The organism is Minwuia sp. IMCC3060 (assembly GCF_029909435.1).
Classification (GTDB): domain Bacteria; phylum Pseudomonadota; class Alphaproteobacteria; order Minwuiales; family Minwuiaceae; genus Minwuia.
In genome coordinates this window covers 1,080,002-1,136,379 of the sequence record NZ_CP123782.1, presented here as the reverse complement: position 1 = coordinate 1,136,379, position 56,378 = coordinate 1,080,002, and the positions used below count along the sequence as shown (strand labels likewise).

At 63.9% G+C, this 56,378-nt stretch carries 54 protein-coding genes and 1 other RNA gene (2 of these 55 running past the window's edge); 27 read left to right on the top strand and 28 right to left on the bottom strand.

All coding sequences use genetic code 11. The features are described from left to right. The 3 genes in view from polA to QGV54_RS05355 are tightly spaced (at most 56 nt apart) and all read right to left on the bottom strand, a layout consistent with a single transcriptional unit that may run on beyond the window. On the bottom strand, positions 1 to 2,089 hold the 5' portion of the coding sequence (gene polA / locus QGV54_RS05365) for a DNA polymerase I (protein WP_281017872.1). 704 nt of this gene lie to the left of the window's left edge; the window shows 2,089 of its 2,793 coding nt (coding positions 1-2,089); its start codon is at positions 2,087 to 2,089; its stop codon lies off the left edge, out of view. A gap of 7 nt (positions 2,090 to 2,096) precedes the next feature. After that, complete coding sequence (locus QGV54_RS05360) at positions 2,097 to 2,276, bottom strand: zinc-finger domain-containing protein (RefSeq protein WP_281017873.1); 180 nt, start codon at positions 2,274 to 2,276, stop codon at positions 2,097 to 2,099. A 56-nt stretch (positions 2,277 to 2,332) separates the two neighbouring features. Continuing rightward, a complete protein-coding gene (locus QGV54_RS05355; protein WP_281017874.1) occupies positions 2,333 to 2,959 on the bottom strand; it encodes a cation transporter in 627 nt (208 codons plus the stop codon). Between the two features lie 107 nt (positions 2,960 to 3,066). On the opposite strand from QGV54_RS05355, the gene QGV54_RS05350 reads away from it, so the two are divergent. The 5 genes from QGV54_RS05350 (at position 3,067) to QGV54_RS05330 (ending at position 8,384) form a co-directional block, all read left to right on the top strand. Next, positions 3,067 to 3,537 carry a helix-turn-helix domain-containing protein gene (locus QGV54_RS05350; RefSeq protein ID WP_281017875.1) on the top strand — a complete coding sequence of 157 codons (471 nt, stop codon included), beginning with the start codon at positions 3,067 to 3,069 and terminating at the stop codon, positions 3,535 to 3,537. Next, entirely contained in the window at positions 3,534 to 4,469 is a 936-nt protein-coding gene (locus QGV54_RS05345) for an ABC transporter ATP-binding protein (protein WP_281017876.1), read from the top strand. The genes QGV54_RS05350 and QGV54_RS05345 overlap by 4 nt, the downstream gene beginning before the upstream one ends. Next, positions 4,466 to 5,842 (top strand): MATE family efflux transporter, encoded by a 1,377-nt coding sequence (locus QGV54_RS05340; protein ID WP_281017877.1) that lies wholly within the window; start codon positions 4,466 to 4,468, stop codon positions 5,840 to 5,842. Before QGV54_RS05345 ends, QGV54_RS05340 begins: the two co-directional genes overlap by 4 nt. A 232-nt stretch (positions 5,843 to 6,074) precedes the next feature. Then, the gene (locus QGV54_RS05335; protein WP_281017878.1) at positions 6,075 to 6,773 is read left to right on the top strand and encodes a response regulator transcription factor; all 699 of its coding nucleotides are present in this window, start codon (positions 6,075 to 6,077) and stop codon (positions 6,771 to 6,773) included. 15 nt (positions 6,774 to 6,788) lie between these two features. Then, a complete protein-coding gene (locus QGV54_RS05330) occupies positions 6,789 to 8,384 on the top strand; it encodes a stimulus-sensing domain-containing protein (protein WP_281017879.1) in 1,596 nt (531 codons plus the stop codon). A 32-nt stretch (positions 8,385 to 8,416) separates the two neighbouring features. Here the strand turns inward: QGV54_RS05330 and QGV54_RS05325 are convergent, their stop codons facing one another. Both QGV54_RS05325 and QGV54_RS05320 read right to left on the bottom strand, forming a co-directional pair. Beyond that, positions 8,417 to 9,568, bottom strand: a complete 1,152-nt coding sequence (locus QGV54_RS05325; RefSeq protein ID WP_281017880.1) for an acyl-CoA dehydrogenase family protein — start codon at positions 9,566 to 9,568, stop codon at positions 8,417 to 8,419. Next, positions 9,565 to 10,644: an LLM class flavin-dependent oxidoreductase gene (locus QGV54_RS05320; protein ID WP_281017881.1), complete on the bottom strand. Its 1,080-nt coding sequence runs from the start codon at positions 10,642 to 10,644 to the stop codon at positions 9,565 to 9,567. Before QGV54_RS05320 ends, QGV54_RS05325 begins: the two co-directional genes overlap by 4 nt. A gap of 179 nt (positions 10,645 to 10,823) precedes the next feature. Between QGV54_RS05320 and QGV54_RS05315 the strand changes: the two genes are divergently transcribed. After that, a complete protein-coding gene (locus tag QGV54_RS05315) occupies positions 10,824 to 11,384 on the top strand; it encodes a PAS domain-containing protein (RefSeq protein WP_281017882.1) in 561 nt (186 codons plus the stop codon). A 28-nt stretch (positions 11,385 to 11,412) separates the two neighbouring features. Here QGV54_RS05315 and QGV54_RS05310 read toward each other — a convergent pair whose 3' ends face one another. The 3 genes from QGV54_RS05310 to QGV54_RS05300 all read right to left on the bottom strand — a co-directional run bounded on the left by QGV54_RS05310 (position 11,413) and on the right by QGV54_RS05300 (position 14,497). Next, complete coding sequence (locus QGV54_RS05310; protein ID WP_281017883.1) at positions 11,413 to 12,381, bottom strand: alpha/beta hydrolase; 969 nt, start codon at positions 12,379 to 12,381, stop codon at positions 11,413 to 11,415. A 13-nt stretch (positions 12,382 to 12,394) separates the two neighbouring features. Beyond that, entirely contained in the window at positions 12,395 to 13,015 is a 621-nt protein-coding gene (locus QGV54_RS05305; RefSeq protein ID WP_281017884.1) for a glutathione S-transferase family protein, read from the bottom strand. Between the two features lie 343 nt (positions 13,016 to 13,358). Beyond that, positions 13,359 to 14,497 (bottom strand): IS3 family transposase gene (locus QGV54_RS05300; protein ID WP_281015974.1). Its coding sequence is split into 2 segments (ribosomal slippage): positions 13,359 to 14,233 and positions 14,233 to 14,497, totalling 1,140 coding nucleotides; the frame shifts between segments, so codons are not numbered across the junction. A 32-nt stretch (positions 14,498 to 14,529) separates the two neighbouring features. Here QGV54_RS05300 and QGV54_RS05295 point away from each other — a divergent pair. Then, a complete protein-coding gene (locus QGV54_RS05295; protein ID WP_281020077.1) occupies positions 14,530 to 15,048 on the top strand; it encodes a hypothetical protein in 519 nt (172 codons plus the stop codon). Positions 15,049 to 15,224: 176 nt separating this feature from the next. On the opposite strand, the gene QGV54_RS05290 is transcribed toward QGV54_RS05295, so the two are convergent. From QGV54_RS05290 to ssrA, 4 genes are all read right to left on the bottom strand, one after another. After that, positions 15,225 to 16,472, bottom strand: a complete 1,248-nt coding sequence (locus tag QGV54_RS05290; RefSeq protein WP_281017886.1) for a response regulator — start codon at positions 16,470 to 16,472, stop codon at positions 15,225 to 15,227. 92 nt (positions 16,473 to 16,564) lie between these two features. Beyond that, positions 16,565 to 17,311, bottom strand: coding sequence for a DUF4197 domain-containing protein (locus tag QGV54_RS05285; RefSeq protein ID WP_281017887.1), 747 nt, complete (start codon positions 17,309 to 17,311; stop codon positions 16,565 to 16,567). Positions 17,312 to 17,876: 565 nt separating this feature from the next. Continuing rightward, positions 17,877 to 18,392 (bottom strand): ClpXP protease specificity-enhancing factor SspB, encoded by a 516-nt coding sequence (locus QGV54_RS05280; protein ID WP_281017888.1) that lies wholly within the window; start codon positions 18,390 to 18,392, stop codon positions 17,877 to 17,879. 83 nt (positions 18,393 to 18,475) lie between these two features. Beyond that, positions 18,476 to 18,805, bottom strand: a transfer-messenger RNA (tmRNA) gene (gene ssrA / locus QGV54_RS05275). A gap of 76 nt (positions 18,806 to 18,881) precedes the next feature. On the opposite strand from ssrA, the gene thyX reads away from it, so the two are divergent. The 4 genes from thyX (at position 18,882) to QGV54_RS05255 (ending at position 23,319) form a co-directional block, all read left to right on the top strand. Then, positions 18,882 to 19,817, top strand: coding sequence for an FAD-dependent thymidylate synthase (gene thyX / locus QGV54_RS05270; protein ID WP_281017889.1), 936 nt, complete (start codon positions 18,882 to 18,884; stop codon positions 19,815 to 19,817). Positions 19,818 to 19,994: 177 nt separating this feature from the next. Further along, positions 19,995 to 20,429, top strand: coding sequence for a nuclear transport factor 2 family protein (locus QGV54_RS05265; protein WP_281017890.1), 435 nt, complete (start codon positions 19,995 to 19,997; stop codon positions 20,427 to 20,429). Positions 20,430 to 20,522: 93 nt separating this feature from the next. Continuing rightward, positions 20,523 to 22,052 carry a long-chain fatty acid--CoA ligase gene (locus tag QGV54_RS05260; protein ID WP_281017891.1) on the top strand — a complete coding sequence of 510 codons (1,530 nt, stop codon included), beginning with the start codon at positions 20,523 to 20,525 and terminating at the stop codon, positions 22,050 to 22,052. Between the two features lie 76 nt (positions 22,053 to 22,128). Beyond that, positions 22,129 to 23,319, top strand: coding sequence for a zinc ABC transporter substrate-binding protein (locus QGV54_RS05255; protein ID WP_281017892.1), 1,191 nt, complete (start codon positions 22,129 to 22,131; stop codon positions 23,317 to 23,319). Between the two features lie 5 nt (positions 23,320 to 23,324). Here QGV54_RS05255 and QGV54_RS05250 read toward each other — a convergent pair whose 3' ends face one another. The 4 genes from QGV54_RS05250 to QGV54_RS05235 form a co-directional block, all read right to left on the bottom strand. Beyond that, positions 23,325 to 23,933: an ABC transporter ATP-binding protein gene (locus QGV54_RS05250; RefSeq protein ID WP_281017893.1), complete on the bottom strand. Its 609-nt coding sequence runs from the start codon at positions 23,931 to 23,933 to the stop codon at positions 23,325 to 23,327. Further along, positions 23,930 to 24,688 (bottom strand): ABC transporter permease, encoded by a 759-nt coding sequence (locus QGV54_RS05245; protein ID WP_281017894.1) that lies wholly within the window; start codon positions 24,686 to 24,688, stop codon positions 23,930 to 23,932. The genes QGV54_RS05250 and QGV54_RS05245 overlap by 4 nt, the downstream gene beginning before the upstream one ends. A 14-nt stretch (positions 24,689 to 24,702) precedes the next feature. Further along, positions 24,703 to 25,704, bottom strand: a complete 1,002-nt coding sequence (locus tag QGV54_RS05240) for an ABC transporter substrate-binding protein (RefSeq protein ID WP_281017895.1) — start codon at positions 25,702 to 25,704, stop codon at positions 24,703 to 24,705. 113 nt (positions 25,705 to 25,817) lie between these two features. Next, a complete protein-coding gene (locus QGV54_RS05235) occupies positions 25,818 to 26,726 on the bottom strand; it encodes a transcriptional regulator GcvA (protein WP_281017896.1) in 909 nt (302 codons plus the stop codon). A 132-nt stretch (positions 26,727 to 26,858) separates the two neighbouring features. Between QGV54_RS05235 and QGV54_RS05230 the strand changes: the two genes are divergently transcribed. Continuing rightward, entirely contained in the window at positions 26,859 to 27,089 is a 231-nt protein-coding gene (locus QGV54_RS05230) for a DUF1127 domain-containing protein (RefSeq protein WP_281017897.1), read from the top strand. Positions 27,090 to 27,095: 6 nt separating this feature from the next. After that, on the top strand, positions 27,096 to 27,578 hold the full coding sequence (locus tag QGV54_RS05225; protein WP_281017898.1) for an OsmC family protein: 483 nt from the start codon (positions 27,096 to 27,098) through the stop codon (positions 27,576 to 27,578). Between the two features lie 152 nt (positions 27,579 to 27,730). Here the strand turns inward: QGV54_RS05225 and QGV54_RS05220 are convergent, their stop codons facing one another. The 3 genes from QGV54_RS05220 to QGV54_RS05210 form a co-directional block, all read right to left on the bottom strand. Beyond that, positions 27,731 to 31,306, bottom strand: coding sequence for an adenylate/guanylate cyclase domain-containing protein (locus QGV54_RS05220; protein ID WP_281017900.1), 3,576 nt, complete (start codon positions 31,304 to 31,306; stop codon positions 27,731 to 27,733). A gap of 220 nt (positions 31,307 to 31,526) precedes the next feature. Further along, positions 31,527 to 32,270 carry a flagellar type III secretion system pore protein FliP gene (gene fliP / locus QGV54_RS05215; RefSeq protein ID WP_281017901.1) on the bottom strand — a complete coding sequence of 248 codons (744 nt, stop codon included), beginning with the start codon at positions 32,268 to 32,270 and terminating at the stop codon, positions 31,527 to 31,529. Beyond that, the gene (locus tag QGV54_RS05210; protein ID WP_281017902.1) at positions 32,267 to 32,530 is read right to left on the bottom strand and encodes a flagellar biosynthetic protein FliO; all 264 of its coding nucleotides are present in this window, start codon (positions 32,528 to 32,530) and stop codon (positions 32,267 to 32,269) included. The genes fliP and QGV54_RS05210 overlap by 4 nt, the downstream gene beginning before the upstream one ends. 273 nt (positions 32,531 to 32,803) lie before the next feature. Between QGV54_RS05210 and flgB the strand changes: the two genes are divergently transcribed. From flgB to QGV54_RS05165, 9 genes are all read left to right on the top strand, one after another. Next, entirely contained in the window at positions 32,804 to 33,211 is a 408-nt protein-coding gene (flgB, locus tag QGV54_RS05205; RefSeq protein ID WP_281017903.1) for a flagellar basal body rod protein FlgB, read from the top strand. Between the two features lie 30 nt (positions 33,212 to 33,241). Continuing rightward, positions 33,242 to 33,646, top strand: a complete 405-nt coding sequence (flgC, locus tag QGV54_RS05200; RefSeq protein WP_281017904.1) for a flagellar basal body rod protein FlgC — start codon at positions 33,242 to 33,244, stop codon at positions 33,644 to 33,646. A 53-nt stretch (positions 33,647 to 33,699) separates the two neighbouring features. Then, entirely contained in the window at positions 33,700 to 34,026 is a 327-nt protein-coding gene (locus QGV54_RS05195) for a flagellar hook-basal body complex protein FliE (RefSeq protein ID WP_281017905.1), read from the top strand. 12 nt (positions 34,027 to 34,038) lie between these two features. Continuing rightward, positions 34,039 to 34,317: a flagellar biosynthesis protein FliQ gene (gene fliQ / locus QGV54_RS05190; protein WP_281017906.1), complete on the top strand. Its 279-nt coding sequence runs from the start codon at positions 34,039 to 34,041 to the stop codon at positions 34,315 to 34,317. Positions 34,318 to 34,322: 5 nt separating this feature from the next. Beyond that, positions 34,323 to 35,084 (top strand): flagellar biosynthetic protein FliR, encoded by a 762-nt coding sequence (gene fliR / locus QGV54_RS05185; protein WP_281017907.1) that lies wholly within the window; start codon positions 34,323 to 34,325, stop codon positions 35,082 to 35,084. A 9-nt stretch (positions 35,085 to 35,093) separates the two neighbouring features. Next, positions 35,094 to 36,200, top strand: a complete 1,107-nt coding sequence (gene flhB, locus QGV54_RS05180; protein WP_281020076.1) for a flagellar biosynthesis protein FlhB — start codon at positions 35,094 to 35,096, stop codon at positions 36,198 to 36,200. Continuing rightward, entirely contained in the window at positions 36,197 to 38,104 is a 1,908-nt protein-coding gene (locus QGV54_RS05175; protein ID WP_281017909.1) for an ATP-binding protein, read from the top strand. The genes flhB and QGV54_RS05175 overlap by 4 nt, the downstream gene beginning before the upstream one ends. Before the next feature lie 190 nt (positions 38,105 to 38,294). Next, positions 38,295 to 39,401 carry a recombinase RecA gene (gene recA, locus QGV54_RS05170; protein ID WP_348637631.1) on the top strand — a complete coding sequence of 369 codons (1,107 nt, stop codon included), beginning with the start codon at positions 38,295 to 38,297 and terminating at the stop codon, positions 39,399 to 39,401. 111 nt (positions 39,402 to 39,512) lie between these two features. Further along, entirely contained in the window at positions 39,513 to 40,925 is a 1,413-nt protein-coding gene (locus QGV54_RS05165) for a cobyric acid synthase (RefSeq protein WP_348638770.1), read from the top strand. A 26-nt stretch (positions 40,926 to 40,951) separates the two neighbouring features. Here QGV54_RS05165 and QGV54_RS05160 read toward each other — a convergent pair whose 3' ends face one another. After that, complete coding sequence (locus QGV54_RS05160; RefSeq protein WP_281017912.1) at positions 40,952 to 42,130, bottom strand: cyclic nucleotide-gated ion channel; 1,179 nt, start codon at positions 42,128 to 42,130, stop codon at positions 40,952 to 40,954. A 5-nt stretch (positions 42,131 to 42,135) separates the two neighbouring features. Then, the gene (gene alaS, locus QGV54_RS05155; RefSeq protein WP_348637632.1) at positions 42,136 to 44,793 is read right to left on the bottom strand and encodes an alanine--tRNA ligase; all 2,658 of its coding nucleotides are present in this window, start codon (positions 44,791 to 44,793) and stop codon (positions 42,136 to 42,138) included. 287 nt (positions 44,794 to 45,080) lie between these two features. Between alaS and QGV54_RS05150 the strand changes: the two genes are divergently transcribed. Beyond that, positions 45,081 to 46,010 (top strand): class I SAM-dependent methyltransferase, encoded by a 930-nt coding sequence (locus QGV54_RS05150; RefSeq protein WP_281017914.1) that lies wholly within the window; start codon positions 45,081 to 45,083, stop codon positions 46,008 to 46,010. Here the strand turns inward: QGV54_RS05150 and QGV54_RS05145 are convergent. Genes QGV54_RS05145 through QGV54_RS05135 form a run of 3 tightly spaced genes read right to left on the bottom strand, consistent with a single transcriptional unit; the run spans position 46,002 to position 48,451 of the window. Continuing rightward, positions 46,002 to 46,223 carry a hypothetical protein gene (locus QGV54_RS05145; RefSeq protein ID WP_281017915.1) on the bottom strand — a complete coding sequence of 74 codons (222 nt, stop codon included), beginning with the start codon at positions 46,221 to 46,223 and terminating at the stop codon, positions 46,002 to 46,004. The genes QGV54_RS05150 and QGV54_RS05145 overlap by 9 nt on opposite strands. Before the next feature lie 13 nt (positions 46,224 to 46,236). Beyond that, positions 46,237 to 47,541, bottom strand: coding sequence for a dihydroorotase (gene pyrC / locus QGV54_RS05140; RefSeq protein WP_281017916.1), 1,305 nt, complete (start codon positions 47,539 to 47,541; stop codon positions 46,237 to 46,239). Further along, positions 47,534 to 48,451 carry an aspartate carbamoyltransferase catalytic subunit gene (locus tag QGV54_RS05135; protein WP_348638769.1) on the bottom strand — a complete coding sequence of 306 codons (918 nt, stop codon included), beginning with the start codon at positions 48,449 to 48,451 and terminating at the stop codon, positions 47,534 to 47,536. The genes pyrC and QGV54_RS05135 overlap by 8 nt, the downstream gene beginning before the upstream one ends. A 344-nt stretch (positions 48,452 to 48,795) precedes the next feature. On the opposite strand from QGV54_RS05135, the gene QGV54_RS05130 reads away from it, so the two are divergent. Further along, on the top strand, positions 48,796 to 49,461 hold the full coding sequence (locus tag QGV54_RS05130) for a DUF2927 domain-containing protein (protein WP_281020075.1): 666 nt from the start codon (positions 48,796 to 48,798) through the stop codon (positions 49,459 to 49,461). A 24-nt stretch (positions 49,462 to 49,485) separates the two neighbouring features. On the opposite strand, the gene QGV54_RS05125 is transcribed toward QGV54_RS05130, so the two are convergent. Together QGV54_RS05125 and gluQRS are read right to left on the bottom strand one after the other, a co-directional pair. Continuing rightward, complete coding sequence (locus QGV54_RS05125; RefSeq protein ID WP_281017918.1) at positions 49,486 to 50,076, bottom strand: DUF2062 domain-containing protein; 591 nt, start codon at positions 50,074 to 50,076, stop codon at positions 49,486 to 49,488. 100 nt (positions 50,077 to 50,176) lie between these two features. Further along, positions 50,177 to 51,031: a tRNA glutamyl-Q(34) synthetase GluQRS gene (gene gluQRS / locus QGV54_RS05120; RefSeq protein WP_281017919.1), complete on the bottom strand. Its 855-nt coding sequence runs from the start codon at positions 51,029 to 51,031 to the stop codon at positions 50,177 to 50,179. Between the two features lie 109 nt (positions 51,032 to 51,140). Between gluQRS and QGV54_RS05115 the strand changes: the two genes are divergently transcribed. The 3 genes from QGV54_RS05115 (at position 51,141) to QGV54_RS05105 (ending at position 54,684) form a co-directional block, all read left to right on the top strand. Further along, positions 51,141 to 52,478, top strand: coding sequence for a DUF1800 domain-containing protein (locus tag QGV54_RS05115; protein WP_281017920.1), 1,338 nt, complete (start codon positions 51,141 to 51,143; stop codon positions 52,476 to 52,478). A 5-nt stretch (positions 52,479 to 52,483) separates the two neighbouring features. After that, positions 52,484 to 53,653, top strand: coding sequence for a DUF1501 domain-containing protein (locus QGV54_RS05110; RefSeq protein WP_281017921.1), 1,170 nt, complete (start codon positions 52,484 to 52,486; stop codon positions 53,651 to 53,653). A 65-nt stretch (positions 53,654 to 53,718) separates the two neighbouring features. Next, positions 53,719 to 54,684 (top strand): hypothetical protein, encoded by a 966-nt coding sequence (locus tag QGV54_RS05105; RefSeq protein WP_281017922.1) that lies wholly within the window; start codon positions 53,719 to 53,721, stop codon positions 54,682 to 54,684. 19 nt (positions 54,685 to 54,703) lie between these two features. Here the strand turns inward: QGV54_RS05105 and QGV54_RS05100 are convergent, their stop codons facing one another. Together QGV54_RS05100 and QGV54_RS05095 are read right to left on the bottom strand one after the other, a co-directional pair. Next, the gene (locus tag QGV54_RS05100; protein WP_281017923.1) at positions 54,704 to 55,708 is read right to left on the bottom strand and encodes a methyltransferase; all 1,005 of its coding nucleotides are present in this window, start codon (positions 55,706 to 55,708) and stop codon (positions 54,704 to 54,706) included. Positions 55,709 to 55,722: 14 nt separating this feature from the next. Beyond that, positions 55,723 to 56,378, bottom strand: partial view of a DMT family transporter gene (locus QGV54_RS05095; protein ID WP_281017924.1) — the 3' portion only. It continues 259 nt past the right edge of the window; only the last 656 of its 915 coding nucleotides appear in the window; the start codon falls outside the window, past its right edge; its stop codon occupies positions 55,723 to 55,725.

Genomic DNA, 56,378 nt, shown 5'->3' with positions numbered 1-56,378 from the left:
CGATGAAGGCGGTACGGATCTTCCGCCCCTCCTCCGTCCGGATCGGAATGTTCTGCAGGTTGGGATCCGATGACGACAGCCGCCCCGTCGCCGCACCGGCCATGTGATAGGCGGTGTGGACGCGCCCGGTCTCGGGATTGATCTCCCGCGGCAGGGCATCCGTGTAGGTCGATTTCAGCTTGGTAAGCTGCCGCCAGTCCAGCACGCGCCGGGCAAGGTCCACGCCCTGCGCGGCCAGATCCTCCAGCACCTCTGCGCCGGTCTGATAGGCCCCGGTCTTGGTCTTCTTGCCGCCGCTGAGGCTCATCCTGTCGAACAGGATCTCGCCGAGCTGCTTCGGGCTGCCGACGTTGAACTCTTCCCCTACCAGACCGTGAATCTCCTTCTCGATCTCGGCGGCGCGCTGTTCGAAGTCCGCCGACATGTCCTCCAGGATCTTCCGGTCCACCTTGATCCCGGCCTGCTCCATGCCGGCAATCACCGGCACCAGCGGCCGTTCGATGGTCTCGTAGAGGGTGACCATCCGTTCATGCACCAGTCGCGGCTTCAGCAACTGCCAGAGCCGCAGGGTCACGTCCGCATCCTCCGCCGCATAGTCCAGCGCCTTGTCGAGCGGCACACGGTCGAAGGTGACCTGCGCCTTGCCGGTGCCCGCGACTTCCTTGTAGGGGATCGGCGTGTGGTCCAGATGCAGCCGCGCGAGTTCGTCCATCCCGTGACCATGCTGTCCGGCGTCGAGCACGAAGGACAGCAGCATGGTGTCGTCGATCGGGTCCAGCGGCGCCCCGGCGCGGGTCAGTACCGTCTGGTCGTACTTGATGTTCTGGCCGACCTTCAGCACGCCGGGATCGGCGAACAGCGGACGCAGCAGGTCCAGGGCTTCCTCGACAGGAATCTGCTCAGGATCGTCAGCGGCCTCGCCGCCCAGGTCCAGCTGCCCCTCCGGCACCTTGCCCTTGTGGCGCAGCGGGATGTAGCAGGCCTGTCCCGGCGCGGTCGCCATGGAGATTCCGACGAGTTCCGCGGCGACCGCATCCAGAGACGTCGTCTCCGTATCCACCGCGACAACCCCCGCCTTCTCCGCCGCTGCGATCCAGCGTTTCAGGCTGTCCACATCCTGGACCAGTTCATAGGCCGCATCCGCCGGGGCGGCAGCTTCGGCGGCGCGGGCGGCCTCGACCTCACCTTCCGTGCCAAACCGGTTGCGCACCTTTGTGGTCAGGGAACGGAACTCGTTCGCCTCCAGAAATCCGGTCAGCTTCGCCAGATCCGGCGGACCGATGGTGAAATCCAGGAAAGCCTCGTTGACCGGCACGTCCCGTTTCAGCGTCACGAGCTGGCGGCTGATCCGCGCCAGCTCCGCGTGCTCGATCAGGTTCTGGCGCCGCTTCGGCTGCTTGATCTCCTCCGCCCGCGCCAGCAGGGAGTCGAGATCGCCATATTCGTCAATCAGTTGCGCCGCTGTCTTGACGCCGATGCCCGGCACGCCCGGCACATTGTCGGTCGAGTCTCCGGCGAGGGCCTGAATGTCGACGACCTTGTCGGGATCGACAAAGAACTTCTCCCGCACCTCGGCAGGGCCGATCCTGCGGTTCTTCATCGGGTCGAGCATGGTCACGCCATCATCGACAAGCTGCATCAGATCCTTGTCGGAGGAGACGATGACCACCTCATGCCCGTCCTCCCGCGCGTGCTGCGCGAAAGTGGCGATCAGGTCATCGGCCTCGAAGCCGTCCATCTCCAGCGACGGCACGCCAAAGGCCTCCACCGCCTCCCGGAACAGCGGGAACTGCGGGATCAGGTCTTCCGGCGCGGGCGGACGGTTGGCCTTGTACTCGGGATAGATCTCGGACCGGAACGTCTTCCGCGACGTATCGAAGATGACCGCCAGATGGCTCGCCTTGCCGGCCGACGTCAGATCATCGAGCAGCTTGTAGAGCATGTTGCAGAAGCCGAGCACCGCATTGACCGGCGTACCGTCGGCACGGGTCAGTGGCGGCAGCGCATGATAGGCCCGGAAGATGTAGCCGGAGCCATCGACCAGATAGACCAGATGCTGCGTCTTCTCCGCGCCGGAACCGTCACTCATGGTCGGCTCAATGCGCCGCGGCGTGGCCCGCACCTTCCTTCAGGACGAAGCGTCGACCGCAGTAGGGGCAATCGATGGAGTTCTCGTTCCCCATCTCCAGGAACACCCTGGGATGGCCGAGCGGGCCATTGTCGCCGTCGCAGGCGACGCGCTTGTCTTCCGTTTCAACGATTTCCGCTGGTTCCATGGCCTCGGCCCCTGTGCTGTTGCGTGGCCGCGATGATAGCGTCGGCAGCGCACCGTTCAAGCATGGCCCGGCGCCCCATGGCGAAGTTCATGCCGCGCCTGCCTCAGCACCGAAACCGCGCTCCAGAATGCCAGCAGTGCCATGATGCTGGCGACGACCAGATCGGGCCAGCGGCTGGCACTGGCGAAGACACCGGCACCGGCGAGAATCACCGCGACATTGTTTATGGCGTCATTGCGGCTGCAGAACCAGACGGAGCGCAGATTGGCGTCGCCGCTGCGGAACCGCAGCAGGAACAGGACGCTGATCAGGTTGGCCGCCAGGGCCAGACCGCCGATCGCGCTCATGGTCGTCGCATCGGGCACATCACCCATGATCGCTGCCCGCACGGCCGCAGCCAGGATCCAGATACCGAACAGTGCCATGCTGGCGGCCTTCAGGATTGCCGCCCAGGACCGGGTCCGCAGACTGGCGGACAGGACCGCGAGGCTGATGCCATAGGTCGCCGCATCCCCGGCAAAGTCGAGCGAATCACTGAGCAGCGCCAGAGAGCCGGACTGAACGCTGGCCGCAACCTCCACCACGAACATCACCGCATTGATGGCAATGACGATCAGCAGGATCCGGCGAATCTCCGGCCTGTCGGCAGGCAGTTCCGCGCCGTGATTGCATCCGGCACCCATGGCTGTCTCCTTGACTTCACTGTGATGCCTGCAACATGGGATCTCCAGTAACTAGAGGTTCAAGGGCTATCTTGGTGGACCTCCAGATTTTTCGCCGGAGCAGGGAAATGCTGGGAATCGGACAATTGTCTGCGGAGACCGGAACCAAGGTTCCGACCATCCGCTACTATGAGGACATCGGCCTGCTGCCGGAGCCGGAGCGCACCGTCGGCAACCAGCGGCGCTATGGCCAGCAGCAGGTCGATCGGCTGCGGTTCATCCGCCACTGCCGCGACATGGGCTTCCCGCTGGCAGATGTTCGCGCCCTGCTCGACCTCAGCGATGACCCGGAACGGTCGTGTGCCAGCGCGGACACCATCGCCCGTCACCAGTTGCAGGAGGTCGAGCGCAGGCTTGCAAGTCTGGCCAGCTTGCGGCAGGAACTGTGTCGCATGATCGACCAATGCGCGGGCGGCACGGTGGCCGACTGTCGCGTCATCGAATCCCTTGCCGATCATGCCCACTGCATTGCCGACCGGCACACGACGCCTGCCCCGACGGAGCAGCATGTCGAACCAACACGACGGGACCCTGCATGACCGACAACGCCATCCAGACGCGGGATCTGCGCAAGACCTATCGCGGCAAGAAATCCGACGGCATCAAGCAGGCGCTGAAAGGCGTCGATCTGACCGTGCCGCGCGGATCATTCTTCGCGCTGCTCGGCCCCAACGGGGCGGGCAAGTCCACCTTCATCAATATCCTAGCCGGGCTGGTGATGAAGACCAGCGGCACCGCCTCCATCTGGGGCATGGACATCGACAGTCATCCCCGCCAGGCGCGGGCGGCAATCGGTGTCGTGCCGCAGGAACTGAACCTGGATGCCTTCTTCACCCCCCGGGAGGTGGTCGAGTTCCAGGCCGGCCTCTACGGCGTGCCGCGCAAGGAACGCGCGACGATGGAGGTGCTGGACGCCATGGGCCTGGCCGACAAGGCCGATGTCTATTCGCGCTCGCTGTCGGGGGGCATGCGGCGGCGGTTGCTGGTGGCAAAGGCCATGATCCATCGCCCGCCCGTTCTGGTACTGGACGAGCCGACTGCAGGCGTCGATGTGGAGTTGCGCCAGCAGCTCTGGCACTACATCCGCGCCCTCAACCAGGACGGCACCACCATCATGCTGACGACCCACTATCTGGAGGAAGCCGAAGAGCTGTGCGACACCATCGCCATCATCAACCATGGCGAGGTGGCGGCCTGTGAGCCGAAGGAAACGATGATCCGTCGGCTGGACCACAAGTCGGTCGCGATGCGGCTCGACCGGGAGATCGACGGGATCTCCGACCGGCTGCAACGGCTGGGTGCCACCGTGGACGAATTCGGTCGCCTGTGCGTCAGCTACCATCCCTCCGAACGCTCCATCGGCGAGATTCTGGCCGCAGTCCAGGCCGCCGGTCACACCATCGCCGACCTGTCGACGGAGGAGTCGGACCTGGAGGATGTCTTCCTCTCCATGACCCGCAGCAGCGCGTGAGCGTCGCCGCGCCGGGCATGCCCCAGTCGCTGCGCCACCACATCTGGCAGACACTGAAGCTGGCGGGACCGGTGGTCATCGCGCGGTCCGGCGTGCTGATCATGATGGCTGTCGATACGGCCATGGCAGGCAGCGCAGGCGGGGACGAGCTGGCCTATTTCGGGCTGGGCCTGTCGCCGACCATCGCCCTCACACTGCTGGGTCTGGGATTCCTGTTGGGTGTCACCGTGCTGACCAGCCAGGCAGATGGTGCGGGGGAGCCGGAACGCGCAGGTCATATCTGGCATGTCGGGCTGGGCCATGCACTGGTCGTCGGAACCATCTTCGCCATTGTCTGCCAGTTCGGGATCGCGATCCTGCTGGCGCTGGGTCAGGCCCCTGACCTGGCAGAGGGTGCAGGGCGGGTCATGCACATGCTCGGCTGGGGCCTGCCTGCCGTGATGGTCTTCGTCGCCTGTTCCTTCTTCCTCGAGGGAGTCAGCCGACCCGCCCCGGGCATGATCATCATGCTGGGCGCGAACGTGCTGAACTTCGGTCTCAACTGGCTGCTGATCCATGGCAATTCGGTTGCCGGCATCACCTTCAGCGACGCCATGGGCGCGGAAGGTGCGGCACTGGCCACCACCATCGCCCGTTGGGCCACTGCGCTGATCGCCCTGACCTACATCTGGTTCATGCCCAGCCGCGACCGCTATCGCGTGCGTGGCGGCGGTCCCTCGGCACCGGAGGCAGGCAAGCGCATCCGGCGCATCGGCTATCCCATGGGCCTTGGCATGTTCATCGAGACCGCAGCCTTCATGGCCATGACGCAGATGGCCGGACACCTCGGCAAGGCGGAAGTTGCGGGCTACCAGATCGCGCACAACCTGGTCGCACTGGTCTTCATGTCGGCGATCGGCATCGGCGCGGCGACCGGCGTGCGTGTCGGCAATGCCGTCGGGCGCAATGATCCGCACGGGGTCCGCATGGCCGGTGGGGTCGGCGTTGGCCTGGTGGTCATTGCCATGATCCTGCTCGGCGCCTGCTTCGTGCTGATCCCGGACCTGCTGACCGGCCTCTACACCTCCGACGCAGCGGTCGCGGCGACGGCAATCGGTGCCCTTGCGGTCGCCAGCAGCATGATGATCTTCGACGGATCGCAGGGCGTGCTGGTCAATGCACTGCGCGGGCTCGGTGATGTCTGGTTTCCCATGGCCGGACAGTTCGTTGCCTTCTGGCTGATCGCCACGCCCGTCGCCTGGATGCTGGCCTTTCACATGGAGTTCGGCACGCCGGGTCTGATGGGCGGCATCTATGCGGGCTGTGTCGCGGCGACGACCATAGCCGCCTTCCGTTTCAACGTGATCTCCCGCCGTCCGCTGCGCCGGGTGTGAGAGCGCGGGAGGCGTTTGTTTGCTGACCCCGGCCAGCCCTCTCCCCCTCCCGGCCACCCACGCAAGTATCCTGAAATGGGTGGCCGGGAGGGGGAGAGGGCTGGCCGGGGTCAGAGAAAAGCGTCTTCCCTGCCCCTGAATCGCCGCAATCCTGACCCGTTGCGGTCCAGCTTTCGTCAGAGACAGGACCATGCAACGATCAGATACAGAACGACCCGAGGGGGAACTGGGGATGAGTGACACGATCGCGCTGGTCGATGACGACCGCAACATCCTGACATCCGTTGCCATCGCGCTGGAGGGTGAGGGCTTTCGCGTCCGCAGCTTCTCGGACGGGGCGGAGGCACTGCGCGGACTGACCGCGCAGGCCGTTGATCTGGTCGTGCTCGACATCAAGATGCCGCGCATGGATGGGATGGAGACACTGACCCGCCTGCGCCGCACCTCCGATGTGCCCGTGATCTTCCTGACCTCGAAGGACGATGAGGTTGATGAGGTGCTGGGCCTGAAGATGGGGGCCGACGACTACATCAAGAAGCCGTTCTCCATGCGCCTGCTGATCGAGCGCATTCGCGCCGTCCTGCGCCGCCGGGAAGCCGCGGCCAATCCGTCGGAAGACAATGACCGGAAGGTGATAGAGCGGGGCGATCTGACCCTGGACCCCAACCGCCACCATTGTGAATGGCGCGGCAAGGCCGTGAAGCTGACTGTCACGGAATTCCTGATCCTGGAATCGCTGGCACAGCGCCCCGGCCACGTGAAGACCCGCGATCAGTTGATGGACGCAGCCTACGAAGACAACGTCTATGTCGACGACCGCACGATCGACAGCCACATCAAGCGCCTGCGCCGCAAGTTCAAGGTGGTGGATGACGAATTCGCGGCAATCGACACTCTCTACGGCGTCGGCTACCGGTTTCGCGAAACCTGATCGGGCCGTTTCCACTTGTCTCCCCTCGCCCGCCGCATACTGGCCATCAACCTGCCTGCCTTTCTGGTGCTGGTCGGCGCGTGGTTCTATCTGGACCAGTATCGTGCCGGGCTGGTGGAGGCGCGGCAGGAAGCCCTGGCGAAGGAGGCGCATCTGGTGGCGGGCGCACTGGGCGAGGCTGCCCTTGCCGGCCCCATCGAGCGGCTGCGGCTGGACCCTGCCCTCGCCGCCTACATCCTGCGTCGCGCGGTTCTGACCACCGGTGCGCGGACGCGGCTGTTCGATCCGGAGGGGCGTCTGATGCTCGACAGCCGCCGCCTGCCGACGGCCGAGCGGCAGGTGGAACGTCGCGACCTGCCGCCGCCCGGTGACCTGACGGACCCCCTGAGCCTGCTTGGCGTCATGTGGGATCGGGCGATGAACCTGATACCCCGCCGGGGCGACTATCCGGTCTATCGCGAGACCAATGGCGGCACGGTGCGTGACTGGCCCGACATTGCCCTCGCCGCGCAGGGGTTCGAGGTCAGCCAGGTCTGGCGCACTTCCGGCGGACGGCTCGTGATCGGTGTTGCCGTACCTGTCAGGGCACTGAAACGCGTTCTGGGCGCCATCGTGCTCACGGTCGATACCTACGAAATCGACGATGCCGTCCGGCGGGAGCAGGCGGCAACCCTCGCCGTGTTCGGCATGGCGGCACTGATCACGCTGATGCTGTCGCTCTTCCTCTCGCGCTCCATCATCCGCCCGATCCAGCGCCTGTCCCGCGCCGCCGACCGGGTGCGCGCGGAAGGCGGCGGCCACGATGCCATTCCCGACATGAAGGCGCGGCGTGACGAGATCGGCGACCTTTCGGTTTCACTGCGCGCGATGACGGAGGCGATCAACGGTCGCGTGGGCGCCATCGAAGCCTTCGCCGCCGACGTGGCGCACGAACTGAAGAACCCGCTGACCAGCCTGCGCAGTGCGGTGGAAACGCTGGAGCGCACCGACAAGCCGGAGGCGCGCAAGGAGCTCACACGCATCGTTCTGGAGGACGTACAGCGCCTGAACCGCCTGATCAGCGAGATTTCCGACGCGTCACGTATCGACGCCGAAATGGGACGGATAGAGCGTGAGAGCGTCGATGTCGGTCAGATGGTCCTTGCCCTGCGCGAAATCCTGCAATCCACCTGGACCAACGTGCGGATCAATACCGACGTGCAGTCGGGCGCGGACCTGCGGGTGATGGGCGCGGAGCACCGGCTGGGACAGGTCCTGCGCAATCTGGTCGACAATGCGGTGTCCTTCAGCCCGGAGAACGGGCAGGTCATGATCCGTGTCTCGGCGGAGGCGGATCAGATTCTGCTGGCGGTCGAGGACGAGGGTCCGGGCGTGCCGGAGGAGGCACGGCAGAAGATCTTCGAGCGCTTCTATTCCGAACGCCCGGCGGGGGAGGCCTTCGGCACCCACTCCGGTCTCGGCCTGAACATCTGTCGCCAGATCGTGGAAGCCCACGGTGGCAGCATGAGCGTGGAGAACGTGAAGGATGTGGGCAGCCACGGCCTGCTGATGGGCATTCGCGGTGCCCGGTTCACCGTCCGCCTGCCGCGCGCGGGCGGCAAGCAGAAGTAGTCGCCAACGCCGCTCAGGCGGTGCGGATCAGGTCAGAACCCGAGCTGCCTTGCCGCCAGATCGCGCATGATCTCCTCCGCCCCGCCTCCGATGGCATTGACGCGCACCTCCCGATAGATCCGCTCCACCTTCGGCCCCTTCAGGTAACCTGCGCCGCCGAAGGTCTGGACTCCTTCGCGGGCGCAGTGCTCCATCGTCAGCGTCGCCTGGTTCTTCAGCATGCAGATCTCGGCCACCGGGTTGTCACCCTGGGTGATGCGCCAGGCCAGCGATTCCAGCATCGCCTGGGTGGCACTGATGCGCATCGCCATGTCCACCAGCTTGTGGCGCACGACCTGATGGTCGATCAGCCGCTTGCCGAAGGTCTGGCGCTGCTGCGCGTAGGCGACCGTCTCGTCGTAGCAGACCCGGGCAAAGCTGGTGCAACCCGCCGCCATCATCAGGCGTTCGTAATTGAAGTTCTGCATGATGATGCGGAACCCCTGGTTCTCCTCCCCGATCAGGTTGCCCACCGGGACCCGCACATCGTCGAAGTAGAGCGTGGCGGTGTCGGAGGCATGCCAGCCCATCTTGCGCAGCGGTGTCCGGGTAAAACCGTCCATCCCCGCCTCGATCAGCAGCAGGGAGACGCCCCCCATGCCCGGACCGCCGGTCCGCACCGCCACCGTGATGAAGTCCGCCTGCATGCCGGAGGTGATGAAGGTCTTGGAGCCATTGACGACATAGTGGTCGCCATCGCGACGCGCTGTGGTTTGCAGGTTGGCCACATCCGATCCGCCCGACGGTTCCGTGATCGCCAGCGCCATGATCTTCTCGCCCGACAGCACCTGCGGCACGATCCGCCGCTTCAGGGCGTCGGAACCGGCGCGCACCACGGGCGGCAGTCCGATGGCATGGCTGCCCAGGCTGGCACTGACGCCGCCCGCCCCGGCACGCGCCATCTCCTGACTGGCAATGATCATGTAGAAGACGTCGAGGCCCAGACCCCCCACGTCCTCCGGGTAATGTGCTGCGAAGAAGCCCATCTCCGCAGCCTTGCGATAGAGGTCGCGCGGCAGGCGTTCCGCCGCCTCCCATTCCTCGACATGCGGTTCGATCTCGCGTTCCGTGAAGCGGCGCACGGTGTCGCGCCAGGCCTCATGATCCTCGTTCAGAAACGGACTTGGTGGCTGGTTCGGTATCATGTTCGGCCCTCCCTGGCCGCCAGTTTTGCCCGGACGGGTGCGATCACGTCGCGCACCATGATCTCCAGGCTCTCCACTGCACTCTGCAGCGACGTGCCGGGCAACTTCGGTTGCCAGACCAGCCGGTCGAGCTTCATCGGTGCCTGTCCGGCGACAATGTCATCGACGATCCGGTCCGGTGGCCCGATCAACCAGCGCCCCTCCACGAAGTCGGGCGAAAGATAGTCGGGATCGTCGCGCGTCATGGCACGTTTCTGCCCGGTCTTCGGGTCGCGCCAGGTCAGGCCGGTCCGTTCGGGGGCATATTGCTGGCGATAGACCAGATCAATGGTGGCTTCGTGCCGTTTCAGCGCATCCTCCACGGAGCCGCCGAAGAAGACCTCCCGCAGGATCGCGTGGGGCAGTGCCGCCCGCCCCTGCCGTGCCGCCTCCTGATCAAAATCACGGAACTGCCGCGCAGCATGCTGATCCTCGACCAGTGGCGAGATCACCAGCCCGCCGCCATGACGCACCGCCCGGGCACGCGACACGGGTGCCGCTGCACCGATCCAGAGTGGCGGCGGTCCGGGCCGCAGGGGTGCCGGGCACAGGCGTGCATTCGCCGCCTGATAGATGTCACCGGTATAGTCGAATGCTTCCCCCGTCCAGGCCAGCCCCAGCACCTCGAGCGCTTCCTCGAACGCACGGGTCCGGCGGCGATAGTCGGCTCCGACCGCCGCGAACTCCTCTGGCCGGTAGCCCTGCCCCAGACCGATCTCCACCCGTCCGCCGGACAGATTGTCGAGCACGGAGAGATCTTCCGCCAGACGCATGGGATGGCCGTAGAGCGGGGCTATCGCGATGGCCTGACCGATGCGACAGCCAGGCGCGGCGACGGCCAGCGCGGCACCGGCAACGATGGGCGACGGGCAATAGCCATCCGCCTCCCCATGGTGCTCGCTGACCCAGATGCTGTCGAGGCCAAGTCTGCTGGCCTCTGCCGCCAGTTCCAGTGCTTCGCCATAGACCTGCGCAGCGGTCTCGCCCGCGCCGGCATGCGCCTGAAGGCTGAGCGAGATTCCGAATTCGAGCGTCATGCCTGTGTAACCTCCCCAAATTCCACAGCGTCCGCGCCCGCTATCCTGCGCCCCGCCGCACCCCCGTGGCAAGCCATACGCATGGCAGCTTGCCAGCCAACGCATTGGCATCCCACGCCGAACAGGCCCACCATTCCTTCCCCCTGTCCTGCAGGGGCAATCATCAATGGGAGTCACCGATGACCAACCCAGAAGAGAAACCGGCTGCCTATGCCTCTCCACCCTGCTTCATGCATGAAGTCGATCCGGCCTGGTCCGGCGTGGCACCGGACACGGAAGGAAACAGGATGAACGATCAGGCCTCCCCCACGACCCTGAGCAAAAGGGAACTCGAACAGGCGGGACTGCAGGCATTGCTGAAGATCCCCGACGCGGCGGTCCTGTGCGACAGGAAGGGCGTCATCACCTTCTGGAACGACGGTGCTGCGCGGATATTCGGATACAGCGCCACCCAGGCGCTGGGACAGTCCCTGGACATCATCATTCCGGAACGGCTGCGCGAACGTCACTGGAATGGCTACTTCGCGATGCTGAAGACCGGAACATCCATCCACCAGCCCAGCGAGTTGCTGAATGTGCCGGCGCTGACCCTACTGCGGAAGACCATTTCGATCCAGTTTACCGTCGCCCCCATCTCGGACGACGACGGCAGGATCACCGGCATTCTCTCCATCATGCGCGACATCACCGAAACCCGTGACGAGTTGCGGCGACTGCGAACCCTGGAGAACGCGCGCTGACCAGCGCGGTGCAACCCTCCCCCTGTCCTCAGCCCCGGAAGGCCCGGCGCAATGCCGCAGCAATGTCATCCATGGCGACATGGGCGATACTGACAACCCGGCCCATGCGCAGGAAGCCATGGATCATCGTGGGATATTCGACAAGCTGAACCGGCACGCCTGCTTCCCGCAGGCGTCCGGCATAGGCAACGCCCTCGTCACGCAGGGGATCATACCCGGCAACCTGCACGAACGCCGGCGGCAGCCCGGACAGATCCTCCGCCAGCAGTGGTGATGCATCCGGATGGGTCCAGTCTGTCTCATCCGGCATGTACATCCCCCGGAACAGGTCCATGGTGGCCTTGGTCAGCAGGTAACCGGTGCCGTTTTCCTCCAGGCTGCCTCCCTCCGCCGTGAACTGGGTCGCGGGGTAGGTCAGCACCTGCAGGGCAATGGCCGGGCCGTCACCGGCGTCGCGCAGGCGGCGCGCGGTCACAGCCGCCAGATTGCCGCCGGCACTGTCCCCGGCAAGTGCCAGACGGTAGGCGTCAATGCCGAAGTCAGCCGCATTGTCGGCGATGAAACGCGTCGCACGCTCGCAATCGATCGGAGCGGCGGGAAACGGATGCTCCGGGGCAAGCCGGTACCCTAAGGAGACGATGACGGCGTCGGAGCGAAACGCCAGCGTCCGGCAGACCGCGTCATGGCTTTCCAGATCACCGATGACCCAGCCACCGCCGTGCATGAAGATCACCCCGGGCGCGGCGGCCCCGATGCCGGGCGGATGGTACACCCGGATCGGCACCTCCGGATCCGTACCGGAGGCGGGAACGACAAGGTCCTCGACGCGGGCAAGCTCAGGCGTCGCCTGCGCGAATGTCTCCATCATAGACGCATAGCCGGTGCGCATGGCCTGCGGTGTCGGCTTCTGGAACGCGGAGCCCCCGCTCGCGGCGGCATCCAGCACGATCTGGCACTGCGGATCGACCGGTGGGCGTGAATGCGGCTGATCGGCCATGGTCTCCTCCCCCTCAGCTCAACGGAATCATGACATGTTCGCGGAAGGCGGGACGCTCCGCCAGTCGCGCATGATAATCCACGACCGCGGAAAGATCGGGCCGGTCGATGGGCATGTTGAGCCAGCGATAGGCCAGTGCCCCGGTCGGAATGTCGCCCATGCTCAGGGTCTCGCCTGCGACCCAACCGGTCTTCCGAAGCTGGGCGTCGAGGATGCCCATCTGCGCATTCAGACGCCCGACGGCAGCGTTGATGACGGTCATGTTGCGCTCCGCCTCCGGGGTGCGGATCAGCCCCAGGAACACGGTGATGAGGTCCGGCGCCACGCTTGCCGCCTGCCAGTCCATCCAGCGATCCGCGGCGCTGCGCTCCCCGGGATCGGTCGCCCACAGGGCTCCGGCAGAATACTTTGCGCACAGGTAGCGCACGATGGCATTGCTTTCCCAGATCGTGACATCGCCGTCCGTGATCACCGGAACCCGCCGGTTGGGGTTCATGGCACCATATTCATCCGTGTCGAGGCCACCGAAGGCACCACCGACGCTGGTATGCTCATGCGGCAGACCCAGTTCGGCGACGGTCCACATGACCTTCTGCACGTTGATCGAATTTGTCCGTCCCCAGATCTTCAGCATAGTCCCCTCCAAATGCATTGCCCTGCCCAGGCTAGTGCGTTTGCCTGACTGGTAAATCCCGGCTTGCCGCTGGTCGCGGATCGCGCCCCTGCGTGCAGTGAAATCAGGTCTCCGAACCACGCTCTGCCGCAAAACTGGACAGATGCGCGCTCAAGAGATGATACACGCGCCCAAAATTTGCGCCATGTCATGTAGCGCTTGACTCATTCCGGCCGAAGCCAGACGCTTTTGTCATCATTCTGGAAAGGTGCACACATCCTGTGCATCTTTCCGATCATCCCGAGAGGTGGTTCGGTTCGTTTGAACAGTTTCGAGCCGTTTCTTAGGTGGATTTTCCGCTTGGTTATGCCGCCACCGGGATTGGTTGCAACTTGATGTGATATGCCTGATCGGGCGTTTGCCCTTCCAGCGATGAATGCGGTCTCCTTGTGTTGTAGAAGGCCAGGTATCGGTCGATGCCCTGTCGGGCGGCTGACACGCTTTCATAGGCGTGCAGATAGACCTCCTCGTATTTGACGCTGCGCCAGAGCCGTTCGACAAACACGTTATCGCGCCAAGCGCCCTTGCCATCCATGCTGATCTGGATGTCGGCGTCCTTCAGCGCCTTGATGAAGTCAATGGACGTGAACTGTGATCCTTGGTCCGAGTTCATGATCTCCGGCTTGCCATATCTGCGCAGGGCATCATTCAAGGCCTCCAGACACGGCGCTGTTTCCAGCGTCACCGACAGCCGCCAGGCCAGAACCTTGCGGCTGAACCAGTCCAGAACGGCGACCAGATAGACGAACCCTCGGGCCATGGGAATGTAGGTAATATCCATGGCCCAGACCTGATTGGGCTGCGTCACGGCCAGCTTGCGCAGCAGGTAGGGATAGATCCTGTGACCGGGCGCAGGCTTGCTGGTGTTCGGTCTGCGATAGAGCGCCTCAATGCCCATCGTTTTCATGCAGGTTGCCACGTGCAGCCGCCCGGCCGTGAAGCCTTCCTGCCGCAGCAACCCTTTCATCATACGGCTGCCCGCGAACGGGTAGTCCATGTGCAACTCGTCAATTCTGCGCATAAGCTTGAGGTCCGCCGCACTGGTCGGGCGCGGCGCGTAATACAGGCTGCCCCGGCTGATCCCGAGAAGCCGGGCTTGCCGTGTCAGGCTCAGCCTGTGGTCCGGGCCCGTCATTTCCTTGCGCTCGGCAACAGACCGGCCTTGTCGAGCGCGCCCTCTAAAAAATCGTTTTCCAGCGCCAGCTGGCCAATCTTCGCGTGCAGGGACTTTACGTCGATCTGCGGCTCTTTCGCGGCCTTTGGCGTGTCATCGAAGACACCCGTTACGCCCTCAAGCAGCTGATCCTTCCACTGCTTGATCTGATTGGGATGCAGGTCGAACTGCGTCGCCAGCTCGCTCATCGTCCTGTCGCCCTTCAGCGCCGCCAATGCGACTTTCGCTTTGAAGGCAGGGCTGTGGTTCCGCCTGGGTCGTCTTGTCATCTTCGCTCCTTCGTCCCGGCAACGCTGCCGGATTGGGAGCAGAAAATCCACCTAACTCAACTGTCCAGATTTGTCGGGCCACCTCTGAGAACACAGGCAACAACTGCATTCCTATAAGTCCGGAGTTTGATTTCTGCGGTGCTGAACAAGGATGGAACCGGATTGGCGCAGCATCGAGGGAAATTTCTGCGCAATTTCGTCTTGACGACCGGAATTACGGGATCTTTGTCGTTGAAAAACTGGGGCACGAAGACGGTATGACCCTGAGATACATGCGTACTGCTGTAATTCAGAATTTCGCGACTGCTGCTGGAATTTCAGCTGAAGATATCATCATACACAGTGCAGAAGACGGTGATTTTGGTGGAGGAAAATCCACACTCCTGATATATTCGGGAGAATGGCAAGGCCTTAAAGTTCTTTATTTCAATAAAATTGTATCAAGACCAAAAAGAACATTTCAATTAATCACTTACACCATATCGACAACACTCAAGGATCATCATCGAAAAATTCATAGCGATTTTCTTTCCTTGGTGAAATTCAAATAGAACGCCGAAAGATAATTTGGAATCTTACTGGCACCTATCTGATAGCGAAGCCCTCTTGCTCGCCTGCTCGTCGTCCGGGTCAAGCTGGATCCATGTGCTTCAGACAACGGATTCAGTGCCAGACATTCTATCGAAAGCAACGCGCCGCCAACTCAAGCGAACGAACAGTGTTCGACCTAAAGCTTCACACTCATCCCTTCGGCAGGGGCGGAGCATTTCACCGCCGCCCCCCTCTCCGCGATCATCTCCGTCGCCAGGCGCAGTTTCTCGTCGATGGCGGCATCGTCCTGGGACGGGTCGTGGTGGTAGAGACAGAGTTCGCGGACCTCCGCCCTGCAGGCCAGTTCGACGACCTGGCTGAGGCAACTGTGGCCCCAGCCGACCTTTGAGGCATATTCGTCGTCGGTGTAGGTGCTGTCGGTCACCAGCAGGTCGGTGCCGCGCACGAAGTCGGCAAGCTGGTCCATGTATTCCGGCGAGTGATAGTCGGACTCGGGCAGGAAGAGCTCGTTGTCGGTGATGTAGCAGAAGCTCCGTCCGCCATATTCGACCCGGTAGCCCAGGCAGTAGCCGGGATGGGACAGCAGCATCGTGCGCACCTTCAGCCCGGCGACGTCATAGGTCCCCTCCCGCAGGTCGCGAAAGGTGACACGGGCACCGAACTCCCTGACGGTGATGGGGAAGTAGGCGCCGTCCATCTGCGCCGAGACGAGATCGCCGATCCCCATGGAGCCATGTGACGGCCCCAGGATTTCGTAGTCATTGCCGGTGACATAGAGCGGCGCGAAGAAGGGCAGCGCGTTTATGTGGTCCCAGTGCGGATGGGAGATGAAGATCTTTCCCTCCGTCCGGGTCTTGCCGGCCTTCATCAGGCTGTCCCCGACCTCCCGAATGCCACTGCCGGCATCGAAGACGAAGAACTGGCCGCGGGGAAAATTGAGGGTGATGCAGTTGGTCTGCCCACCATATTTCAGGCTGTCCGGCCCGGGTTTCGGCAGGGTGCCGCGCACGCCCCAGAACTTCACCTCCACGGTGTCGTTCAGGATGCGCTCCACGGTCTCCAGGAACACGTCGCTCTTGATCGGTTTCTGGATGAAGGCGTCGGCACCAACCTCCAGCGCGCGGCGGCGGTCGTAGTCGAAGGCCTTGCCGGAGAAGACGAAGATGCGGGTATCGGCATTCGCCGGATCCTCCCGCAGCTTCTGGGTCAGTTCCAGCCCGTCCATGTCCGGCATCATGATGTCGGTGACCACGCCATCCGGCTTCTCCCGCCGGATCGCCTCCAGCCCTTCAAGGCTCGACTGAAACACCTCGACCGCGTGACCGGCACGCTTCAGCAGCGCCGCCGCATGGCCTGCGGCAACCCGGTCGTCATCAACGATGATGAAACGGCGCTGTTCTGCTGCGCCGAGATCATCTGGCACTGCGGCCCCTCCTGATTGCCTGTCTGCGAAAGACAGTATGAAACGAAACTGTCATGGATACAGCCCTTGACGCGCTGGTTCGTCGAAACGGCTCAGTTCGCGAAGACCTTCTGCAACAGTTCGGTGGTCCGCTTGGCAGGATTGGCGCGGATCGCCGCCTCCTCGACCGCCAGATAATGGAAGATTCCGTCCAGCCCCAGATCCAGCACGTGGCTTGTCAGATCGGCCCTGAGGTCCGGCACAAGCGGCATCTTGCCGAACTGGCCGACCGCATTCTCGTAGACCTGGATCGCACCGACCTCGGAAAGACTCCGGTCCACCACCGGCTCCATTTCCGCCAGCAGGCCGGGCGTCATGCGTTGACGGAAATACTGCGTCGCGGCGTCCTTCGGGCCGTTCAGGATGTTCATGGCGTCATCGATGGTCATGGTGTCGACCGCATCGACAAACAGGTCGCGCGCCTTGACCGATGCCGTCTCCGCAGCACGGTTCAGGCGCGTCTCCAGATCATCGAGCTGGTTCGACATCCCCATGCGGTTCAGCACCTTCTGCGCGCGGGCCAGATTGTCGGGCAGCGGAATGTGGATCAGGCTGTCATTCTCGAAGCCCCCCAGCGCGCTGACCTGGTCGATCACGCGGGCGCTGCCGATACGAAGGGCTTCCTTGAGACCCCGCCCGACCTCGTCCGCTCCCAGCGCGGAACCGGACGATGAACCACCAAGGGACGGGATGCTCTGCGTGGCACCGCCCAGCAGGTTCTTGGCCTTGCCGAACAGGCCGTCCGCGGCAACGGGCGCCGAGAGCAGGGTGATCGCGAGCAGCAGGGCAATCTTGCGCATGTTCATTCTCCACATCACTGGGCCGGGGCCATGATGATCATCTCAGTCACTGACGCATATGGAAAGTGGTGGCGTCTCCGCCTTGCGGAGATACCGCGGCGACCCGGACAGCATGGATTGGGGGGTCGGGGATCCTGATTGCTGCCCGGGTCGTCGGGAGCCCGAGGGCTGATCAAACAACAGCAAGCAACAGGCCAGAAATCCGCAGCACGGGAACCTTCCCGGGAATCCACCAACGGCAGAACAGCCGGGAAACGGAGATTCAGACGCCAGATCGCGTACTTGGCCCCGAATACCAGCAGTCCGGCATTCCCGACAGGTGGTCTGAAGTGTGATGGCCGTTAACATTGCGCCGGCGCGATTGACCCTGCGCAAATCACGAACTGTGATTGCAAATAGACGTGATCGATGCACCGAAACGCGACGGACGGTGCATATTGGGACAGTGCCAACAGGAGATCACAATGTGTCGAGACGGCGCTGCATCGATCTGCCGGACAGAAGACCGAGTCCACGGAACGCCCGCTGATCGCGAACCGGCGGCAAGCCGGTAATCGGTCGCGTCCTAGCTCTTCTTGCGGAACGCATCCAGCGACACGACCTCGCCGGCCTTCTCCTCCGGCGCACCTTCACCGCTCTCTTCGGCCTCCGGAACCTCCGAATCGCCGGACTCCTCCGGCACCTTCATCGGTGCGAAGGCATTGCCGGCGGGCACCACCGACTCGCTGTCGATCTGGTCCATCTGCGGCTCGAACTGCAGACCGAACTGCACGCTCGGGTCGGCAAAGGAGGTGACGGCAGCATAGGGCACATGAATGCGGGTCGGCAGCTTGTTGAAGCTTAGCGAGACCTCGAAGAAGGTCTCCTCCACCTTCAGATCCCAGTACTGGTGCTGCAGCACGATGGTCATGTCGTGCTCGTACCGCTCCAGCAGATGATCGGGCAGTTCCACGCCCGGAAAGCGGGTCAGGAACGTGACATAGAAATGGTGGTTGCCGTGCAGCCCCTCGGTGTTCGCGGCATGCAGCGCGCGCCGGACAACCCCGCGGAGAGCATCCTCGACCATCTGTGCGTATTTCATCGTACCCTCCGAAGTCGCGGGTCTGCGACTGCCCCCCTCTGACACGGTATCACCGCGGGTCTGGCCAGTCGCGACCGGAATTGGGTGGGGGGCTTCTGTTGCCCGGCGCCCCCCGGGCCGCGCTTGCTTAGCTATTAAGCAGCGAGCACCATTTCATTATCATTGGCACTTATCAAAGTTGGTCCGATACGGTGGTACCATGCCGGGCGAAAACCACACCTTTACTACGCACGTCGATCCTGTTTCGCCCCCATCGGGTCCCATCGTCCCCGGCACAAGTCCGGCTGGAGGAGTTGGTGGAGGCGCCGGGCACTGCCCCCGGGTCCGTTACGCCTATTTCGTATAGCGTTTATCGCCATAGTCGGTTGCCCGACAGCCCCTATATGGGCCATTTCGACGGCATTTCCTAGAGGGGGCAGGCGGAATTCGGGATCGTCGAATCGCCAATTGCCCCTATCATCGTGCGCCACGCCACCGGAGAACGCCCAGATGCCGCTGACACAGGACCAGATCGACGATATCGAGCGGATGCGGGCGGAAACGCAGCCCACGCGCCGGGTCGTCTCCACCGCGCTGGAAGATCAGCTCTATACCGCCGTTCCCCTGCTTGATCATGGCTTCGTGCGGGTCATCGACTACATGGGCGACGACAATGCCGTGGTGCAGGCGGCACGTGTTTCATACGGGCGCGGCACCCGCAAGGTTAGCCAGGATGCCGGTCTGATCCGCTACCTGATGCGGCACCGCCACACGACGCCGTTCGAGATGTGCGAGATCAAGTTTCACGTCAAGCTGCCGATCTTCGTGGCACGACAGTGGATCCGCCACCGCACCGCCAACGTGAACGAATATTCCGCCCGCTATTCGATCCTCGACCGGGAGTTCTACATCCCGGAGCCGGCGCAGCTGGCGTCCCAGTCGACCGCGAACCACCAGGGGCGCGGCGCGGTGCTGGAGGGGGAGGAAGCCGCCCAGGTCCTCGACATCCTGCGCAACGATTCCGCGCAGGTGTACGAGCACTATTCCGAGATGCTGAACGAGGGCACGGACGGTCAGCCGCTTGATGCGAACAAGAGCGGACTGGCGCGGGAACTGGCGCGCATGAACCTGTCGCTCAACTTCTACACCCAGTGGTACTGGAAGACGAACCTGCACAATCTGATGCATTTTCTGTCCCTGCGTGCAGATCCGCATGCACAATACGAAATTCGCGTCTACGCCGACGCCATGATCGAGATGATGCGGGCCTGGGTACCGCTGACCACCGATGCGTTCGAGGAGTATCGGCTGGGGGGTATGCACCTGTCCCGTACCGCGGTCGCCATCGTGCGCCGGATGCTGGCGGGGGAGCAGGTAACGCAGGCTGACAGCGGCCTCTCGGCCCGGGAATGGCGCGAAATGATGGGCGCGCTGGGCCGCGACTGAACCGCGCGGCGCTGTCACCCGGCCCCGCGACAGGGACGGGATCCGATCAGATCGCGCTTGCGGTACGGTTCTTGCGTCTCCTAGTGTCACCAAACCATTGACGACCGGCAACCGTACCCGGATGCGGACCGGTGCCGAGTACAGGGAATGCCGGACAGTGACTGACGAGACCCGGACATGAGCGAGACCAGCGGCAATTTCGAGATCGGGGGACGCGCGCCCTCCCTGCAGCAGATATTCGACAAATGGCTGCAGGCCTTTGGCGGTGCCTGGCAGGCGGAAAGCGCCGACGACCTCGCAGGTCTGTTCGACGCCGACGGCGCCTGGTTCGAAAGCCCCTTCGGACCGCCGGTCAAGGGGGCCGAGGCCATTCGCGCGCACTGGCAACAGGCGTTGCAGGGCCAGGCGGACATCGTCTTCATGTATCGGATCCTGGCCACCAACGGCGACATGGGTGTCGCCCGCTGGGCCGCGCAGTTCGATCTGGTCGATTCAGGTGTTCGCGTCGAGTGCGACGGCATCATCGAATGCCGGCTGCTTGCCAACGGTGCGGCACGGGTCGCCCGCATCTGGTGGCATAACCGGGAAGCCCCGGCGCGCAAGGGCAACTGAGCATGCCGTTCGCCTGACACACCCCTGCGCCGATAGTGGCTTGCACTTCGTCCTGCCCATTGCCATGACTCGGCCAACAGGGGAGGAATTTCCATGACGATCAAGGTCTACGACTGGCTGGCGCACCACGCGATGTTCCGCGGCGAACACACGGCGCTGATTGATCTGGCGAGTGACCGCCGGTTCACCTACATCGAAACCAATGACCGCACCGGGCGTCTGGCGACCTGGCTGTCGCGCGATCTCGGTGTGCAGAAGGGTGATCGCATCGCCGTGCTGGCCCCCAACACGACCGATGTCATCGAGGTCCAGTTCGCCTGTGCCAAGCTCGGCGCCGTCATGGTCCCGCTCAACTGGCGTCTGACGGTCTCCGAACTGAGCTTCATCACCTCGGATTCCACGCCGAAGGTCATCGTTCACGGCAGCGAGTTCGCGGAGACGGCGCAGGCAGTGGCGGAGAAGGTCGGCATTCCCCATGTCGTCGAGACCACATGCGACGGCGGCGACAGCGCGTACGAGCGCGGGATCGCAAGCCACACCGAGCCGACGCTGATGGTGGACCTGACGCACGACGATCTGTGGACCATCATGTACACCTCCGGCACCACGGGGCTGCCCAAGGGCGCGATGATCACCCATGGCATGACCTTCTGGAACACGGTCAACCTGGGCCTGCCCCACCGCATCACGCCGGACTCGGTGCAGCTGACGGTGCTGCCGCTGTTCCATACCGGCGGCCTGAACTGCTACACCAATCCGGTCATGCACGCGGGCGGCACGGTGCTGATCATGCGCGCCTTCGATCCCGGAACCGGACTGAAGCTGCTCGGCGACCCGGAGTTCGGGGTTACCCACTTCTTCGGTGTGCCGGCGAACTATCAGTTCATGGCACAGCTCGACGAATTCCCCGACACCGACCTCTCGCGCGTCCAGGTCGCGGGTGTCGGCGGTGCCCCGGTTCCCGTTTCCCTGCTGGAAACATGGGCCGCACGCGGTCTTGGCCTGGCACAGGGCTTCGGCATGACGGAGACGAGCCCGACCGTCCTGGTGCTGGATGCAGGCGACGCCATGACCCGTCCCGGATCGGCCGGCAAGCCCGCACTGCACAACCAGGTTCGGATCGTGGACGAGAACGGCAACGACCTGCCGGTGGGCGAGATCGGCGAACTCTGGTGCAAGGGTCCCAACATCACCCCCGGCTACTGGAACCGGCCGGAGGCCACGGAGGCCGCGATCCAGGACGGCTGGCTGAACACGGGTGACGCATCGCGCTGCGACGAGGATGGCTTCTACTTCATCGTTGACCGCACCAAGGACATGTACATCTCCGGCGGCGAGAACGTCTATCCGGCGGAGGTCGAGAACGTGATCTATCGCCTGGACCAGATCGCGGAAGCCGCCGTGATCGGCCTGCCAGACGACAAGTGGGGGGAGATCGGCTGCGCCGTGATCGTGCTGAAGAAGGGTGCGGAACTCTCCGCTGACGCGCTGACGGCCTATTGCCGAGAGCATCTGGCAACCTTCAAGGTGCCGCGCCGTGTCGAGTTTGTGCAGACCCTGCCGCGCAACGCTACCGGCAAGGTCCTGAAACGGACGCTCAGAGACGATTTCGCGGGGACCTGACGGGCCCACACGAACAGTTTGACGTTCATCGAATGATGTATAAACTTCGCCGCACATCGAAGTGTGGAGAAGACTGATGCTGCGTTCCCTCTTGCCTGCCGTTCTGGCCCTGACACTCACTGCCGGATCGGCGATGGCGGAGGCGCGTATCCGCGTCAGCGCCTCCATCGTCCCGATCCATGGACTGGTCGCTGCGGTCATGGAGGGTGTGGCGGAGCCGGACCTGATCCTGCCGCCGGGGGCGTCACCGCATGGGTATGCACTCCGGCCCTCCGACGCGCTGGCCCTGTCCCGCGCGGACGTGATCTTTCGCGTCGGGCCCTCCCTTGAGGCCTTTCTGAACCGCCCCCTCGCCAATCTCTCGAAGAAGGCGAGAGTCGTCGAACTGATCGAGGCCCCTGGCATGCGCCTGCTGCCCGTCAGGGACAATGAAGCTTTCGAACCACATCACCATGATCACGGAGAGCATGCCGATCACGACGGGCACGATGATCACGAGAAACATGCCGACCACGACGGCCATGATGATCACGAGAAGCACGCCGACCACGACGGCCATGATGACCACGCGAAGCATGCCGACCACGACGGGCACGATGACCACGCGAAGCACGCCGACCACGACGGCCATGATGACCACGAGAAGCACGCCGACCACGACGGCCATGATGACCACGAGAAGCATGCCGACCACGACGGCCATGATGACCACGAGAAGCATGCCGACCACGACGGCCATGAGGGAGACACAGACCAGCATGTCTGGCTGGACCCGCAGAACGCGATCGCCATCGTTCGCCATGTCGCGGACGTTCTGGGTGAAGCCGACCCGACAAATGCCAGCATCTACAGGGAAAATGCCACGCGGACCATCCGGCGCCTGAACGAGCTGGAGTCAAGCACCGCCGAGCGGGTGGCGTCTGTCACCGACAGACCGTTCATCGTTTTTCATGACGCCTATCAGTACTTCGAGAACCGGTTCGGCGTGACCGCCGCCGGTTCCATCGCGATCAACCCGGAGGTCTCTCCCGGTGCACGCCAGATCAGCCTGATCCGGTCCCGCATTACCGAACAGAACATTCACTGCGTACTGGCGGAGCCCCAGTTCAACAGCGACATCGTCGAGGCGCTGGCCAGTGACAACCATGTACACGTTGGTGTGGTGGATCCCGTCGGGACAACGTCGCCCGCCGCAACGGACAACTATTTCGGCATGATGGACCGGTTGGTGACCCAACTGACCACTTGTCTTGGTGCCACCGGCTGACGGTCCTACGCCGTGGAGCGGGATGCATCGCCCCTGTCGAGAACGACATTCCGATGCGCCAGTTCCGCGGCCTCCGCCGCATCATGCGTCACCAGCAGTGTCGTGGTCGGGTGCGCCGCCAGCAGGCGTTGCAACAGGGCACGCATCTCCGTGGCGGTCTCCGCATCCAGCGACGCGAACGGTTCGTCCAGCAGCAGCACCGCGGGACGGATCGCAAGCGCCCGGGCAACGGCCACCCGACGCTGCATGCCCAGGGAGAGTTGACCGGGGACCTTCACCCCCTCCCGCGCCAGCCCGACATCAGCCAGCCACTGCTGCGCCTGCGCAGGCGTGATGCCGCAGGCCAGACACAGGTTCTCGCTGACCGTCCGCCAGGGCAGCAGGCGTGGTTCCTGAAACACATAGCCGACCCGGCTGTCAGCGGGGGCCGGTGAAACCTCCCCCTCGAAGGCAAGGTCCAGACCGGCGATGATGTTGAGCAGGGTGGTCTTGCCGACGCCGGACCGACCGGTGATGGCCACGACCTCCCCGTCCGCGACCCGCAGGTCCAGATCCCTCAACACCACTGCATCACCAAAACGCTTGGCGCGGATATGGATGTCGAGGGCGCTCATGCGTGCCGCCACCGGTTGGCGCGCCGTTCCAGCGGTCGCAGGATGCCCCATTCGACGATCTGCATCACCGCGATGAACGCCAGCGCATAGGCCAGGATCGCGTCGATCTCGAACAACTGGAAATGCAGGTGCAGCTTGAAGCCGACGCCGGAGCCCCGGCCGAGCAGTTCGACCACCAGCACGATCTTCCAGATCAGTGCGATCCCGGACCGGGCAGCGGCGGCCAGGAATGGTGCCATCTGCGGCAGGATGACGTGTCGCAGCGTCTGCCCGCGCGTGAAACGGAACACCCGCGCCATCTCCGCCAGTTTCGGGTCCAGCGCCCGCGCGCCTTCGCGAACCGTCACGACGACATTCGGCACCTTGTTCACGGTCACGGCCAGGATTGCCGCCACCTCCGTCAGGCCCAGCCAGACATAGGCCAGGATCATGACAACCAGCGCAGGCAGGTTCAGGAAGAACACCAGCCAGAGGTCCAGGAACCGGTCCGCCGAGCGGTTCAGCCCCATCCACAGCCCGATCATGATGCCCAGCGACATGGCCAGCACGAAGGACAGCAGCACGCGATAGAGCGTGACCCCCAGTTGCCGGAACAGTTCCCCGCTCGCCGCCTCCCGCGCCATCACGTCGAACACCTGCACCGGCCCCGGCAGGGTCAGCGGGTCCGTCAGCGCGGCAGCGACGACCCAGAGGGCCAGCAGGCTGCCGAGCGAGAGGATCCAGACAAGGCGTCCCTTTGACGGCGGACGTGGCATGCGGGGCCTGGCGCTCAGAAACGCGCGGCCGGGTGGAAGGCGGCGGCATCCAGTGTCGTCGCCTGCCCGACAAGCTGCGTGCCCCCTGCCCCGGCGAGCAGGTCGTACAAGGTGCGGGCTGCATTGATCTCCGCATCACCGAACCCCGCAGGTATTCCGGCCCGGAACCGGGCTTTCAGGGTCTCGAAGACCGCATCGTCGCTTGCGCGCATCAGGGGGCGCAGGGGCAGCCATGCCGCATCATCATTCGACAGGACGTTCTTCGCGGCGCGGGAGGCACGCAGGAAGGCGGCTTCCGCCTCCGCTCTCGACCCGTCCGTGTCTTCCCGAAACACGTAGCCGACAAGCGACGTGCCGGCGGAACCACCAAGCCCGACAACCATGTCGTCCATGTCCGCCAGCCTGCGATGGCCCGCGGCCTCCAGCCGGGCCGCGAAATGCCAGAACGTGATCAGGGCATCCAGTTGCCCCTTCATGAACTGCTGTTGCAGCAGGGGTGGCGCGCCATAGACCGGGCTGGCGGCATCGGCAGGGTCAAAGCCATGGCGCTGCTTCACCAGGGAGCGCAGCAGCAGCCACGACTTGTCCAGCGGGCCACCGGCGACACCAATCTTCACACCCTTCAGGTCGGCAATGTCCTGCAGCGAAGAACCCGCAGGCACCATGAGCGCGCCGACGGTGTTGGAGAAGGGCGCGAAACGCAGCATCCGGCCGGACGCGCGCTGGCGGGCCACCCAGACGATGTCGGTGACGATGGCATCGACCTCACCGCCCTGAAACGCGATGGCCGCCGCCTGCTTGCCGGCAAACTCCCGCACCTGCAGGTCCAGACCTTCCGCCTCCGCCAGGCCGTGGCTGCGGATGGTCTCCAGCTCCCACGCAACGGTGCCGAAACCCAGCACGCCGAGACGCAAGGTCCGCTCCGCTGCCTGAGCCAGAGACTGTGCAGGAGCCAGTGCCACTGGCAGGACCAGCAGCGCCAGCATGATCCATATGGGAACCGAAGATCGGCGCATGACAGTTACCTCCCCGTCCCCGATCTGTCGCCGGGTGACATTGATACCGCCGACTATAGGGAAGCCGCGCCCCGCCTGTCAGCCTGCATCCTCAGCGCCGCCTCGACACTGCATTATCCCCGGTCCTGCTCCGCGCGGTAGGTGTAGGCCTCCTCGAACAGCCATTCACGGAAGGCGCGGATCATCGGGCGGTCGGCGGTGCGGGGCAGATGCACCAGGTAATAGGCCATGTCCGATGTCAGGGTGATCGGGAACGGTGCCACCAGACGCCCCGCAACGATATCGGCGTAGGCCAGGACATGCCGCGCCAGCGCCACCCCCAGCCCATCAGCGGCGGCCTGCAACAGCATCGCGGAATTGTCGAACATCGGTCCGCGCCGGGGGTCCGCGCCCTCCACCCCTGCAGCCGTCAGCCATTCCTGCCAGCCGACGGGATAGTCGTCATGCAGCAGCGTGTGGTTCTTCAGATCATCCGGACAGCGCAAGGGGTTCGGCCCCTCCAGCAGGGCCGGGCTGCAGACCGGAAAGACCGCGTCGTCGAACAGCCTGTGCACTGTCAGGCCGGGATAGTTGCCCCGCCCGGAACGGATGCCGAGGTCGAACGGCTCAACCTCCAGATCGACGATTCCTTCCGATGTGGACAGCAGCACGTCGATCTCCGGGTGCCGCGCCCGGAAGGACCCCAGCCGCGGCACCAGCCACTTCGAAGCAAATGACGGCATGCATGTGACGCGCAGCTCCGTATCGTCGCCCTGCACCGTGATGCGCTGCACGGCGGTTTCGAGCTGGTCCATGCCATCGCGCACGCCGGGCAGCAGCAGTTGCCCGGCCTCCGTCATCAGGATCTCGCGGTTGCGGCGCTGGAACAGCTTGGCACCGAACCAGTCCTCCAACCCCTTGACCTGATGGCTGATCGCCGCCGGGGTCACGTTCAGCTCCGACGCTGCCCTTGTGAAACTTAAATGACGGGCGGCGGCTTCGAAGGCGCGAAGAGCGTTAAGAGGCGGTAAACGGCGGGCCATGGCGATTCTCGCATATGAGATTTTCTAACAGACTAGCTGAGAAAGCATCGTTTGTAAGTACCCGACCCCGGTTCTAGATGAGCAGGTGTCGCGGCAAGCCGCCGGACACACTCGTACCCAAGGAGAGAAACCATGAGCCGGACCTACACAACCGTCCGGTATGGACAGCCGACCCTGTCCTACCGCCCTCTGACCGCCATTCTGGGCCCGGTGCTGCGCATCGCATCCCTGCTGAATGTGTGGGAGAAGCGCATGGTGGAGCGTCAGAACCTGGCCGAGATGGATGACCGCATCCTGCGCGACATGGGCATTGACCGCATGTCGGCGAACCAGGAAGCTGAAAAGCCCTTCTGGAGGAGCTGATCCGGCATGTCCGACACTGGACATCATACCTATCAGACCGACCTGACATGGACCGGCGCGGCAGCCGGGTTCGCGGATTACGAATCCTATGACCGGACCCACCAGCTTGCCGCGCCGGGCAAGCCTACCCTGACCACCAGTTCCGACCCCGCCTTCCTGGGCCTGCCGGAACATTGGAACCCCGAGGACATGCTGCTCGGCGCCCTGTCGAGCTGTCACATGCTCAGCTATCTCGCCTGCTGCGCCCGCGCCCGCATCACGGTGCTGGACTATACCGACCGGGCCACGGCCACGATGGTGGAGAACGGCAAGGGCGGCGGTGCCTTCACGGAGGCCACGCTGCGCCCGGTCGTCACCATCGCCCAGGCGGACAAGGTGGACCACGCGCTGCGCCTGCACGGCACCGCCAGCAAGGTGTGTTTCATCGCCAGTTCGGTGAACTTCCCTGTCCACCACGAGGCAGATATCCGGGTGGCCGGGGCGGGCTGACAGGAACCTTCTGCGAACGATCAGCGCCGCCCAACCGGGACCCCAGGCGAATTTGCGGAAGCGACAGTTCCACCCGGATCGGGTGCACAGGTTCTGCGTGCATTCGTCATTCCGCGATTTGAAGGGCCGCCAACAGCGTGCCTGAACCAAGATCAGAGGCGCACGGCAACATTTGCCCCAAGTTCCGCGAGCAACGCGCGCGCTTTTGCCTGGTCCTCCGGACAGTCACCCTCTGCGATGCTTTCGTGAACGGGCCGGAGAAGGGAAACGGCTTCCTTGATCCTGCCCTTTGCCTGCCATAGTCGGGCAAGATCAATCGCAGCACGCAATTCCCACAACCTGGCGCTCTGCTGCCGGGCCACATCGAGGGCAATTTCCAGGTATCTTTGTGAAGCTACATTGTCTCCATCGGCCTTGACTATCGCCGCCTGTAGTCGATGAAGGTCAGACAGTGCGTAGGTTTCGCCTGTCTTCTCGATCAGACCCTCCGCCATGGAAGCCAACTCGGCGGCTTCGTCGCCAAGTCCCATCTCCAAGGCAGACCATCCAACACTAATGCGTAGCTGGGAACCGAAGAAAGTGCAGTTGTGGTCGATAACCTTCTGGTCCGCAGACTTGAACCGCTCGATGCTGTTCTTGTCCCCCCGTCTCGCGGCTATGACCTGGCTGAACGAAGCAATATATGCAATCCAGAGCAGCAAATCATGCTCTTGTGCGATTGGTTCGATTGTCTTCATTGAACGCTGGGCTTTTGCGTCGTCACCGACAGCAAGGTAACATAAACTCAGTATTACAGCGGCATAGCATATCGTCTGAACATGTCCTGTTGATTGGGCAAGGCGTTCAGCCTCGGCGGCGTGTGCCAATGCACGCGATGTCTTGCCAAGCGTCATTGCGACGCAAGCCAGAAAGACATGCAGTGACACCCCGATATCCTGCCCGTACCGGTCGGCAAGCCCCGCATGCTTGAGCGGATCGAAATGGCTCAGCGCGATTTCCAGATGATGCTCGGCAACGGCAGTGTTGCCCATGAACCAGTGCGAACTGCCTGCGACCCGATGAGCAACCACAACAGATGAGGAATCTGATGATCGGCCCGCCAGATCCACAAGTGCCTCGGCCGTTCTCAACGCCTCCGCGTGCTGCCCTCTGATCCCGGTAGCCACCCACAAGCCATAGAGGATGGAGTAACGCATCGGCGTCTCGCCCACCCTGTCCGCGAAAGCCAATGCCTGCTTGAACGCAGCTACGGTTTCGTCAGCGCCATAGCCCCTGCGCGTCAACAGCGCCATGCCGAGCGGCACCTGCAGGGACAGGGCGCGGTTTAAGACGAAGCTGTCGCCGGTATCGAGCTGCGGCGTGATCAGCTTGATCGCATGACCAAGATGCGAGAGGGCCTCGTCAAAGGCTGGCCGACCGAGTGCAACCTTGCTGGCCGCTTCCCACAGGTCGATGGCGCGGTCGGTCAGGCCCGCCGCTTCGGCATGGACGGCAAGAACTTCGTGGGCGATGTCGGGGTCCGCCTCCAGAGCCGCCAGAATGCGCACATGGATCGCCCGGCGCTTGCCCTTCAGCAGGCTTTCATAGGCCGCGTCGCGCACCAGCGCATGCTTGAACAAGTAGGTCGCCTCCGGCGGCAGGCCGCGCCTGTAGACCAGTTCGGCGCTGATCAGACCGTCGAGTGCGGTCGCGAGTTCGGGTTCCGGCAAACGGGCAATTCTTGCCAGCAAACCATGGCTGAACCCGCGCCCGATGCAGGCAGCTGTCTGCGCCACTTCCTTGATCGGCTGCAACCGGTCCAGACGCGCCATGAGACTGTCATGCAGCGTGGTGGGAATGGCGATCGTGCTCAACGGGCCGTTCAGTACGAAACGGTCGCCGTCCTGCATCACAGCGCCGGATTCCAGGATCGTCTTGGTCAGTTCCTCGACGAACAGGGGCACACCGTCAGTGCGCTGGGCGATGATCGCCATGATCTCGTCAGGCAGCGCCCTGCCACCAGTCAATTTCGCGGCAATGACGCCGATCTGGTCCTTGCCCAGGCGATTGAGTGCAAGACGAGTGACAATCGGGTTGCCGCCAAAGCCATATTCGAAGGTGGGGCGCGCTGTCGCCAGTATCATGATGGGCGCTTCAGCGATCTCATCCAACAGGGTTTCGAGAAGTTCCAGCGATGTCGGGTCTATCCAGTGCAGATCCTCATAGACCAGCAGGACAGGCTTTTTGGTCGCCTGGCGCACCAGCAGCCTGCCCAGGGCCAGCATGATTTGTGCACGCTGCTGGGCAGGAGTGAGGTCCGGTGCGCCGTATCGCACAGCGCCGTCGAGGCCCATCAGCGGTGCAATCAGTCTCAGCGTGGCGCGGTCCTTGCCCAGCAGGCTTTCGAGCTTGTCCAGCCGCGTTTCCGAACTGTCGGAATGTGCGAAGCCTGCGGCAAGCGCCATCTGCTGCGTGACCGGATAAAACGCGCTGTCGGCGTGATAGGGCGAGCATTGATAGGTCATGCGCACATGTTCATCCTGCGCAACTGCATCGATCACAGCCCGGGTGATGCGTGACTTGCCGATGCCCGCCTCGCCGCTGACGATCACCATCTGTCCCTTGCGTGCACGGGCCATGGCCCAGCGCTCGAGGATCAGTTCGATCTCCCGCTCCCGCCCGACAATGGGCGTCAGCGTTCCGGTCTGGCGCGCGGCAAAGCGGCTTTCCTGCGACACCTCGCCAATGACCACGAAGACCTCGACCGGCGCACCAATGCCCTTGAGTTCCTGTCCGCCCAGCGATCGAACCTGGTAGGCGCCGCCGAGCAGGCGGCGGGTCTCATCGGGCAGGACCAACTGATTCGGTTCGGCGAAACCCTGCAGGCGCGCTGCCAGGTTGGGCGTCTCGCCAACGACCGCGGCTTCCTGCGTTGCCCCACTGCCGATCAGGTCGCCCACGATCACCACGCCGGTGGCGATACCCACGCGCGTTGCCAGCGGTGTGCCGTCGGACTCTCTTGTGTTCTTCACGCTGTCGATGATCGAAAGTCCGGCACGAACCGCGCGTTCCGCGTCATCCTCATTGGCACGCGGCCAGCCGAAATAGCACAGCACACCGTCGCCCATGAACTTGGCCACGAAGCCCTCGTAGCGGCTCACGACACCGGCGACCGTGTTCTGGTAGCTGGTGATGACATTGCGCATGTCCTCGGCATCAATGCGTCCCGCCATCTCGGTCGAACCGACCAGATCGACGAACATCACCGTCAGATGCCGACGCTCGGCGTCTGAGGAAACTGCTGCGGTGACAGGGTTCTGGACGCCGCTTGATGCAACAGCATTCTCGGCTCCAACCGGCGGTTCTTCAGAACCGGCCGAACGCTGAATCGCCCCCCAGATTCTTCGGCGCGGACCAAGCGGCAGCCCAAGTTCCACCAGATCGGCCTCTGCCAGATCAGGCAGGGTTTCAAGATCGATCTCGGCCTCTGCAAACACCGACGCAAATCTTTCCAGGCCGAGCCCGGACAACCATTGATTGATATCCGACACGTCGCCCCCTTTCCGAGGGCGCCCGAGATTGCGTTTGCGGGTCAGTACCCAGTCGACGAGACAGTACATGATGCGGCCAAGGACAGGTAGCGCCGTATTGACCTTTTCCGGGCGCTCGATGTTCTGGCCATGATCCCGCAGTTCCGACTGGCAGGTGTTCGCACAATTCGGCCGTACGTGACCGGTCGCAGGCTCCATATGCGGCGATCCAAAGCGGCCGTCCTGTCCGCATTGCTGCCATACGCAAAGTTCTCGGACAGGATCGCAGGTACTGGTTCGAACTGCCGGATCCCGGGCACTCGATCATTCGTTCAACTGACAGAAGCGCATCGGCTCACCCCGCAACCCTTTGGTGACATCCCCGTGGGTGGCCGGGTGGCGAGTGAAAGGGTGCCGCAATATCGAACAGTGGGAAGCGCTAACTCCCACCGCCTCCGACAAAGCTTCTGACCAGGCTCTCCGCGACCAGGTTCCAGCCGTCGACGATGACGAAGAAGATCAGCTTGAACGGCAGCGAGATGATGATCGGGGGCAGCATCATCATGCCCATCGACATCAGCACGCTGGCCACGACCATGTCGATGACCAGGAACGGGATGAACAGCAGGAACCCGATCTCGAAGGCGCGTTTCAGCTCCGAGATCATGAAGGCCGGGACCAGCGCCTGGATCGGCGTGTTCTCCGGCGTCAGCCCCTCCGTGTCGATGCGCCCGATATCGATGAACAGTGCCAGGTCCTTCTCGCGCACATGGGCCAGCATGAAGGTGCGGATCGGGGCGATGGCGCGGGTCAGGCCCTCGCGCTCGTCCACTTCCTCGTTCAGCAGGGGCTGGATGCCGTCGTTCCAGGCGGCCTCGAACGTGGGCGCCATGATGAAGGCGGTCAGGAACAGGGCGAGGCTGATGATCACCACGTTCGGCGGCGTGGTCTGCACACCCATGGCGGAACGCAGCAGCGACAGCACGATGACGATACGGGTGAACGATGTGACGACAACCAGGATGGCCGGGGCCAGGCTCAGCACCGTCAGCATCAGGACAAGCTGCAGCACCCGCCCGGTGAAGCTGCCGCCTTCGCCGAGGTCGATGGACACGTCCTGTGCGAAGGTCGGGGTCGCCGTCAGCAGCAGGCATGCCGCGATCAGCAGGAGCAGGTGCCTCACGATTGCGCCCCCGTGCCGGCGGGGGGCGTGATGCCGGTCTCGATGACCGACTCGCCTGTGGGACCGACCACCAGCAGGTGTTCACGGTCATCACGGCGCACCAGAACCAGCTTGCGCCGGGTATCCAGGCTCTGCACCGCGACGATGCCGATACGGCCGTTGCCGCCGGTGACCTTGGGTGCCAGGCCATAGCGACGGGCCAGCCAGGCGGCACCGGCGATCATGCCGATGATCAGCACCAGCGCACCGAGAAATCTCATGTAATCCAGTATGTCCAAACCTGCGGGGCCTTCTGCCTTTGCCGCCCGGGGCCGCGCATCGCGGTGCCGGAGCGAACGGGATGGGGGCGGGAATTTCTCTCCCGCAGGCGCAATGTTTGAAGGTGTTTGGTTAACGATCCGATAACGCCGGGGCGCGATGGTGCAGACCGTCAGGCTGTCGGGACCGATCATTACCTTTCATTAATCTTCTCCGTTCATTCTTGGCCGGATCAATGAACCCGCTGCCCCTGAACCCCTCGTGGAAACCGCCCGATGCTGATGAAGGACATACCGGTATTCGCCGCCCTGACGCGCCAGATGGACTGGCTCGGCGCGCGGCAGAAGGTACTGGCCCAGAACATCGCCAATGCGGATACGCCGGGTTACAGCGCCAAGGACCTGAAGCCGCTGACGTTCGAGGAACTGGTGCACAAGCCGCAGGCGACCATGCGGACCACCAAGACGAACGCGGGCCACATCGCCCCGCCGGGTGAGGCCGATGATGCCTATGCCAGGGCGAAGGGCGAGAACTACGAATCGACACCATCGGCGAACTCCGTGGTGCTGGAGGAAGAAATCCTGAAAGTCAGCGACACGCGCATGTCCTACGACCTGGCCGTGTCGCTCTATCGCAAGCACATGCAGATGATGAAGACCGCCATTGGCGGTCGCGGCGGCTGATCGCTCAGTGGCTGAAACCGGGAGAGTCTGATGGACCTCGAAAAGACGATGATCACCTCCGCCTCCGGCATGCGCTCCCAGAGCGCCCGGATGCGGATCATTGCGGAAAACATCGCCAACGCGCACTCGACCTCCATGACGCCGGGCGCTGATCCCTATCGCCGCAAGATCATGACGTTCCAGCAGACCATGCATGCGTCGGGCGCGCCGACGGTGGAGATCGACAAGATCAGCACCGACCAGAAGCCGTTCGAGAAGAACTATGATCCGGGCAACCCCGGCGCGGACGCCAGCGGCTACGTCAAGCTGCCGAACGTCAATCCGCTGATCGAGATGGTGGACATGAAGGAGGCCCAGCGTTCCTACGAGGCCAATGTCACCGTCATCGAGAATGCCAAGGCCATGATGTCGCGCACGGTCGATCTGCTGCGCTGAAGCTGAACTCTCACTGAGACCCCAAATCGCACCCCCTTCAAGGAGCTTCCAGTATGGATGTCACGCTGCAGAACGCGGCCATGGCCTATGGCAAGGCCCTGAGCCGAGGCGGAGATGCGGACCCGAGCGGTTCGGACACCGGTATGGTCAGTGGCGCCCAGGGCGGCAGCTTTGCCGACATGGTGCGCGAGGCGGCAGAGAGCGCCGTCGGATCGCTGGAGAAGTCCGAGCAGGTTGCCATGTCGTCGAACGTCGACAAGGCCGGTCTGACTGATGTCGTCGTCGCGGTGAACAATGCGGAGATCGCATTGCAGACCGTGGTGGCCGTCCGCGACCGGGTCGTCGACGCCTACCAGCAGATCATCCGCATGCCGATCTGACGGGGGACTGACATGAGCCCCGTCGAAGTCGTCGACATCGGACGCAGCGCCATCTGGGTGCTGCTGAAGACCGCCGCCCCCGTCATGCTGATCGCCCTGGGCGTCGGCCTGGTCGTTTCCCTGTTCCAGGCCCTGACCCAGATGCAGGAAATGACCCTCGCCTTCGTGCCGAAGATCCTGGCGATCTTCATCGCGCTGGTGGCACTCGCCCCCTACATGATCGGTGAACTGACCGGTTTCATGGACCAGATCGCGCAGCGTATCGCCGAGTCCGGCCAGATCGCCGGATAGCGATCGTGCTGGCCGAAGTCCTGCCTGTCACGATCTTCTCCACCATGCTCATCTTCGCCCGCGTCGGCGCAATGATCATGGTGCTGCCGGGATTCGGTGAACCCTATGTGTCGCCGCGTGTCCGGCTGGGCATTGCGCTCGCCCTTTCCATCGTCCTTCAGCCCGTCCTTGTCGCCACGCTGCCGCCGATCCCGGAGCAGCCGGTCAGCCTGCTGCCCCTCGTGGCCGGGGAAGCCCTGATCGGCATCTTCATCGGCGGGGCCGCGCGGCTGCTGGTCACCGCCCTGCACGTGGCGGGCATCGTCATCTCCTTCCAGGCCAGCCTCGGCTTCGCGCAGTTCTTCGATCCGGCGCAGGGTGCCCAGGGGGCATTGCTGGGCAGCTTCCTCAGCATCATGGGCCTGGTGATGATCTTCATGGCCGACCTGCATCACATGATGATGTATGCGATCAGCGACTCCTACGTGCTGTTTCCGGCGGCCACCGTGCCCCCGATGGAGGATTTCGCGAAGACCGCCGCAGGCTGGGTCGCCAACAGTTTCCTGATCGGGGTGCAGATCTCCGCCCCCTTCATCGCCTATGCCCTGGTGCTCTATATCGGCATGGGCCTGGTCAATCGCCTGATGCCGCAGATGCAGGTCTTCTTCATCGTCATGCCGCTGCAGATCATGCTCGCCTTCGTCATCATGATGATGGCCCTGGGGGCCAGCATGATGTGGTTCCTGGACCACTTCGAGAACGGCCTCGCCATGTTCCTGGTGCAATAGGGGGAACGGATGGCCGGTGACGGGCAGGACAAGTGGGAAAAAACCGAAGAACCGACAGAACAGAAACTGCAGGAGGCCCGCAAGAAGGGCCAGGTCGCCAAGAGTCAGGAAGTCGGTCACTGGTTCATGATGATTGGTACCGCCGCGCTGCTGATGTTCATGATCGGCAATGCCGGGGCGATCCTGGTCGACAGCCTGCGCGCTTTCGTCGCCTCCCCGGACCGGATCATCGTCGATGCCGGGGCAATGCAGGGCCTGTTCAACGGTCTGGTCGGCAGCGTCGCCTACGCCGTGCTGCCGATCATGGGCGTGCTGGCGGTGCTGGCCGTCGTCAGCACGGCTGTGCAGCATCCGATCCAGCTCACGCCGGAGAAGATCAAGCCGGAGCTCTCCAAGATCTCCCCGATCGCCGGCCTGAAACGCCTCTTCTCCGTCAATTCACTGCTGGAGTTCGGCAAGGGAATCCTGAAGCTGACCCTTGTTGCCTTTGTCGCCTTCTCGCTGATCTGGCCAGACTTCGACATCCTGCCCCAGCTCATCGCCGTACCGCCCCTCGGCATTCTGGAATTCGTCCGCGGCGAAGCACTGACCATGGTCGGTGGCGTCATGGCGGTCATGACCGTGATCGCGGCGGCCGACTTCGCCTACCAGAAATGGAAGACACGGCAGGACCTGCGCATGTCCCGCCGCGACATCAAGGATGAGCAGAAGCAGTCGGACGGCGACCCGATGATCAAGCAGAAGATCCGTGCCATTCGCATGGAACGCTCCCGCCGCCGCATGATGGCCGCCGTGCCCGAAGCCAGTGTCGTGATTGCCAACCCGACACATTTTGCCGTGGCGCTGAAGTACGACATGTCTGCCTTGGCCGCACCGGTCTGCGTGGCGAAGGGTGTCGATCAGGTGGCGCTGAACATCAGGCAGGTCGCCGAGGAGAATGCGGTTCCGGTTGTCGAGAACCGGCCGCTTGCACGGGCCCTTCACGCGGTTGTGGAACTGGATGAGGAAATACCGCCGGAGCACTACAAGGCCGTGGCGGAAGTGATAAGCTACGTGATGAACCTGAGCCAGAGTTACAGCGGCGGGCGCGCACCCGCGCGGAGCATCCAGAATTGACCGACCAGATCAGCACACCGCCAGACCTGACCTCCGGGCAGGACCGTGCAGGGACCCGGCCACCGATGTTGGCACTCGCCATGGCCCTGCTTGGCATCCTGCTGGGTCTGCTGCTCGCCGCCGGTCAGCTCGATCTGAGCCGGGAGATCCTCGGCGTTCTGGTTTCCGCCCTGTTCATCGGCATGCTGCCGGTCATCTTCCGCCGCCGCAGCGTGCGGACTGCGGATGACAGGCGGGCGCACATGCCCCCGCCTGTGCCCGAAGTGACCGCAGCCGACATCCAGCCGGTGGAGGAACCGGTCGAACCCGAGACCGAGCCGCAGGAACCCGCGACCGTTCACCCCGAAGCCCCTCTTGCTGATCCGGATGAGATCGCGGAGCTCCGCCAGGCAATTGACCACGACCGGCACAACTTCGAGCGGTTCATCAGTGGTGCGCCGATCGGGATCATCGTTGTCACGCAGGACGGCAGCATCAATCGGGCCAATGGCGCGGTTGGACGCATGTTCGGCTCCAGGGGCAAGGAGATCGGCCGCAACTGGGTCGAGTTCGTCGACGAGAAGGACCGGGACGCCGCCCTGCTGCGACAGACGCAGTTGATGGAGGGGAATGACTCCGTTGAACCGGTGGAAGTGAAACTCGCCGGCAGTGCCGCCCGGGTGGCACGCATCCATGGCACCTGGCTGGATCGGGTCGACCATGAACGGGTTGTCGTGTTCTATCTCATCGACGCCACGGAACAGCGCAGTCTGGAGGCGCAGTTCGCGCAGAGCCAGAAGATGCAGGCCGTCGGGCAACTGGCTGGCGGTGTCGCACATGATTTCAACAATCTGCTGACGGCCATGATCGGCTTCTCCGACCTGCTGCTGATGCGTCATCCGCCGGGTGATCCTTCCTACGCCGATATCGTCCACATCAAGCAGAACGCGAACCGCGCGGCGGCCCTGGTGCGCCAGTTGCTCGCCTTTTCCCGGCGCCAGACCCTGCGCCCCAAGGTGCTGAACCTGACCGACGTGCTGGCCGACCTGTCGGATCTGCTGCGGCGCCTGATCGGGGAGCATCTGAACCTGCGCATCGTGCATGACCGCGATCTGGGGTTGGTCAAGGTCGACCAGGGGCAGATCGAACAGGTCGTGACGAACCTGGTCGTCAATGCGCGCGACGCCATGGAATCGGGCGGCACGGTATCGCTCGAGACCCGCAACGTGCGGATTGATGTGCCGGAACCGGTCGGCGACGAGATCATGCCCGTCGGAGACTATGTCGAGATCGCCGTCATTGATTCAGGGCACGGCATCTCGGCGGAGAATATCGCCAAGATCTTCGAACCCTTCTTCACCACCAAGGAAGTCGGGCAGGGCACGGGCCTCGGGCTGGCCACCGTCTATGGCATCGTGCGCCAGACCGGCGGCTACGTTCTGGTCGAGAGCAAGGTCGATGCGGGCACGACATTCCGCATCCTGCTGCCCCGGGTCGATGCGGACCCGGAGACCACGGGTGCCAGCAGTCGCCGCGCCAGCGTCGACCTCACCGGCCAGGGCACCATCCTGCTGGTGGAGGACGAGGATGCGGTACGCATGTTCGCGGTGCGGGCACTGCGCAACAAGGGCTACACGGTGCTGGAGGCCGACAGCGGCGATACCGCGCTGGAGATCATCAGCAAAGGTGAGCACGAGATCGACCTGATGGTCAGCGACGTGGTCATGCCGAACATGGATGGCCCCACCCTGATCCGCCGCGCGCGGGAGGTACGGCCCGACATCCGCGCCGTCTTCATCTCCGGCTATGCGGAAGAAGCCTTCCGCCGCAGCCTGGGCGAGGACCTGACCGACGTAGAGTTTCTGGCCAAGCCCTTCAGCCTGAAAGACCTGGCAGCCAAGGTGAAGGAACAGCTCGGCAGCTGATTCGGAGACAGCGCCCCGCTTGCAGGACGCAGATGCACCTTCGCCAATTCAGACGTGAACATTCATCGTACATATCGCATTTTTCCATCTACTTTCAATGAGTTGATGAAACCGCTTTGCAACGGGAACAAAAAGCGTACATTGAACGCAATTGCACCTGAAGAGCAGCCTGTGAAATAAGGAGCGGACCATGTCGCAATCAGCTTTGCGTCTCGTTGATAAGGAAGGTCGGAGCGTGTCAGACAAATCCAAGGCCCTTGATGCGGCCCTGAGCCAGATCGAACGCGCCTTTGGCAAGGGCTCCGTGATGCGCCTCGGCCAGCGGGAAGCCATGAACGTCGCGTCGATCTCGACCGGTTCCCTCGGCCTCGACATGGCGCTGGGCATCGGCGGCCTGCCGAAGGGTCGTGTGGTGGAGATCTACGGCCCGGAGAGTTCGGGCAAGACCACCCTGACCCTGCATGTCATTGCGGAAGCCCAGAAGAAGGGCGGCACATGTGCCTTCATCGATGCGGAACATGCGCTGGACCCGGCCTATGCGAAGAAGCTGGGGGTCAATATCGATGACCTGATCATTTCCCAGCCGGACACGGGCGAGCAGGCGCTGGAGATTGCCGACACGCTGGTGCGTTCCGGTGCCGTCGACGTGGTGGTGATCGACTCGGTGGCGGCCCTGGTGCCGCAGGCGGAACTCGAAGGCGAGATGGGGGACTCCCATGTCGGCCTGCAGGCGCGGCTGATGAGCCAGGCGCTGCGGAAACTCACCTCCTCGATCTCCCGCACCAACTGCATGGTTGTCTTCATCAACCAGATCCGCCTCAAGATCGGCGTGATGTTCGGCAGCCCGGAGACCACATCGGGCGGCAATGCGCTGAAGTTCTATGCCTCGGTCCGTCTCGACATCCGTCGTATCGGCGCGATCAAGAACCGCGACGACGTGGTCGGCAACCAGACCCGTGTGAAGGTGGTGAAGAACAAGGTGGCACCGCCGTTCCGCGTGGTGGAATTCGACATCATGTACGGGAGCGGCATCTCCAAGACCGGCGAACTGCTCGATCACGGCGTAAAGGCCGGTGTCGTCGACAAGGCCGGGTCGTGGTTCTCCGCCGGTGACCAGCGGATCGGTCAGGGCCGCGAGGCCGCGAAGCAGTTCCTTGCCGACAATCCCGATGTGGCGCTGAAGATCGAACAGCAGATCATGCATCACGCCGGACTGCTGACCGACGCCATGACAACGGGTCCGGAGCCTGATGATGATCTGGACAATGACGACGACCCCGACCTCAAGGCCGGGTGAGGTCCGCTCAGGGCGCTGCCCCCTGTCCTGTCCGGTGACGGACGGGGCGGGAGAGCGGTTCTGACCCCCACCATCATGCTGCAGGGCACCGGGTCCAGCGTGGGGAAATCCATGCTGGTCGCCGGGCTCTGCCGCCTGTTTGCCGATCGCGGCCTCCGCGTGCGGCCCTTCAAGCCACAGAACATGTCGAACAATGCAGCCGCGACCGATGACGGCGGCGAGATCGGGCGTGCCCAGGCCATGCAGGCCCTCGCCGCCCGTGTTCCCACCAGCGTGCACATGAATCCGGTCCTGCTGAAACCGGAGAGCGAGACCGGTTCACAGGTCGTGGTCCAGGGAAAGCGTTTCGCGACGGTCCGTGCACGCGAATATTCCGCCCTGAAGCCGCAACTGCTGACCCGCGTCATGCAGAGCTATCATCACCTCTGCACGGACGCCGACCTGATCATCGTGGAGGGTGCAGGCAGCACCGCGGAGGTCAATCTGCGGGCTGGCGACATCGCCAACATGGGATTTGCGGAGGCGGCCGATGTGCCCGTGATCCTGATCGGCGATATCGACCGGGGCGGGGTGATCGCACAGATCGTCGGCACGCATGCCCTGATCCCCGCTCCCGAACAGGCACGGATCAGGGGCTTTCTGGTCAACCGTTTCCGGGGTGACCCGAGCCTGTTTGATGATGGCCGCGACCTGATCGCTTTCCGCACCGGCTGGGCGGCTCTGGGGGTCATTCCATGGTTTCACGCGGCAAACCGGCTGCCGGCGGAGGATGCGATGGAGCTGGCCGGTCGCGCCCGGCACCGACAGGGCGCGTTCAGGATCGGGGTTCCGGCCCTGTCACGCATCGCCAACTTCGATGACCTGGACCCGCTGGCGGCGGAACCCGGCGTCGACCTGCAGATCATCCAGCCCGGAACACCGCTTCCCGCCGACCTTGATCTGGTGATCCTGCCCGGCTGCAAGTCCACCACCGGCGAACTGCGTTTCCTGCGCGCACAGGGCTGGGACATCGACATTCTCGCCCACGCCCGACGTGGGGGGCATGTACTTGGCCTCTGCGGTGGCTATCAGATGCTTGGCCGGTTGGTCCATGATCCGGACGGAATAGAGGGCACGAGCGGTACGGAAGAGGGTCTGGGCCTGCTGCAGGTCGAGACCATGATGCATCCGGCCAAGCAGACCAGGCCGGTCGAAGGGCTGCACCCTGCGTCAGGGTCCAGCGTGCGCGGTTACGAGATCCATATCGGCAGCACCGACGGCCCGGACCGGCAGCGGCCGTTCCTGCAGATCGGCGACAGGCCGGAGGGGGCGATGGACCGGTCCGGGCGGATCATCGGATCCTACGTGCACGGCCTGTTCCGCGATGACGCCTTCCGGCGGCACTTTCTCGACCACCTGGGCGCGGAGACGGACGGAACCCTGGATTTCGACGGCAGCGTCGATGCGACCCTGGATGCACTGTCGAAGCATCTGGCGGGGCACGTCGACATTGCCCGGGTCGCGGCGATCGCGGGCCTGGGATGACGGCGGCCGGCCCCGGATCGATTGCCCTATGCTTCAGCGGCTTCGGCAGCTTCGGCGCTGGCAACCTGTGCCCGCAGCGTATCCCCGATTTCCGGATGGCGCCGGATCAGGTCGCGGGCGTCATTGGCCTCCAGCATCATCAGTTGCACCGGCGTCTCCGCAACCGCTGACAGGATCTGATGCCCCAGGCGCAGGACGGACTCCGCCCCGAAGATGCCGCCCTCGATGACCGTATGGCTGCCTGTCGCGAACTCCACCGTGACGATGCCGTTGGCGACAAACAACAGTTCCTCCCACGGTTCGCTGCCACCCTGGATGATCGTCTCGTCCGACGCATAGCGCCGTGCCCGCATCATCCGCGAGATGCGCACGATCTCCCGCGCATTCAGATCCTCGAACAGCGGCACCTTGGCGACCATCGCTGGCGTCACCACGAACTGGCGCTGGTTGACCTCCTGCGAGAAGCCCATGGCGATGATGCCCAGCGGCAGGGCGAACATGCCCAGACCAAACAGCATGACCACGCCGCCGATCAGCTTGCCGTACAGGGTCACCGGCACGATGTCGCCATATCCAACGGTGGTGAGCGTCGCCAGTGACCACCACATGGCGGCGGGTATCGACCCGAACGCTTCGGGCTGGGCATGGCGCTCGGCATGATAGATCGCCGTCGAGGAAATGATCAGCAACCCGAACATGATCAGCAGCGATGCCAGCAATGCCCGACGCTCGTCATAGAAGACGCGCTGCAAGGTCATCAGCGCCGAGGAATATCGCATGAGCTTCAGGAACCGGAGCAGCCGCAGCACCCGCAGCACCCGCAGATCCGCCCCGAAGAAGATCGCCAGATAGAAGGGCAGGAAGGCGACCAGATCGATCATGGCGCCAAAGGAAAGCGCGTAGCGAACACGGCTCATGACTGGCCCATGCCGTTTCAGTGACGGATGCTCGGGCGCCACCCAGATCCGCACGATATATTCGGCCGTGAAGATGATCACCGAGATCACCTCGAACACCATGAACTCGAAGCCGAACCGGTCGTGCAGGGACGGCACCGTTTCCAGCACCACGGCGGCGATGTTCAGGGTGATCAGAACGATCAGGAACCGGTCGAAGAGAAGGCTGAGCCGATCACCGGGACCGGCCTCCTCGACAATCTCGAAGGTTCGGTGGCGCAGGCTGACCTCGTCACGCTGCGCCACCATGTTGCTCAGGCCCCCGAGGCGGCCTCGGCGAGTGCGGCTTCCACCGCACTGATCGCCGCTGCGGCAGAGGCACCATCCGGCCCGCCGCCCTGCGCCATGTCAGGCCGTCCGCCGCCGCCGGTGCCGCCAATGGCCCCGACACCGGCCCGGACCAGGTCAACCGCGCTCAATCTGCCCTTCAGGTCGTCCGTCACACCGACAACCAGCGCCGCCTTGCCATCGGTCACCCCGACCATGGCATAGACACCGGAGCCGCCGGATTTCATCTCGTCGACCATGCCCTTCATGTCGCGGGCGGAGATACCCTCGGCGACCTGGCCGATGAAGCGGATACCGCCCACATCCTTCGCCGCGGGACCGTCGCTGGCCGCACCGCCGCCCATCGCGGCCTTCTTGCGCACGTCGGCCAGCTCACGCTCGAGCTTCCGCCGCTCCTCCAGCAACTGCTTCACCCGCGCAGGCGCCTCGCCCGGCGTCGCCTTCAGCGTTCCGGCAATCTCCCTCAGCGCCTGTTCCTGCTCACTCAGATATTCGAACGCGGCGGCCCCTGTCAGCGCCTCGATCCGGCGCACACCGGACCCGACCGCCCCCTCGGAGACGATGCGAAACAGGCCGATGTCCCCGGTACGGCGGACATGCGTGCCGCCGCAAAGCTCCGTCGAAAGCGTCGGTTCGTCCGATGGTCCCATGGAGACCACACGGACCTCGTCGCCGTATTTCTCGCCGAACAGGGCCAGCGCACCGGCCTCCACCGCCGCATCAGGCGTCATCAGGCGGGTCGACACTTCGCCATTGCCACGGATCATGGCGTTCACATCCGCCTCCACGCCCGCAATCTCCTCGCCCGTCATACCCTTCGGATGACTGATGTCGAAGCGCAGGCGCTCCGGCGCCACCAGCGACCCCTTCTGGGAAACATGATCGCCCAGCCGGTCCCGCAGCGCCTTGTGGAGCAGGTGCGTCGCCGAGTGGTTGGCCCGCAGGCGGTCCCGCCGGTCCCTGTCCACGACGGCGCGGACCACATCGCCGACCGCCAGGTCGCCACCACTGACCTGCCCGATGTGGACATGCAGATCGCCGACCTTCTTCGCCGTATCGGTCACTGCAACGACGATACCGCCTTCGGTGGTCAGCGTTCCGATGTCGCCCATCTGGCCGCCGGACTCACCATAGAACGGGGTCTGGTTCAGAACGATCATGGCTTCCGTGCCGTTCGCGGCCGTGGCCGTCTCGGCCCCGTCCACGATGATGGCCTCAACCCTCGCCTCTGCCGCCGTCGCGTCGTAGCCCAGGAACTCCGTTGCCGCGACCCGGTCGCGCACCGCGAACCAGACCTTCTCCGTCGCTTCCCCGCCGGACCCTGCCCAGTTCTGCCGTGCGGCCTCCCGCTGCTTCTCCATGCTGGCGTTGAAACCGGCCGTATCCACGGGACGTCCCTGGCCGCGCAGGATGTCCTGCGTCAGATCAAGCGGGAAGCCATAGGTGTCGTAGAGGCGGAACGCCACGTCACCGGGCAGGGCCTGCCCCTCGCCCAGTTCATCAACCGCGTCGCCGAGCAGCTTCAGTCCACGCTCCAGCGTCTGCTTGAACCGGTTCTCCTCCAGCTTCAGTGTCTCGGTGATCAGCGCCTCCGCACGCTGCAGCTCGGTGAAGGTGCTGCCCATCATCCGCACCAGTTCCGGCACCAGCCGGTACATCAGCGGGTCGCGGCAGCCGATCATGTGCGCATGGCGCATGGCGCGGCGCATGATCCGGCGCAACACATAGCCCCGACCGTCATTGGTCGGCAGCACACCGTCCGCAATCAGGAACGCACTCGCCCGCAGATGGTCCGCGATGACGCGATGGTGCACCGCGTCCGGCCCATCGGGGTCGCTGTTGGAGAAATGCGCCGACTGCTCGATCAGGTTGCGCAGCAGGTCGGTTGCGTAATTGTCATGCGTCCCGTTCAGGGTCGCCGTCATCCGCTCCAGCCCCATGCCGGTATCGATCGACGGGCGCGGCAGGCTGTTGCGGGTTGCCGCGTCCACCTGCTCGTACTGCATGAAGACCAGATTCCAGATCTCGATGAAACGGTCACCATCCTCGTCCGGACTGCCCGGCGGGCCGCCCGGAATATGGTCACCGTGATCGAAGAAGATCTCGGAACAGGGACCGCAGGGTCCGGTATCCCCCATCGACCAGAAATTGTCTGAGGTCGGGATGCGGATGATCCTCTCATCGGACAGGCCCGCGATCTTCTTCCACAGCGCCGCCGCCTCCTCGTCCTCCGAATACACGGTGACCAGCAGGCGGTGCTGTGCCAGCCCGTATTCCCGGGTAACCAGGTTCCAGGCCAGTTCGATCGCCTGGTCCTTGAAATAGTCACCGAAGGAGAAATTCCCCAGCATCTCGAAGAACGTGTGATGCCGCGCCGTGTAGCCGACATTGTCCAGGTCGTTGTGCTTGCCGCCTGCACGCACGCACTTCTGCGACGTGACAGCCCGGCTGAAATCACGCTTCTCCTGCCCCGTGAAGACGTTCTTGAACTGGACCATGCCAGCATTGGTGAACATCAGTGTCGGGTCATTGTGCGGCACAAGCGGTGACGATGGCACATGGGTGTGCCCGTTGCGCGCAAAGTAGTCGACAAACGTCGAACGAATTTCGTTACCGCCAGCCAAGGGAACCTCTGTCTCGTTGCAGGGGGGCATCGCAGCCCCGGTCTCGCATCTGTGGAAGACCGCGCCAAAATGCGGCCCGGAGCGTGGAACCGCTCCAAATTCGTTTTCTAACCTGTTGTTTTCCGGGAACTATTTCTTCCCACAACCGAGTTAATCTGGCGAGCGGGCGTTCCTCTGTCAAGCCAGCCGCCAGAGGCAGGAATCCATACGGGGTTAACACAATCTTAGTGCGGTCATACTACCACTCGACTGAGTTGGATTCCGACCCGCGCGTCATGTGGTGCACAATGCCCAAAGTTGCCCTGAAGAACCGAATAAAGGCCTGGTGGGATGGCTATCCGATTGATGCGCAGTCGGGTGCGGTAAGCGGCACCGGGCGTCGCGACACGGAAGTCATTCGCCGCCACTGCCCGTATGGCCCCCTGGCCGATACGCATGGGCTGCTGTTCGGTCAGGGCTATCACCAGCCGGGCGGGACCGATTTCCTGTTTCGCATGATCGGCACCCATGTGCCATTGCAGGAACAGAAGGCCCTGGTGCTGGGCTGTGGTTCCGGTGGCATGTGCCGTGATCTGGCGGAACGATTCAATCTGCGGGTGGAAGGACTGGACCCTGACCGCGAACTGCTGCGGTGCGGCATGGAGATGATCCGCGACACGATGCGGGGCAAGGCCGTGCGACTGGGGCCCATCGACCTGAAGCACATGGATTTCGGGTTCGCGAAATACCAGCTGGTGGTCGCGCGGGAGATCCTGCACACGCAGGCTGACCGGCACGAGATCTACAGCCGGGTGGAGAAGATCCTGCGACGGACCGGCAGGATGGTCTTCACCCAACTGGTGGCAGACGACGACGCCGACACCGACGACCTCTCACTTGATCTGCGCACGTCCCTCGAACCGACGGACTACGTCTATCTGACACGCGAGGAGGAGCGGCGTTGCCTGATCGAGGCGGGTCTTGACGTCGCCCTGGAAGAGGACGTCACCGACGAACTGCTGAAACACACGATCAGCGTCTTCGCGGACTGGCAGCGCGCGGTCGAGACCATGGCATCCTATATCGAACAGCCAACGATGCTGCAGGAACTGGTGCGGATCGTCGACCACTGGCAGCGTCGCTCCGACGCGATGAAGAGCGGCAACCTGCGCGTGGTCCTGTTCCACGCCGCCAAGCGTACAAATGAACTTGTCGCGGAACCGCCGGAATCAGCCTGACGTATTCTTGCCGCAACTGCTGCAGGACTTGCCCTCCGGCGTATAGGCGCCGCAATTGCCGCACTGGATCAGATTGACGGCATTTTCCCTGGCCGGCGTCTGGCCAGACGTGTCACTGGTCCCCGACCGGCTGCTCCGTTTGCCGCCAATGGCGCGGAAGCCGTAGATGACGACGGCCACCACTGCGACCAGGATCAGTATCTTCATCCACATGGCGCAGCCCCCATCACCGTTCCACCCGCCGCACGAATACCGTCCGGCCTTCCACGACGGTGCGGACAGCGTGGCCCTGCATGGGCCGCTCGTCAAAGGGCGAATTCTTGGACTTGGAACGGAACTTCTTGCTGTCGACGACCCAGGGCGCACCGGGATCGAAGATCACCAGATCCGCCGGGTGGCCCGCCTGCAGGATACCACAGTCCAGACCCAGCAGGCGCGCCGGATTGCAGGTCATGCAGGCCAGCACGGAAAGCAGCGGCACATCCTCGCTCATGTGCAGCTGCAGCCCCAGCGCCAGCATGGTTTCCAGCCCCGCGGCACCGAAGGCCGCCTGCTCGAACGGCTGACGCTTGGCCTCCGGGTCCTCCGGCGCATGTCCCGACGAGATCACGTCGATGGTCCCGTCGCGAATGGCCTCCACCACCGCGCGGCGGTCATCCTCCGAACGCAGAGGCGGCGAGACCTTGGCAAAGGTCCGGTAGCCGTTGACCTCATTCTCGTTCAGGGCGAAGTAATGCGGCGCTGTCCCGCAGGACACCGGCAGGCCTTCCGCCTTCGCCCGGCGCATGGCGTCGAGTGCCTTTGCGGTCGTCAGATGCGCGGCGTGATAGCGGGCACCCGTGATTTCCACCAGGCGGATGTCACGCTCCAGCATGATCGTCTCCGCGGCTGTCGGGATACCCTTCAGCCCCAGCCGGGTGGCCAGTTCACCTTCGTTCATCGCGCCGTTGCGGGCCAGCGACGGTTCCTCCACATGCTGCACGATCAGCACGTCGAAGGCCGTCGAATAGCTCAGTGCCCGGCGCATCACGGTGGCATCGGCAATGGCCCGGTCGCCGTCCGTGAAGGCCACCGCACCGGCTGCCTGCAACAGGCCGAATTCCGTCAACTGCTTGCCGTTCAGTCCCTGGGTCGCGGCGGCGAAGGGACGGATGTGGACATCGGAGCCTTCGTTGGCGCGCCGATGCACATATTCGACCAGCGCCACGTTATCGATCACGGGCTCCGTGTTCGGCAGGGTGCACAGCGTCGTCACGCCCCCGGCACGGGCCGCGGCGGCTGCACTCTCGAAGCTTTCCTTGTGCTCCGCCCCCGGCTCCCCGATCCGCGCGTGCATGTCCACCAGGCCGGGCGCCAGGCACAGGCCATCCAGATCGATCACTTCCGTCCTGTCGGGTACCCGGTTGGGGAAGATGTCGGGACCAACAGCCGCGATCAGCCCATCCTCGATCAGGACATGACCAACCTCGTCACGGCCACTGGCGGGGTCGAGCAGGCGGGCGTTCAGATATGCCAGGCGTTGCTCAGGCATCGCCACCATTCCCGTTTCCGCCTCCGGCGACCAGAAGGCGCAACACGGCCATTCGAACTGCCACACCCATCTCGACCTGCTCCCGGATCACACTGCGGTGGATATCGTCCGCGACCTCGGTATCGATCTCCACACCCCGGTTCATCGGTCCCGGATGCATGATCAGCGCATCGGGCTTGGCGTGCGACAGCTTCTCGTGATCCAGGCCATAGAAATGATAGTACTCGCGGACGGAGGGCAGGAAGGACCCCTGCATCCGCTCCCGCTGCAGGCGCAGCATCATGACCACGTCGACATCGCGCAGCCCGCGCCGCATGTCGGTGAAGGCCTCGACACCCAGACGCTCGATCCCGCTGGGCAGCAGGGTCGGCGGGGCGATGACCCGCACCCGCGCGCCCATCGTGTTCAGCAGGTAGATGTTCGATCGTGCAACGCGGCTGTGCATGACGTCGCCGGCGATGGCGACCGTCAGCCCCTCCAGCCGGTTGAGTCTGCGCCGGATGGTCAGCGCGTCCAGCAGAGCCTGGGTCGGATGCTCGTGCTGGCCGTCACCGCCGTTGACCACCGCGCAATCCACCTTCTGCGACAGCAGCGCGACCGCGCCGGAGTCCGGATGGCGGACCACCAGCACATCCGGGTGCATCGCGTTCAGTGTCATGGCGGTGTCGATCAGGGTCTCGCCCTTCTTGGTCGACGAGGCCTCGACGGACATGTTGATGGTGTCCGCGCCCAGCCGCTTGCCAGCCAGTTCGAAGGACGTCCGGGTCCGGGTCGAGTTCTCGAAGAACAGGTTGATCTGAGTCCGGCCCTGAAGATCGCGCAGCTTCTTGTTGTCCTGCCGGTTCAGTTCGATGAACTGCTCCGACAGGTCAAGGATGCACTGGATGTCGGAACGGGAAAGCTCCTGCATCCCCAAAAGGTGCCGATGGGGGAAAGGAAGATCGGGTAAGGCGTCCGGTGCTTTCATCGGCGGCGAACAATAGGCACGAACAGGGATCGTGCAAGCCCTATCCGCCATGCACCCGGAATCCCGAACGGTTTCGCGCTGTCGGCGCCGTCACACGACCGCTAGAATGGAGCGCGAATCGTCAGGAGTGGGGTGACGGTCAGGTCATGTTGGTACTGGTTTCAAACATTCTTCGGATGCCCGGGCGCCTTCTGGATCGGCTGCTGGTCCCGGTCTCCACGGCTGTCGTGTTACTGGCGGCGCTCTCGCTCCAGGTACAGGCCCAGGACACGGCAGGAACCGCGTCGTTGAGCGGCACACAGATTCTCGATGCCTTCGACACGGCTGCCTTCGGTCCGGCCGACCGTCCCGATCCACACCTCTACCGCTGGTCGAACGACAAACCGGTCACCGTTCGGATGACAGGTGACGCGCCTGCCCGGTTCCGGCAATGGACGGAGGCGCAGATTGAACGCCTGGCAGCGCTGACCGGACTTCAGATCAGCACGACGCAGGGGATCGGCGCGGATGTGATCATCGCCTTCGTACCGCGCTTCGATGAGGTGCTGGACGGACACTACAATGATCTGCTGGACCGCTTCGTCGCCTCCGACAGCCGGCGCGACAGCCTGTTGTCGGGCTACAGGGCCGCCGGCGCGGTCTGCGCCGGGCAGGTCAATGCGCGCGGCACCCACCTGGCGGAGGCAATCGTCTTCATCCCGATAGACAGGATGGCGCCGGTCGCCCATGCCTGCATCGTCTCGCAACTGTCGCGGATCATGGGCCTGCCGTTCGCACTGCCCGGTGATCAGCCGTCAACCTTGGCGATCGACAGCCCGCATGCGCATCTGACGGAGCTGGATCACACCATGCTGCGCATGCTCTATCACCCGCGCATGCGTGCGGGCATCACGCGCAGCGACGCCCGGATCGTTGCGCTCTCGATCCTGCCGGAAATGCGATCAGACGACTGACGCCAGGCACAGCCCTCGGGACACTTAGATCCTGGGCTGTTCCGTCTGTCCGGTGCCCCCTGCGCTGGTTCGCCTGAAGCGGCTGCCACGCTTCTCCCGCGTCATCTTCTGACGCTGGGCGCGACGGGCTCGGAACCTCTCGATGAAGCGCTTCGACCAGACGTAGCCGATCCAGGAAAAGAATATGGCCCAGGGCACCGAGCCCAGGAACAGCGGGATGCCCCAGATATCGAACAGCGTCAGCGTGCCAACCCAGAGCGCCTCGACAAAGCCGGTGTCCGCCGAGGCGATTGCCGTCAGTTGCGCGGTGAACTGATCCAGTCCGATCCCGCCAAGCTCGTCAAACCGCCCAAGCATGAGCTGGCCGGTCAGCAGGAAGCCATAATAGATCGGTCCGATGGTGAAGATGTTGGTGATCCAGACCCATGCAAAGGCAGAGATCGCGTGAAAGTGGAACCTTGGCCCGGCGGCCTTCGCCAGCATCCAGATCAACAGCACCAGAACGAGTTGCACGCCCACAGTCGGCGTGAAGGCAACAGCCAGCCCGACCGCGACGCCACGGGCGACATGTTCGGCCGGCGCCTGTCCGCGTTTCAGGGGCACGATCAGTCTCATCCGGGTCAACCGACCCAGGTTCGTTACCAGTCCACGTCTCTCGCGTGAGGGTTCATTCACCGTCACATTTCCCCTGGGGCCAACGAAAAGGCCCGCAAAACTAGATACTGTCCCACGGGCTTGCACCCGCAATCATGGACCGCAGATGCCCTACAAGGGAGACTGCATCGGTCCCATCCGCAAAAATGTCGCGCAGGCTGCGAACACCTTCCGATTTCGACAGCTTGCGTCCCCGCACGTCCTGTACCAGCCGATGATGAAGATAATGTGGCCTCGGCAGATCAAGAAGTTTCTGCAACAGAACATGGACGGATGTCTGATGGAACAGGTCACGTCCCCTGATGACATGGGTAATGCCCTGGGCGGCGTCATCCACGGTCACGGCAAGATGATAACTGGTGCCGATGTCGCGGCGGGCCAGCACCACGTCGCCCAGCCCCTCGCCCGCCCAGCGCTGCAGGCCGGCCTGTTCGTCCTGCCATGTGACCGGACCGGTCAGGCCAAGCGCATGCCGTAGACGCAACCGCCAGGCGGGCACCGCACCGTCGGCCAGCCGCGCATCGATCTCGGACGGGCCAAGCCCGGCGCAGGTGCCGCCATAGATCAGCCCGTCGAAGCCCTTCCCCGGCGAGGCCTCGGCCACCTGTCGCCGGGTGCAGAAACAGGGATAGACGAGTTCCCTCGCCTGCAGGTGTTCCAGCACCGTGGCATAGGTGCGCATCCTGTTGGACTGATGCCAGACCGGTCCCTCCCAGGTGAGGCCCAGGGACCCGAGATCAGCCAGGATGGCGTGGACGAACTCGGGGCGGCACCGGGTGTGGTCGATATCCTCGATCCGCAACAGGAACTGTCCGTCGACCGCCCGTGCCCGATCATGCGCCAGCACGGCGGACAGGGCGTGCCCGACATGCAGGTATCCGGTCGGGCTGGGCGCAAAACGGGTCACGAAGCTCATGCGCGCCATTCCGGCAGCAGTTGCACGGCGTTGCAATCGGTAACGATACCCTGGCCGGTAGCATGGTAGCATCCGCAAGATGTGAAGAGCGTTTGCTGGAGCGCGGTAGATGAACCGACAGATGGAGGCAGCCATAGCGACCGTCCGGTTTGGGATGGGTGCCCGACCGAACGAGATCAGCGACGCCCTGTCCGATCCACGGGGCTGGCTGGCGGCGCAGATTGCAAACCCGGCCCCGGTTTCCGCCGAGATGACTTCTCTCGAACCTTCGCATCAACTGGTCAGCCAGCTTCAGGTCGCGATCCGCAGTGAAGGCGTCTCCGGCGTGATCTCGCTGCTGCGGAATGTCTATCGTCCCCAGTATGTGCGCGAAGCCATTGTCCGGAGCGGGCAGGCGGTCACCACGTCCACTTCGTTCCACGAACGCTGGGTGCGTTTCTGGTCCGATCATTTCACGGTTACCGGCAAGAAACCCGTGATCGTCGGTCTGGCAGGTGGGTTTGAGAGGGAAGCCATTCGTCCCAACGTCGGCGGCCGGTTCGTAGATCTGCTACTGGCCGTCATCCAGCATCCCGTCATGATCCTCTATCTCGACAACGCCAGGTCCTTCGGCCCGAACACCCCCGCCGCACGCTACAGCGACGGCGGTCTGAACGAGAACCTGGCACGGGAGGTACTTGAACTGCATACGCTGGGCGTCGATGGTGGCTACGAGCAGTCGGATGTCCGGTCACTCGCTCTCATGTTGACCGGATGGAGTCTCAGCCCCGCCGACGGCCATGGGTCGGGTGGAGGGTTCCATTTTCATGCAACAGCCCACGAGCCCGGTGACCGTCACCTCATGGGCGTCGGCTATGCTGATGACGGGATCGGCCAGGCAGAGCGGGCCTTGCGCGATCTCGCTGCTCATCCGGCAACGGCCCGGAACATTGCAAGGGAACTCGCACGCCATTTCGTTTCGGACCGGCCTGCGCCGGAGATTGTCGCCCGCCTGAGCCGGACGTTCATCGAAACAGAGGGCGATCTGACACAGATGGCTCTTGCCCTGATCGAAATACAGTCGGCCTGGATACCCCTGACCAAGCTGAAGACACCTGACGAGCTTGTCATCTCTGCCCTGCGCGGTATCGGGGCGAAGGGGGCCAACCGTGGCGTGCTGAATGCGTTGGTGGAACTGGGACAGCGCCCGTGGATGGCCCCGTCACCGAAGGGCTGGCCGGATACGGCGGAGGCCTGGATCACCCCGGACCGGGCACTCAGGCGTGTCGATTTCGGAGCCGCCATGGCGGAACGGATGGCCCCCCTTCCGAAAGACCCCATGATCCAGGCCAGGGACATGATGGGTGAGTTGTATGGCCAAGACACGATGATGGCGATCAGCCGGGCCGAGAGCCCGCGTCAGGCGCTGGCGCTGGCGCTCTCGGCCCCTGAATTCCAACGGAGATAACCTCAATGCCGGACCGCCGCTTCGATATCTCGCGCCGCAGGCTGCTGAAATTCAGCGGTGCCTCGGCCCTGGCTTCCATTTCCGGTCGATCACTCGCCACGACAGGACCGGACCCGCGCTTCCTGATGATCATCCTGCGCGGCGGGGCGGATGGGCTGAGCATGCTTCCGCCAACAGGCGACCCGGATCTGGCGGACATTCGCGGCAGACTAAGCGCCTTTCCGACGCTTCCGCTGGACGGCTTCTTCTCCCTGCACGGCGCCATGCCGACCATCGGCGAACTCTGGAAGCAGCAGCAACTCATCGGATTTCATGCCATCTCCACCCCCTATCAGGATCGGAGTCACTTCGACGCGCAGAACGTACTGGAGAGCGGGCTTGCCCGCCCCGACGGTTCCGCCGACGGATGGCTCAACCGCGCCCTTGCCCTGCGCCCGGACAGCGCCCGTCGCGGACTGTCGGTTGGCGCGGGAACGCCGCTGATCATGCGCGGTGCGGCACCTGTCGGATCCTGGGCACCGTCACAGTTGCCGGTCGCGGACCCGACACTGGTGGACCGTCTGGTGCCACTGTGGGCCAATGACCCGCTGCTGGCCAGGATGCTGCCACAGGGGCGGGAGTTGCAGGCAATGACCGGCGGCATGGGCGGAGACCCCAATTCCGGTCGCATGGCCGGTCTGCTGGAACAGGTCGGCCAGTTGATGGCGCGCGCGGACGGACCACGTATCGTTGCCATGGACAGCGACGGCTGGGACATGCATGGCACGCTGCTGTTCCACATGAACCGACTTTCCGCTGATCTGGATCAGGGGATCGCGCGGCTGCGGGCCAAGCTCGGCGACGCCTGGTCGCAGACCGTGGTGCTGATCGCCAGTGAATTCGGTCGAACAGTGGAGCCGAACGGAACCGGGGGCTCGGACCATGGCATCGGCGGTTCGGCCCTGCTGCTGGGCGGAGCGGTCCGGGGCGGGCGGATGATCGCTGACTGGCCCGGCCTGCGTCCGGCAGACCGCGTCGCGGCGCGGGACCTGCGTCCGACCAGGGATCTGCGGGACGTCTTTGCAGCAGCACTTGCCGATCATCTTTCCTACAGCCCGACGGAAATCAGTGAGACCATCCTGCCTGGTTTCGCCGCCGCGAACAGGACGCCGGAGATGTTTCACCGCACACTTTGACAAGTGGCATCAGCCATTCGTCCGGGCTAGGCTCGGGTGCGGTGCAGCGAGGCAGGTCTGGGGCGATGCAAACACCTGAAACGAAGCGGAAGAATGAATGGGTCGTGCTGTTCGTGGCGAACAGCGACGAGACCCAGATCGACCGGACCCTGATGGCCGCCTGGTCGGTGCGCCAGCATTTCACGGACGTCCCGATCGCCGTCGTGACCAACCGTCCGACCCACAGGCTCTGGCGCACGGCTGTCTTCAACATCGTCATTTCCATGGCCGATGATCCGTCCGCCAGTGTCGCCACCTGTTGCCGCCGCGCCATGGATCGCGAGATCTTTGATCGTGCCTTCTACGTCAACTCCCACTGCCGCCTGCGCTCCGGGTCGGTCGGAACCCTGATGAAACCGCTGGCACAACCCGGGATCGATGTGACCCTGTTGCCGTCGGAAGGCGCGGAAGCCATGCAAGACGGCATCATTGGCCTGCACAACAGTGACGGGGGCCGCGCCTTCCTGGACAAGTGGGCCGCGAGCATCGGTGAAGGCGGCGGCCTGCCCGCCGCGGTGGGAGACAATGCGGGCTTCACCGCGGGCGTCTTCGACAGCGTCTGGACACCGGAAGTCGCCACCGATCCGGAGAAGCTGCCGGCAGTGGAAGTCCGACAGGGCAACGCGCGCCGACTGCAGGGGGAAATGCTGCTGTTTGCATTGCACAGGCTTGTCTCCGGCGACCTGAAGCGAGCGGCAACGGTCTATGCCCGCGTCGCGCTGCGGGCCGAGCCGTCCCTGGTCCAGCTTGGTTCGGCACGGCTGGTCCCGCACCTGCGCCGTCGGTTCCCGGAGAAGGTGAGCGGCATCGGCGCGGAGGGCAGGAAGAAGCTGGAGGAGATGCTGAACCACGCGGCGGAAGGCGACCCGGCGGGCAACCTGCTCGCCATCGCGGCCCTGCATCTGGAAATGGATCAGCCGAAGACCGCCGTCACCGTGTTGCGTCTGATCTCGCGAATGCGCTTCAGGAAGCCCGTGCCCGTCCCGGACTGAGCGGCCCGGTGATCATTGATCAGCCCGGCTTGCGCCCCGTCACCCGCGTCAGTGTCTGCGGAATGAACTCCGTCGCGCTGATCCCCTCGAACCCGGCGCTCTCCAGATAGCCGACGCACTCGGCAATCGTGTGGGCATGCCCGATCGAGTGCGGTATCGCCTCGTAGAGTCCCCACATCGCAGGGGCGATCGGCCCCATCCGGTCATCGTCCAGCATCTCGCCGATCAGATGGTACTCGCCGCCGGGCTCCAGCGCGTCGAATACCTGTGCCACGACACGGGTCCAGGTTTCGCGGTCATAGATCGGCAGGTTCGAGGCCTGGATCGCAACGTCGCAACCGGACGGCAACGGCCCCCGCGTGAAGTCGCAGGATTCCGCCGTGACCCTGTCGGACACACCATTCTCCGCAATGAATTCCCGCGCCACGGTCACGACCGGCGGCAGATCGAGCACCACCGCACTGATCCCGGGCCAGGTCTGGGCGGCGATGATGCAGTAGGCACCGGAGCCGCCGCCGAGATCCATGATGCGCTTGCGGCCGGTCAGATCGACTTCCCGATGGAACTTGCGGGCCGCGCCCATGCCGATGGAATAGGTGGCCTTGTGATAGGCGCGCGCACTCTCCACCGTCAGGTCATCGTACATGCCCAGCGGCTCGGTCTTCTGCTCCTTCAGGATTTCAGAAAGCCTGCCCCAGTCGCCCCAGCTCTCCCGCATGAAGGTCATCCAGGGACCCGCGTAGCTGCGCTCTCCCTCCACAAGGAAACGCGCCACATCGGGGGCGTTGGCGTAGGTGCCGTCCGCATCCCGTGTCACCAGCTCCATCCCCGCCAGGGCATCCAGCAGCCGCTCGCCGTTCAGTGCACCGATCCCCACGGCCTCACCCAGCTTCGCGATGGTATTCGCGCCTGCCGCGATCTGCGTGAAGACCCCCAGATCGATGGCCGCATACATGGCGCCCGTCTCCCAATAGGCCTTCGAGATGCGTTGCAGGCGTACGGTATCCACCCGTTTCTCAGTCATTTTTTGAACCTCCCCTATCTTGTCTTCGGCAAATCCTTCGGAAAAACCGTCGCGATGGCCCCCAGTATCAGGCCGGTCGCCAGCAGCTCCGGCAGCCCGAGCGGTTCGTCCAGCAGGATTGCCGAGGAACCAAGCCCGACCAGAGGCACCAGCATGACAGACAGCGATGCCGTCTTCACCGGCAGGCGTTTCACCAGCCACAGATAGGCGGCCACACCGAAGACCTGCGCAATCAGGCCGGCATAGAGCGTTGCCGCTGTCGCCTGCCAGGATACCGGTTGCAGGACCAGCAGGTCAGGTATGGCCAGCAGCGTGATCGGTGTCGCGCCCACCACCATCTGCCAGCTCATCACCGTCAGATGCGGCACGCGCCAGGTATTGTACTTCTGCCAGACGGTTCCGAAGGCAAAGCAGAGCGATGCCGCCACCATGACCAGGGCACCCAGGGGCGCCTCACCCAGCCGCTTGGCCTCGTCCCCCATCAGGACGGCCAGCCCGGCCATGGCCAGGACCAGACCCAGAATGCGCCAGCGCGTCACCTTCTCGCCCAGCAGCGGAATACCCATCAGAAAGGCCCAGACCGGCATGGTATAGGCGATCAGCGATGCGCGACCGGCCTCGATCAGGGTCACGCCGACCGCCGACAGGTACAGCCAGGCCCCGACATTGA

What these genes read in the sequence shown, in the direction of transcription:
- QGV54_RS05360 (WP_281017873.1), bottom strand. Translation starts at nt 2,276, where the DNA reads ATGGAACCAGCGGAAATCGTTGAAACGGAAGACAAGCGCGTCGCCTGC.
- QGV54_RS05355 (WP_281017874.1), bottom strand. Translation starts at nt 2,959, where the DNA reads ATGGGTGCCGGATGCAATCACGGCGCGGAACTGCCTGCCGACAGGCCG.
- QGV54_RS05350 (WP_281017875.1), top strand. Translation starts at nt 3,067, where the DNA reads ATGCTGGGAATCGGACAATTGTCTGCGGAGACCGGAACCAAGGTTCCG.
- QGV54_RS05345 (WP_281017876.1), top strand. Translation starts at nt 3,534, where the DNA reads ATGACCGACAACGCCATCCAGACGCGGGATCTGCGCAAGACCTATCGC.
- QGV54_RS05335 (WP_281017878.1), top strand. Translation starts at nt 6,075, where the DNA reads ATGAGTGACACGATCGCGCTGGTCGATGACGACCGCAACATCCTGACA.
- QGV54_RS05325 (WP_281017880.1), bottom strand. Translation starts at nt 9,568, where the DNA reads ATGATACCGAACCAGCCACCAAGTCCGTTTCTGAACGAGGATCATGAG.
- QGV54_RS05320 (WP_281017881.1), bottom strand. Translation starts at nt 10,644, where the DNA reads ATGACGCTCGAATTCGGAATCTCGCTCAGCCTTCAGGCGCATGCCGGC.
- QGV54_RS05315 (WP_281017882.1), top strand. Translation starts at nt 10,824, where the DNA reads ATGACCAACCCAGAAGAGAAACCGGCTGCCTATGCCTCTCCACCCTGC.
- QGV54_RS05310 (WP_281017883.1), bottom strand. Translation starts at nt 12,381, where the DNA reads ATGGCCGATCAGCCGCATTCACGCCCACCGGTCGATCCGCAGTGCCAG.
- QGV54_RS05305 (WP_281017884.1), bottom strand. Translation starts at nt 13,015, where the DNA reads ATGCTGAAGATCTGGGGACGGACAAATTCGATCAACGTGCAGAAGGTC.
- QGV54_RS05285 (WP_281017887.1), bottom strand. Translation starts at nt 17,311, where the DNA reads ATGCGCAAGATTGCCCTGCTGCTCGCGATCACCCTGCTCTCGGCGCCC.
- QGV54_RS05280 (WP_281017888.1), bottom strand. Translation starts at nt 18,392, where the DNA reads ATGAAATACGCACAGATGGTCGAGGATGCTCTCCGCGGGGTTGTCCGG.
- thyX (WP_281017889.1), top strand. Translation starts at nt 18,882, where the DNA reads ATGCCGCTGACACAGGACCAGATCGACGATATCGAGCGGATGCGGGCG.
- QGV54_RS05265 (WP_281017890.1), top strand. Translation starts at nt 19,995, where the DNA reads ATGAGCGAGACCAGCGGCAATTTCGAGATCGGGGGACGCGCGCCCTCC.
- QGV54_RS05260 (WP_281017891.1), top strand. Translation starts at nt 20,523, where the DNA reads ATGACGATCAAGGTCTACGACTGGCTGGCGCACCACGCGATGTTCCGC.
- QGV54_RS05255 (WP_281017892.1), top strand. Translation starts at nt 22,129, where the DNA reads ATGCTGCGTTCCCTCTTGCCTGCCGTTCTGGCCCTGACACTCACTGCC.
- QGV54_RS05250 (WP_281017893.1), bottom strand. Translation starts at nt 23,933, where the DNA reads ATGAGCGCCCTCGACATCCATATCCGCGCCAAGCGTTTTGGTGATGCA.
- QGV54_RS05245 (WP_281017894.1), bottom strand. Translation starts at nt 24,688, where the DNA reads ATGCCACGTCCGCCGTCAAAGGGACGCCTTGTCTGGATCCTCTCGCTC.
- QGV54_RS05240 (WP_281017895.1), bottom strand. Translation starts at nt 25,704, where the DNA reads ATGCGCCGATCTTCGGTTCCCATATGGATCATGCTGGCGCTGCTGGTC.
- QGV54_RS05235 (WP_281017896.1), bottom strand. Translation starts at nt 26,726, where the DNA reads ATGGCCCGCCGTTTACCGCCTCTTAACGCTCTTCGCGCCTTCGAAGCC.
- QGV54_RS05230 (WP_281017897.1), top strand. Translation starts at nt 26,859, where the DNA reads ATGAGCCGGACCTACACAACCGTCCGGTATGGACAGCCGACCCTGTCC.
- QGV54_RS05225 (WP_281017898.1), top strand. Translation starts at nt 27,096, where the DNA reads ATGTCCGACACTGGACATCATACCTATCAGACCGACCTGACATGGACC.
- QGV54_RS05220 (WP_281017900.1), bottom strand. Translation starts at nt 31,306, where the DNA reads ATGGAGCCTGCGACCGGTCACGTACGGCCGAATTGTGCGAACACCTGC.
- QGV54_RS05210 (WP_281017902.1), bottom strand. Translation starts at nt 32,530, where the DNA reads ATGAGATTTCTCGGTGCGCTGGTGCTGATCATCGGCATGATCGCCGGT.
- flgB (WP_281017903.1), top strand. Translation starts at nt 32,804, where the DNA reads ATGCTGATGAAGGACATACCGGTATTCGCCGCCCTGACGCGCCAGATG.
- flgC (WP_281017904.1), top strand. Translation starts at nt 33,242, where the DNA reads ATGGACCTCGAAAAGACGATGATCACCTCCGCCTCCGGCATGCGCTCC.
- QGV54_RS05195 (WP_281017905.1), top strand. Translation starts at nt 33,700, where the DNA reads ATGGATGTCACGCTGCAGAACGCGGCCATGGCCTATGGCAAGGCCCTG.
- fliQ (WP_281017906.1), top strand. Translation starts at nt 34,039, where the DNA reads ATGAGCCCCGTCGAAGTCGTCGACATCGGACGCAGCGCCATCTGGGTG.
- flhB (WP_281020076.1), top strand. Translation starts at nt 35,094, where the DNA reads ATGGCCGGTGACGGGCAGGACAAGTGGGAAAAAACCGAAGAACCGACA.
- recA (WP_348637631.1), top strand. Translation starts at nt 38,295, where the DNA reads ATGTCGCAATCAGCTTTGCGTCTCGTTGATAAGGAAGGTCGGAGCGTG.
- QGV54_RS05165 (WP_348638770.1), top strand. Translation starts at nt 39,513, where the DNA reads ATGCTGGTCGCCGGGCTCTGCCGCCTGTTTGCCGATCGCGGCCTCCGC.
- QGV54_RS05160 (WP_281017912.1), bottom strand. Translation starts at nt 42,130, where the DNA reads ATGGTGGCGCAGCGTGACGAGGTCAGCCTGCGCCACCGAACCTTCGAG.
- QGV54_RS05150 (WP_281017914.1), top strand. Translation starts at nt 45,081, where the DNA reads ATGCCCAAAGTTGCCCTGAAGAACCGAATAAAGGCCTGGTGGGATGGC.
- QGV54_RS05145 (WP_281017915.1), bottom strand. Translation starts at nt 46,223, where the DNA reads ATGTGGATGAAGATACTGATCCTGGTCGCAGTGGTGGCCGTCGTCATC.
- pyrC (WP_281017916.1), bottom strand. Translation starts at nt 47,541, where the DNA reads ATGCCTGAGCAACGCCTGGCATATCTGAACGCCCGCCTGCTCGACCCC.
- QGV54_RS05135 (WP_348638769.1), bottom strand. Translation starts at nt 48,451, where the DNA reads ATGCAGGAGCTTTCCCGTTCCGACATCCAGTGCATCCTTGACCTGTCG.
- QGV54_RS05125 (WP_281017918.1), bottom strand. Translation starts at nt 50,076, where the DNA reads ATGAGACTGATCGTGCCCCTGAAACGCGGACAGGCGCCGGCCGAACAT.
- gluQRS (WP_281017919.1), bottom strand. Translation starts at nt 51,031, where the DNA reads ATGAGCTTCGTGACCCGTTTTGCGCCCAGCCCGACCGGATACCTGCAT.
- QGV54_RS05115 (WP_281017920.1), top strand. Translation starts at nt 51,141, where the DNA reads ATGAACCGACAGATGGAGGCAGCCATAGCGACCGTCCGGTTTGGGATG.
- QGV54_RS05110 (WP_281017921.1), top strand. Translation starts at nt 52,484, where the DNA reads ATGCCGGACCGCCGCTTCGATATCTCGCGCCGCAGGCTGCTGAAATTC.
- QGV54_RS05105 (WP_281017922.1), top strand. Translation starts at nt 53,719, where the DNA reads ATGCAAACACCTGAAACGAAGCGGAAGAATGAATGGGTCGTGCTGTTC.
- QGV54_RS05100 (WP_281017923.1), bottom strand. Translation starts at nt 55,708, where the DNA reads ATGACTGAGAAACGGGTGGATACCGTACGCCTGCAACGCATCTCGAAG.